General features: G+C 74.0%; 54 protein-coding genes and 1 riboswitch (1 of these 55 only partly in view). Of the genes, 21 read left to right on the forward strand and 33 right to left on the reverse strand.

Translation table 11 applies throughout. From position 1 onward, the window contains the following. Nucleotides 1–62: 62 nt before the first annotated feature. The 5 genes from thpD to ACZ4V6_RS17800 form a co-directional block, all read right to left on the reverse strand. Nucleotides 63–962, reverse strand: coding sequence for an ectoine hydroxylase (gene thpD, locus ACZ4V6_RS17780; protein WP_467828061.1), 900 nt, complete (start codon nt 960–962; stop codon nt 63–65). 6 nt (nt 963–968) lie between these two features. Then, on the reverse strand, nt 969–1367 hold the full coding sequence (locus tag ACZ4V6_RS17785; protein ID WP_467828063.1) for an ectoine synthase: 399 nt from the start codon (nt 1365–1367) through the stop codon (nt 969–971). Between the two features lie 90 nt (nt 1368–1457). Then, complete coding sequence (gene ectB, locus ACZ4V6_RS17790; RefSeq protein WP_467828065.1) at nt 1458–2729, reverse strand: diaminobutyrate--2-oxoglutarate transaminase; 1272 nt, start codon at nt 2727–2729, stop codon at nt 1458–1460. Between the two features lie 131 nt (nt 2730–2860). Then, complete coding sequence (gene ectA / locus ACZ4V6_RS17795) at nt 2861–3379, reverse strand: diaminobutyrate acetyltransferase (protein ID WP_467828067.1); 519 nt, start codon at nt 3377–3379, stop codon at nt 2861–2863. Nucleotides 3380–3705: 326 nt separating this feature from the next. Further along, nucleotides 3706–4836 (reverse strand): pyridoxal-phosphate-dependent aminotransferase family protein, encoded by a 1131-nt coding sequence (locus tag ACZ4V6_RS17800; protein WP_467828070.1) that lies wholly within the window; start codon nt 4834–4836, stop codon nt 3706–3708. Nucleotides 4837–5014: 178 nt separating this feature from the next. Between ACZ4V6_RS17800 and ACZ4V6_RS17805 the strand changes: the two genes are divergently transcribed. The 3 genes from ACZ4V6_RS17805 to ACZ4V6_RS17815 all read left to right on the forward strand — a co-directional run bounded on the left by ACZ4V6_RS17805 (nt 5015) and on the right by ACZ4V6_RS17815 (nt 7770). Continuing rightward, the gene (locus ACZ4V6_RS17805) at nt 5015–5518 is read left to right on the forward strand and encodes a hypothetical protein (RefSeq protein ID WP_467828072.1); all 504 of its coding nucleotides are present in this window, start codon (nt 5015–5017) and stop codon (nt 5516–5518) included. 44 nt (nt 5519–5562) lie between these two features. Then, nucleotides 5563–6654 carry an amidohydrolase family protein gene (locus tag ACZ4V6_RS17810; RefSeq protein ID WP_467828074.1) on the forward strand — a complete coding sequence of 364 codons (1092 nt, stop codon included), beginning with the start codon at nt 5563–5565 and terminating at the stop codon, nt 6652–6654. A gap of 186 nt (nt 6655–6840) precedes the next feature. Then, entirely contained in the window at nt 6841–7770 is a 930-nt protein-coding gene (locus ACZ4V6_RS17815; RefSeq protein ID WP_467828076.1) for an SCO1860 family LAETG-anchored protein, read from the forward strand. A gap of 123 nt (nt 7771–7893) precedes the next feature. Here ACZ4V6_RS17815 and cobC read toward each other — a convergent pair whose 3' ends face one another. Genes cobC through cobM form a run of 6 tightly spaced genes read right to left on the reverse strand, consistent with a single transcriptional unit; the run spans nt 7894 to nt 14208 of the window. Further along, on the reverse strand, nt 7894–8976 hold the full coding sequence (cobC, locus tag ACZ4V6_RS17820; RefSeq protein WP_467828078.1) for an Rv2231c family pyridoxal phosphate-dependent protein CobC: 1083 nt from the start codon (nt 8974–8976) through the stop codon (nt 7894–7896). Beyond that, nucleotides 8948–9865 carry a sirohydrochlorin chelatase gene (locus tag ACZ4V6_RS17825; RefSeq protein WP_467828081.1) on the reverse strand — a complete coding sequence of 306 codons (918 nt, stop codon included), beginning with the start codon at nt 9863–9865 and terminating at the stop codon, nt 8948–8950. Before ACZ4V6_RS17825 ends, cobC begins: the two co-directional genes overlap by 29 nt. Beyond that, a complete protein-coding gene (locus tag ACZ4V6_RS17830) occupies nt 9862–10446 on the reverse strand; it encodes a precorrin-8X methylmutase (protein ID WP_467828084.1) in 585 nt (194 codons plus the stop codon). The genes ACZ4V6_RS17825 and ACZ4V6_RS17830 overlap by 4 nt, the downstream gene beginning before the upstream one ends. After that, nucleotides 10443–12134, reverse strand: a complete 1692-nt coding sequence (gene cobJ / locus ACZ4V6_RS17835) for a precorrin-3B C(17)-methyltransferase (protein WP_467828086.1) — start codon at nt 12132–12134, stop codon at nt 10443–10445. The genes ACZ4V6_RS17830 and cobJ overlap by 4 nt, the downstream gene beginning before the upstream one ends. Then, entirely contained in the window at nt 12131–13375 is a 1245-nt protein-coding gene (cbiE, locus tag ACZ4V6_RS17840; RefSeq protein ID WP_467828089.1) for a precorrin-6y C5,15-methyltransferase (decarboxylating) subunit CbiE, read from the reverse strand. The genes cobJ and cbiE overlap by 4 nt, the downstream gene beginning before the upstream one ends. Further along, on the reverse strand, nt 13372–14208 hold the full coding sequence (gene cobM, locus ACZ4V6_RS17845; RefSeq protein WP_467828092.1) for a precorrin-4 C(11)-methyltransferase: 837 nt from the start codon (nt 14206–14208) through the stop codon (nt 13372–13374). Before cobM ends, cbiE begins: the two co-directional genes overlap by 4 nt. Nucleotides 14209–14294: 86 nt before the next feature. Here cobM and ACZ4V6_RS17850 point away from each other — a divergent pair, with 86 nt between their 5' ends. Beyond that, nucleotides 14295–15023, forward strand: coding sequence for a ZIP family metal transporter (locus ACZ4V6_RS17850; RefSeq protein WP_467828096.1), 729 nt, complete (start codon nt 14295–14297; stop codon nt 15021–15023). 11 nt (nt 15024–15034) lie between these two features. On the opposite strand, the gene cobI is transcribed toward ACZ4V6_RS17850, so the two are convergent. From cobI to ACZ4V6_RS17895, 9 genes are all read right to left on the reverse strand, one after another. Continuing rightward, entirely contained in the window at nt 15035–15766 is a 732-nt protein-coding gene (gene cobI, locus ACZ4V6_RS17855) for a precorrin-2 C(20)-methyltransferase (RefSeq protein WP_467828099.1), read from the reverse strand. Further along, complete coding sequence (locus tag ACZ4V6_RS17860; RefSeq protein ID WP_467828102.1) at nt 15763–17142, reverse strand: cobyrinate a,c-diamide synthase; 1380 nt, start codon at nt 17140–17142, stop codon at nt 15763–15765. Before ACZ4V6_RS17860 ends, cobI begins: the two co-directional genes overlap by 4 nt. Beyond that, entirely contained in the window at nt 17139–17747 is a 609-nt protein-coding gene (gene cobO, locus ACZ4V6_RS17865; RefSeq protein ID WP_467828105.1) for a cob(I)yrinic acid a,c-diamide adenosyltransferase, read from the reverse strand. The genes ACZ4V6_RS17860 and cobO overlap by 4 nt, the downstream gene beginning before the upstream one ends. Then, the gene (locus tag ACZ4V6_RS17870; protein WP_467828108.1) at nt 17747–19762 is read right to left on the reverse strand and encodes a putative cobaltochelatase; all 2016 of its coding nucleotides are present in this window, start codon (nt 19760–19762) and stop codon (nt 17747–17749) included. Before ACZ4V6_RS17870 ends, cobO begins: the two co-directional genes overlap by 1 nt. Then, complete coding sequence (cobN, locus tag ACZ4V6_RS17875) at nt 19759–23412, reverse strand: cobaltochelatase subunit CobN (RefSeq protein ID WP_467828110.1); 3654 nt, start codon at nt 23410–23412, stop codon at nt 19759–19761. The genes ACZ4V6_RS17870 and cobN overlap by 4 nt, the downstream gene beginning before the upstream one ends. Beyond that, nucleotides 23409–24917, reverse strand: coding sequence for a cobyric acid synthase (locus tag ACZ4V6_RS17880; RefSeq protein ID WP_467828113.1), 1509 nt, complete (start codon nt 24915–24917; stop codon nt 23409–23411). The genes cobN and ACZ4V6_RS17880 overlap by 4 nt, the downstream gene beginning before the upstream one ends. Next, nucleotides 24914–25879, reverse strand: coding sequence for a cobalamin biosynthesis protein (locus ACZ4V6_RS17885; protein WP_467828116.1), 966 nt, complete (start codon nt 25877–25879; stop codon nt 24914–24916). Before ACZ4V6_RS17885 ends, ACZ4V6_RS17880 begins: the two co-directional genes overlap by 4 nt. Nucleotides 25880–25994: 115 nt before the next feature. After that, a riboswitch (cobalamin riboswitch) is annotated at nt 25995–26142 on the reverse strand. Between the two features lie 134 nt (nt 26143–26276). Continuing rightward, nucleotides 26277–26498, reverse strand: a complete 222-nt coding sequence (locus ACZ4V6_RS17890) for a hypothetical protein (protein ID WP_467828119.1) — start codon at nt 26496–26498, stop codon at nt 26277–26279. Nucleotides 26499–26532: 34 nt separating this feature from the next. Then, complete coding sequence (locus tag ACZ4V6_RS17895; protein ID WP_467828120.1) at nt 26533–27786, reverse strand: inorganic phosphate transporter; 1254 nt, start codon at nt 27784–27786, stop codon at nt 26533–26535. A 236-nt stretch (nt 27787–28022) separates the two neighbouring features. Between ACZ4V6_RS17895 and ACZ4V6_RS17900 the strand changes: the two genes are divergently transcribed. The 6 genes from ACZ4V6_RS17900 to ACZ4V6_RS17925 all read left to right on the forward strand — a co-directional run bounded on the left by ACZ4V6_RS17900 (nt 28023) and on the right by ACZ4V6_RS17925 (nt 35208). Then, nucleotides 28023–28694, forward strand: a complete 672-nt coding sequence (locus ACZ4V6_RS17900; RefSeq protein ID WP_467828123.1) for a class II aldolase/adducin family protein — start codon at nt 28023–28025, stop codon at nt 28692–28694. Nucleotides 28695–28922: 228 nt separating this feature from the next. After that, on the forward strand, nt 28923–30053 hold the full coding sequence (locus ACZ4V6_RS17905; RefSeq protein WP_467828126.1) for an alpha/beta hydrolase family protein: 1131 nt from the start codon (nt 28923–28925) through the stop codon (nt 30051–30053). Between the two features lie 168 nt (nt 30054–30221). Continuing rightward, nucleotides 30222–31640: a hypothetical protein gene (locus ACZ4V6_RS17910; RefSeq protein WP_467828128.1), complete on the forward strand. Its 1419-nt coding sequence runs from the start codon at nt 30222–30224 to the stop codon at nt 31638–31640. Between the two features lie 454 nt (nt 31641–32094). Next, complete coding sequence (locus ACZ4V6_RS17915; RefSeq protein WP_467828131.1) at nt 32095–33693, forward strand: ABC-F family ATP-binding cassette domain-containing protein; 1599 nt, start codon at nt 32095–32097, stop codon at nt 33691–33693. Nucleotides 33694–34028: 335 nt separating this feature from the next. Further along, nucleotides 34029–34250: a helix-turn-helix domain-containing protein gene (locus tag ACZ4V6_RS17920; protein ID WP_018567695.1), complete on the forward strand. Its 222-nt coding sequence runs from the start codon at nt 34029–34031 to the stop codon at nt 34248–34250. Between the two features lie 154 nt (nt 34251–34404). Next, a complete protein-coding gene (locus tag ACZ4V6_RS17925) occupies nt 34405–35208 on the forward strand; it encodes an enoyl-CoA hydratase/isomerase family protein (protein ID WP_467828134.1) in 804 nt (267 codons plus the stop codon). Nucleotides 35209–35417: 209 nt separating this feature from the next. Here ACZ4V6_RS17925 and ACZ4V6_RS17930 read toward each other — a convergent pair whose 3' ends face one another. Further along, nucleotides 35418–36167, reverse strand: coding sequence for a nucleopolyhedrovirus P10 family protein (locus ACZ4V6_RS17930; protein ID WP_467828137.1), 750 nt, complete (start codon nt 36165–36167; stop codon nt 35418–35420). A gap of 86 nt (nt 36168–36253) precedes the next feature. On the opposite strand from ACZ4V6_RS17930, the gene ACZ4V6_RS17935 reads away from it, so the two are divergent. The 5 genes from ACZ4V6_RS17935 to amaP are packed head-to-tail and all read left to right on the forward strand — an operon-like array spanning nt 36254 to nt 38537. Beyond that, nucleotides 36254–36712 carry an Asp23/Gls24 family envelope stress response protein gene (locus tag ACZ4V6_RS17935; RefSeq protein ID WP_467828139.1) on the forward strand — a complete coding sequence of 153 codons (459 nt, stop codon included), beginning with the start codon at nt 36254–36256 and terminating at the stop codon, nt 36710–36712. A 28-nt stretch (nt 36713–36740) separates the two neighbouring features. Next, nucleotides 36741–36926 carry a hypothetical protein gene (locus ACZ4V6_RS17940; protein WP_467828141.1) on the forward strand — a complete coding sequence of 62 codons (186 nt, stop codon included), beginning with the start codon at nt 36741–36743 and terminating at the stop codon, nt 36924–36926. Then, nucleotides 36923–37306 carry an Asp23/Gls24 family envelope stress response protein gene (locus tag ACZ4V6_RS17945; RefSeq protein WP_467828143.1) on the forward strand — a complete coding sequence of 128 codons (384 nt, stop codon included), beginning with the start codon at nt 36923–36925 and terminating at the stop codon, nt 37304–37306. Before ACZ4V6_RS17940 ends, ACZ4V6_RS17945 begins: the two co-directional genes overlap by 4 nt. Beyond that, nucleotides 37303–37953, forward strand: a complete 651-nt coding sequence (locus tag ACZ4V6_RS17950; RefSeq protein WP_467828146.1) for a DUF6286 domain-containing protein — start codon at nt 37303–37305, stop codon at nt 37951–37953. The genes ACZ4V6_RS17945 and ACZ4V6_RS17950 overlap by 4 nt, the downstream gene beginning before the upstream one ends. After that, nucleotides 37950–38537 (forward strand): alkaline shock response membrane anchor protein AmaP, encoded by a 588-nt coding sequence (gene amaP, locus ACZ4V6_RS17955; RefSeq protein ID WP_467828148.1) that lies wholly within the window; start codon nt 37950–37952, stop codon nt 38535–38537. The genes ACZ4V6_RS17950 and amaP overlap by 4 nt, the downstream gene beginning before the upstream one ends. A gap of 32 nt (nt 38538–38569) precedes the next feature. Here amaP and ACZ4V6_RS17960 read toward each other — a convergent pair whose 3' ends face one another. From ACZ4V6_RS17960 to ACZ4V6_RS17990, 7 genes are all read right to left on the reverse strand, one after another. Beyond that, complete coding sequence (locus ACZ4V6_RS17960; protein ID WP_467828151.1) at nt 38570–39325, reverse strand: SDR family oxidoreductase; 756 nt, start codon at nt 39323–39325, stop codon at nt 38570–38572. Nucleotides 39326–39330: 5 nt separating this feature from the next. Further along, the gene (locus ACZ4V6_RS17965; RefSeq protein ID WP_467828153.1) at nt 39331–41115 is read right to left on the reverse strand and encodes a glycoside hydrolase family 15 protein; all 1785 of its coding nucleotides are present in this window, start codon (nt 41113–41115) and stop codon (nt 39331–39333) included. 74 nt (nt 41116–41189) lie between these two features. Next, nucleotides 41190–41981: an SURF1 family cytochrome oxidase biogenesis protein gene (locus ACZ4V6_RS17970; protein ID WP_467828156.1), complete on the reverse strand. Its 792-nt coding sequence runs from the start codon at nt 41979–41981 to the stop codon at nt 41190–41192. An 89-nt stretch (nt 41982–42070) separates the two neighbouring features. Next, nucleotides 42071–42304 carry a hypothetical protein gene (locus tag ACZ4V6_RS17975; RefSeq protein ID WP_071528763.1) on the reverse strand — a complete coding sequence of 78 codons (234 nt, stop codon included), beginning with the start codon at nt 42302–42304 and terminating at the stop codon, nt 42071–42073. Nucleotides 42305–42384: 80 nt separating this feature from the next. Next, nucleotides 42385–43371 (reverse strand): DEDDh family exonuclease, encoded by a 987-nt coding sequence (locus tag ACZ4V6_RS17980; RefSeq protein WP_467828158.1) that lies wholly within the window; start codon nt 43369–43371, stop codon nt 42385–42387. 221 nt (nt 43372–43592) lie between these two features. Then, on the reverse strand, nt 43593–44600 hold the full coding sequence (locus ACZ4V6_RS17985; RefSeq protein ID WP_467828160.1) for a CopD family protein: 1008 nt from the start codon (nt 44598–44600) through the stop codon (nt 43593–43595). A gap of 259 nt (nt 44601–44859) precedes the next feature. Further along, complete coding sequence (locus ACZ4V6_RS17990; RefSeq protein WP_467828162.1) at nt 44860–46377, reverse strand: S8 family peptidase; 1518 nt, start codon at nt 46375–46377, stop codon at nt 44860–44862. 439 nt (nt 46378–46816) lie between these two features. Between ACZ4V6_RS17990 and ACZ4V6_RS17995 the strand changes: the two genes are divergently transcribed. The 3 genes from ACZ4V6_RS17995 to moaA all read left to right on the forward strand — a co-directional run bounded on the left by ACZ4V6_RS17995 (nt 46817) and on the right by moaA (nt 49950). Further along, on the forward strand, nt 46817–47173 hold the full coding sequence (locus tag ACZ4V6_RS17995) for a DUF485 domain-containing protein (RefSeq protein WP_467828165.1): 357 nt from the start codon (nt 46817–46819) through the stop codon (nt 47171–47173). Continuing rightward, nucleotides 47170–48804, forward strand: coding sequence for a solute symporter family protein (locus ACZ4V6_RS18000; protein ID WP_467828167.1), 1635 nt, complete (start codon nt 47170–47172; stop codon nt 48802–48804). Before ACZ4V6_RS17995 ends, ACZ4V6_RS18000 begins: the two co-directional genes overlap by 4 nt. Before the next feature lie 156 nt (nt 48805–48960). After that, nucleotides 48961–49950: a GTP 3',8-cyclase MoaA gene (moaA, locus tag ACZ4V6_RS18005; protein WP_467828169.1), complete on the forward strand. Its 990-nt coding sequence runs from the start codon at nt 48961–48963 to the stop codon at nt 49948–49950. A 27-nt stretch (nt 49951–49977) separates the two neighbouring features. On the opposite strand, the gene ACZ4V6_RS18010 is transcribed toward moaA, so the two are convergent. Together ACZ4V6_RS18010 and ACZ4V6_RS18015 are read right to left on the reverse strand one after the other, a co-directional pair. Then, nucleotides 49978–50199, reverse strand: coding sequence for a hypothetical protein (locus ACZ4V6_RS18010; protein WP_467828172.1), 222 nt, complete (start codon nt 50197–50199; stop codon nt 49978–49980). A 233-nt stretch (nt 50200–50432) separates the two neighbouring features. Next, nucleotides 50433–50831, reverse strand: coding sequence for a DUF3099 domain-containing protein (locus tag ACZ4V6_RS18015; RefSeq protein WP_467828174.1), 399 nt, complete (start codon nt 50829–50831; stop codon nt 50433–50435). 260 nt (nt 50832–51091) lie between these two features. Between ACZ4V6_RS18015 and ACZ4V6_RS18020 the strand changes: the two genes are divergently transcribed. Then, a complete protein-coding gene (locus ACZ4V6_RS18020) occupies nt 51092–51373 on the forward strand; it encodes a GlsB/YeaQ/YmgE family stress response membrane protein (protein WP_467828260.1) in 282 nt (93 codons plus the stop codon). Between the two features lie 68 nt (nt 51374–51441). On the opposite strand, the gene tyrS is transcribed toward ACZ4V6_RS18020, so the two are convergent. Genes tyrS through ACZ4V6_RS18035 form a run of 3 tightly spaced genes read right to left on the reverse strand, consistent with a single transcriptional unit; the run spans nt 51442 to nt 55668 of the window. Beyond that, a complete protein-coding gene (gene tyrS, locus ACZ4V6_RS18025) occupies nt 51442–52710 on the reverse strand; it encodes a tyrosine--tRNA ligase (RefSeq protein WP_467828177.1) in 1269 nt (422 codons plus the stop codon). A gap of 43 nt (nt 52711–52753) precedes the next feature. Further along, a complete protein-coding gene (locus ACZ4V6_RS18030; RefSeq protein WP_467828180.1) occupies nt 52754–54148 on the reverse strand; it encodes a metallopeptidase TldD-related protein in 1395 nt (464 codons plus the stop codon). After that, the gene (locus tag ACZ4V6_RS18035; protein WP_467828183.1) at nt 54145–55668 is read right to left on the reverse strand and encodes a TldD/PmbA family protein; all 1524 of its coding nucleotides are present in this window, start codon (nt 55666–55668) and stop codon (nt 54145–54147) included. Before ACZ4V6_RS18035 ends, ACZ4V6_RS18030 begins: the two co-directional genes overlap by 4 nt. 273 nt (nt 55669–55941) lie before the next feature. On the opposite strand from ACZ4V6_RS18035, the gene fabG reads away from it, so the two are divergent. Both fabG and fabI read left to right on the forward strand, forming a co-directional pair. After that, on the forward strand, nt 55942–56646 hold the full coding sequence (gene fabG / locus ACZ4V6_RS18040) for a 3-oxoacyl-[acyl-carrier-protein] reductase (RefSeq protein WP_467828186.1): 705 nt from the start codon (nt 55942–55944) through the stop codon (nt 56644–56646). A gap of 5 nt (nt 56647–56651) precedes the next feature. Beyond that, nucleotides 56652–56807, forward strand: partial view of an enoyl-ACP reductase FabI gene (fabI, locus tag ACZ4V6_RS18045; protein WP_467828188.1) — the 5' portion only. Its footprint extends 612 nt past the window's final position; 156 of the gene's 768 nt are visible here — the first part of the coding sequence; its start codon is at nt 56652–56654; its stop codon lies beyond the right edge, outside the window.

Raw genomic sequence — 56807 nt, forward strand, 5'->3', positions numbered from 1 at the left:
AGTCCCGCGCCCCGATGCGGTGTTCTCCGGGGGGCGACCCCCGGGCCCCCGGCCGGTTCGATTCACCGTACGGGCGTGAAGTCCCGCGCCCCGATGAACTCCGGCCGCCGGACCGGTGCCGCGAACGGCTCGACCGCCGCGTTCTCCACGCTGTTGAACACGATGAACACGTTGCTGCGCGGGAACGGCGTGATGTTGTCGCCCGAACCGTGCATGCAGTTGCAGTCGAACCACGTCGCCGAGCCGGCCTTGCCGGTGAACAGCTTGATGCCGTACTCCGACGCCATCTTCGTCAGCGCCTCGTCGGACGGCGTCCCCGCGTCCTGCATCTGCAGGGACTTCTTGTAGTTGTCCTTCGGCGTGGCCCCCGCGCACCCGAGGAACGTCTTGTGCGACCCCGGCATGATCATGAGACCGCCGTTGGTGTCGTAGTTCTCGGTGAGCGCGATCGAGACCGAGATCGTGCGCATGTTCGGCAGGCCGTCCTCGGCGTGCCAGGTCTCGAAGTCCGAGTGCCAGTAGAAGCCGCTGGCCCCGAAACCCGGCTTGACGTTGATCCGGGACTGGTGGACGTAGACGTCCGAGCCGAGGATCTGCCGGGCCCGGCCGACCACGCGCTCGTCGCGCACCAGGTTCGCGAAGACCTCGCTGATCTTGTGCACCTCGAAGACGGACCGGATCTCCTTGGACCGCGGCTCCACGATCGAGCGGTCGTCCGCCCGGACGGCCGGGTCGTTCGTCAGCCGCTCCAGCTCCCGCTGGTACACGGCGACCTCGTCCGGACCGATGAGCTGGTCGATGGCGAGGAAGCCGTCGCGGTCCAGCGCCTGGAGGTCATCCGCCGAGACGGGACCGGGGGTGTCGGGGCTGCCCCAGACCACCGGGTCCTTCCGGGGGGTGGCCACCTCGGTGGCACCGCGGGTGGGGTAGAGATCGGTGATGTTCGTGGTCGTGGTGGTCACGATGATTCACGCCTCCTCGGTGAGCAGCGGGTAGACGCCGTTCTCGTCGTGGTCCTCCCGTCCGGTCACGGGCGGGTTGAAGACACAGATGCAGTGGAAGTCCTCCTTGACCTTGAGCGTGTGCCGCTCGTGGCCGTTCAGGAGGTACATCGTGCCGGGGGTGATGTGGTACGTCTTCCCCGTCTCGCGGTCGGTGAGTTCGGCGTCGCCCTTGGTGCAGACGACTGCCTCGATGTGGTTGGCGTACCACATGTTCGTCTCGGTGCCCGCGTACAGGATCGTCTCGTGCACGGAGAAGCCGACCTTCTCCTTGGCGAGGACGATGCGCTTGCTCTCCCAGGTGCCGGACGCCGACTTCACGTGCCGGTCGGTGCCTTCGATCTCCTTGAACGAACGGACGATCACGGTGGTGCGATGCCTCCTCGGTGAAGGGTGTGCAGGGTCCCCGGCGCCCGCGGTCACGCGGGCCGGCGGGCGCCGGAAGCGCGGGTGGCGTCAGGCGGTCTCGCGCACGGCGCGGGCGAGGGTCTTCATGCCCTCGTCCAGCTCGTCGGGCGTGACGGTGAGCGCCGGCAGCAGTTTGACGACCTCGCTCTCGGGGCCGGACGTCTCGATGAGCAGCCCGAGCTCGAAGGCGCGCTTGGCGACGCGGCCCGCGCGGTCCTTGTCGTGGAACTCCAGGCCCCAGACCAGGCCGCGGCCCCGGTACTCCTTGACGTCGGCGAGGTTCTCCTCGGTGATGGCGATCAGGTGCTGCTCGACCTGCTCACCGCGGGTGCGGGTCTGCTTCTCCATCGCCGACCCGTCGGTCCAGTACGCCTCCAGCGCGGCGGTCGCCGTGACGAAGGCGGGGTTGTTGCCGCGGAAGGTGCCGTTGTGCTCGCCCGGCTCCCAGACGTCCAGCTCGGGCTTGAACAGGCACAGCGACATGGGCAGGCCGTAGCCGCTGATCGACTTGGAGACGGTGACGATGTCCGGCGTGATGCCCGCCTCCTCGAAGGAGAAGAACGCGCCGGTGCGGCCGCAGCCCATCTGGATGTCGTCGACGATGAGCAGCATGTCCTGGCGCGCGCACAGCTCGGACAGGGCGCGCAGCCACTCGGGCCGGGCGACGTTGATGCCGCCCTCGCCCTGCACGGTCTCGACGATCACCGCGGCCGGCTTGTTGAGGCCGGAGCCCTGGTCCTCCAGGAGCCGCTCGAACCAGAGGAAGTCCTCGACCGTGCCGTCGAAGTAGTTGTCGAACGGCATGGGCGTGCCGTGCACCAGCGGGATGCCGGCGCCGGCCCGCTTGAACGCGTTGCCGGTCACCGCGAGCGAGCCCAGCGACATGCCGTGGAAGGCGTTGGTGAACGACACGATCGACTCGCGCCCCTTCACCTTCCGCGCCAGCTTCAGCGCGGACTCCACGGCGTTGGTGCCCGTCGGGCCCGGGAACATGACCTTGTAGGGCAGGTCGCGCGGGCGCAGGACGATGTTCTGGAACGTCTCCAGGAACCGGCGCTTGGCGGTGGTCGACATGTCGAGACCGTGCGTGACGCCGTCCCGCTCCAGGTAGTCGATCAACGCCCTTTTCAGGACGGGGTTGTTGTGCCCGTAGTTGAGCGAACCCGCTCCGGCGAAGAAGTCGAGGTACTCGTGGCCGTCCTCGTCGTACATGCGGCTGCCGTGCGCACGGTCGAAGACGGTGGGCCAGCCGCGGCAGTAGCTGCGCACCTCGGATTCGACGGTCTCGAAGACACTGAGGTCGGGCTGGGTGATGGTCACGACGAATCGCTCCTCGTGGGGTGAGGGTGGGAGAGGAAGGTCGTACGGATCCGGGGACCGGTGCGGTCTCTGCCGGGAAGTGTGAGGGGGCCGGGCGGTCGCGGGTGCCGCGACGCGCGGGGGCCGGTCGGTCAGCTGCCGGCCGCGGCGGGGAGGGGGCCGATGCGGTACAGCACCTCGGGCTCGTGCGGTCCGTCGGGGAAGTGCCCCGTCTCGAACAGCACCTCTCGCTCCAGCCGGGCTCCGTGCCGTTCGGCGAACGAGGTGAACAACCGCTGGGACGCGGTGTTGTCGGGCGAGATGGTCGTCTCGACGGTCACCGTCCCGCACTCCGCGACAGTCCGGGCGGCCAGCTCGTCGAGCAGTGAGGCAGCGAGCTTTCGTCCACGGTAAGCCTCGTCCACCGCCACCTGCCACACGAGCAGGGTGTCCGGCCGGTCCGGCCGCACGTATCCGGTGACGAAGCCGACCGGCACGCCGTGCCCGTCACGGGCCACGGCCGAGGTGGCGGCGAAGTCACGGCACCAGAGCAGATAGCTGTAGGACGAGTTCAGGTCGAGAACCTTGGAATCCCTCGCTATCCGCCACAGGGCGGCTCCGTCGGCCACTTCCGGGCGATCGATTCGAAGGTCTGCTTGCACGGCGGTCATGCAAATTGAATTTACCCAGTGGAATTAAAAAATGCATCGCCGGATGGGGTTACGCATGAGCGTCTCGTATGTTATCGCGCGCGCGTGTGCTTCCGCGCGAGACGGCGGCGTTTTGGGGGTAAATGACCGGTGTATAAATCGCAAAACGGACAGCATGTGCAACGGGTCACAATCATGTAGCCCGTCGCGAGGCGTCCGGGGCCCGATGTCCGGGCCCCGTGAAATCGACGGGTTTAGGGGCGGGGAAACCGGGCAGGAGAATACCGGGAGATTATCGAGGTAATTACTTAATTCACTTTCCGTGGGCGTCGGTAATTACCTCGAATTCACGCTCCCGTTGAGTCGGCGGTGGACGGCCGGTCCCAGGCGTCCTCGGTCGCCCGGCGGGCCGCCTCCGTGTCCGTCGTGCGGCCCTTCTCGGCCAGCGCGGCACCGAGTGCCGCCAGGCAGCCGTGCACGGCCCCGCGCGTCGCGTCCGGTCCGTAGTGGTTGACGCGGATCATCTCCCGGGCCAGCGCACCGCCGCCCGCGGCCAGCGGCAGCGCCGGGTCGGACTCCAGCGCCCGGGCCACCAGCTCCGAGGCGTCCAGGTCCGCGGGCACCCGCAGCGTCGTCGCCACCGGCGCCGCCTCGCGGGCCTCGTGCACGTACGGCTCCAGGCCGCCGCCCAGCGCGAGCGCCCCGGCCCGGGTGGCCGCGGCCGCCGACGCGTGACGCGCCATCACCGTCTCCAGGCCCTCCGCCTCGATGCGCTCGACGCACGCCTCCAGCGCCAGCATCTCCAGCTGCGCCGGCGCGTGCAGCAGTGCCTTGCGCCCGCCGTCGATCCAGCGCTCCTTCCAGTCCAGCAGGGACAGGTACGACCGGCGCGGCGCCCCGGGGTTCGCCGCCATCCGCGCCCACGCCCGCCCGCTCACCGACACGGCCGACACCCCGGCCGGGCCGCCCATCGCCTTCTGCGCGCCGATCACGCACAGGTCCACGCCCCACGCGTCCGGCAGCACCGGCTCGGCGCCCACCGACGCCACCGCGTCCAGGTAGAACAGCGCGCCCTGCGCCCGCACCACCTCGCCGATCTCCGCGACCGGGTTGGTGTTGCCGGTCGCCGCCTCCGCGTGCACCAGGGACACGAAGCCGATCTCCGGGTGCTCGGCGAAGGCCTGCCGGACCAGGTCGGCCGTCACGGCCGTGTGGAACGGCACGACGAGGTCGTGCACCGTCGCACCGCAGTCCCGCAGCCAGTCCCCGAACGTCTGCCCGTACGGCCCCGTGACGACGTTCAGCGCGACGGTGTCCGGGCCGGCGCACCCGCGGATCGCGCCCTCCAGCGGCAGCAGCGCCTCGCCCTGCGTGATCAGGACGTCCTGCCGCGTGCCGAGCAGGCGTGCCACCCGGTCCTCGATCGCGGCGAAACGGGCGGCGCTCAGCGGGGCGAGGTCCAGGAAGGGGTGGGTCACGGCGGTGCTCTCTTCAGTAACGGCAGGGGTGCGACGCGGGTACGTCGCGTACGGAGTCGAGAGTAACCATGGCCTTTGCCGCCACTCGCGCCGGAGGGCTTCCGTTGCGACACCCCCACGGCCGGAATTGTGGCTTCCACCACAGTCACGGCGGTCGCCGGGTGATGGACTCGGGCCCGTGATCCTCCTCCTGCTCCTCCTCGTCGCGGTGGTGACGGCCCTCCTCCTCGGCCGGGGCTCCGGCACGTACCCCCGCCGTCCCTCCACGGAGGCGGGCCCTCCGGCCGTCCCCGCGCCGTCCGTGCCGGGCGCGCCCTACCGCGTCGTCGCCAAGGTCGCCGGCGGGGCCGCCGCCCTGCTGTACGCCTGGGGTCTGGTGTGCGTGGGTTTCGCGGCCATGGAGGCGGAGGACGGCGGCGCGGGGTCCGCGCCGCTGCGGCCGTGCCGTACCGGCGTGCCCCCGGAGCTGTCCGGGCGGATCACCGACTACTCCGTCTCCTACCTGCCGCTCGGCTTCCGCTGCGAGACCGCCGACGGCGACGGCTACGACTCCGCCGACGTCCCCGGCTACGTCAACCCCGGCGTCGCCGTCCTCGCCCTGACCGCCGCCGCGAGCGCCGTCGCGGCCGGGTACGCGACCGAGCGGCGCGCCCGCGCGGCGGTGCGCGACGGCCTCCGGTGACCGGGCCCTCGAACGGCCCCGGGGCCCGGTCTAAGGTGCGGGGCATGAGCGATCGCGCGGTGCTGCACGTGAAGGGTCGGGTGCTCGTCGGGCCGGAGGACGTCCGCGACGAGCTGTGGGTGGTCGACGGCCGGATCTCGTACGACCGTCCCGCCGGGGCCGGCGACGTCCGCACCGTCGAGGGGTGGGCGCTGCCCGGCCTGGTCGACGCGCACTGCCACGTCGGCCTCGACCAGCACGGCGCCGTGCCCGAGGACGTCGCCGAGAAGCAGGCGCTGACCGACCGGGACGCGGGCACCCTGCTGATCCGTGACGCGGGCTCGCCCTCCGACACCCGCTGGATCGACGACCGCGACGACCTCCCGAAGATCATCCGCGCGGGCCGGCACATCGCCCGCACCCGCCGCTACATCCGCAACTACGCCTGGGAGGTCGAGCCGGAGGACCTCGTCGCCCACGTCGCCCGGGAGGCCCGGCGCGGCGACGGCTGGGTGAAGCTGGTCGGCGACTGGATCGACCGCGACCTCGGCGACCTGTCCGCCTGCTGGCCGCGCGGCGCCGTCGAGGCGGCGATCGCCGAGGCCCACCGCCTCGGTGCCCGCGTCACCGCGCACTGCTTCGCCGAGGACTCGCTGCGCGACCTGGTCGAGGCCGGCATCGACTGCGTCGAGCACGCGACCGGCCTGACGGACGACACGATCCCCCTGTTCGCCGAGCGGGGCGTGGCCATCGTGCCCACCCTGGTCAACATCGCCACGTTCCCCGCGCTGGCCCAGGGCGGGGAGAAGCGGTTCCCGCGCTGGTCGGACCACATGCGCCGGCTGCACGCCCGCCGCTACGACACCGTCCGCAACGCCTACGACGCCGGGATCCCGGTCTTCGTCGGCACCGACGCGGGCGGCGCCCTGGCCCACGGCCTGGCGGGGGCGGAGGTCGCCGAACTGGTCACCGCCGGCATCCCGCCCGTCGAGGCCCTCTCCGCGACGACCTGGGCCGCCCGGCGCTGGCTCGGCAGGCCCGGCCTCGACGAGGGCGCGCCGGCGGACCTGGTGGTGTACGACGAGGACCCGCGCGCGGACGTGCGCGTGCTCGGTGCTCCGCGCCGGGTGGTGCTGAACGGACGGGTCGTCGGTTAGCCGACGCGGGTGACGCCGGGGAACAGACGTGCCGCGGGATTCGAAAAGACTCGCGGAAACTCCCCGAAGGGGTGAAGCGACCCTGGATCGCTGACGGCCGGGCGCGGCCGGGGACATCCTTTCCGGGTCCCGAGCACGTCGCTCATGCGTGTTCCGCACGCATGTCTTTCTGGGGGTCCCACCACCTTGAACGGCAACACCTTCCGCATGCCCGCACGCCGCCTGGTCACCGTCACGGCGGCCACGGTCCTGGCCGCCGCTCCCGCGGTGCTGGCCGGCGCGGGCACCGCCCGCGCGACCGGTGACCACGGCCGCGCGAGCGCCACCGTCCTGCGTACCGGGCTCGACGTGTCCCTGCTCGACAAGACCGTGGACGTCCCGCTCACGGTCACCCTCAACGAGGTGCGGGCCCCCGAGAGCGCCCGGCAGACCGCGCTGACCGCCCGGCTGGACGGCGTCGACGGCGGCAGGCCCTTCAGCGTCCTGCGCGCCGACGTGGCCGACGCCGAGGCGACGACGAGCGCGGACAAGGCGGAGGGCCGCACCGACCTGGCCCGTGCCCGGGTCCACGTCCCCGGACTGCCGCTGCTGTCGGTCATCGAGGTCGAGCAGGTCACCTCCACGGCGACCTGCGAGGCGGGGAAGGAGCCCGTCGCCTCCTCGAACCTGCTCGGCGCGGTCACGGTCCTCGGCAAGAAGGTCACGCTGACCACCGGCGGGACGACGGAGGTGAAGGTGCCGGGCGTCGGCGAGGTGCGGCTCGACCTGTCGAGGACGGAGACCACCTCGCGCACGGCCGCCGCCACCGCCCTCGCCCTCACGGTGCACGTCGACCCGCTCGACCTGGGCGTGGCCGAGGTCGACGGCACGCTGACCCTGGCGAGCGCCGCCTGCGAGGCCCCGGCACCGCAGGCCGGGGCCGCGCGGCCCCCGGCGCAGGCCGAGGAGCCGCCCGCCGAACCGGCGGCGGACGTGAAACCCCAGGGCGCCCCCGCCGGGGCCGGCCTGGCCGAGACCGGCGGCAGCCCGGCCACCCCGTACCTCGCGGCCGGCGCCGCCGTCCTGGTCCTGGCGGGCGGCGGAGCCCTGGTCCTGGCCCGCCGCAGGCGCGGCTGACCGAGGGGCGGACGGCGACGGGGCGCCGCGCGTCGCGGGGAAGGGGGGAAGCCCGGCGGCCGGACCGGGGGAGGGCCGGCCGCCCGGCACCGCGTGACCGGTCCCCGCGCCGGGCTCCCCGCCTCAGGCGGGCGGTGCCGGCACCGCCCGCTCCAGTGCCGCCAGGAAGCCGTCCGTCGTGGCCCGGTCCCGCACCGCGAGCCGTAGCCACTCCCCGCCCAGCCCCGGGAACGTGTCCCCGCGCCGGACCGCGTACCCGAGGTCCCGCAGCCGGGACCGTACGGTCGCCGCGTCCGGCAGCCGGACGAGGACGAAGGGGCCCTCGGGGGGCTCGGCGGTCCGGAGCCCGGCGGGGGCGAACCGCCGCAGCCCGGCGACGAGGTGCGCCCGGTCCGCGGCGATGCGGTGGGCGGCGTGCGCCGCCTCCGCCAGCGCGCGCGGCGCCACGCACGCCTCGGCCGCCACCAGCGCGGGCGTGGACACGGGCCACAGCGGCTGGGCGCGCCCCAGGGCCGCGATCACGTCCGGGGCCGCCAGGACGTACCCGATGCGCAGGCCCGCCAGCCCCCACGTCTTGGTGAGGCTGCGCAGGACGACCAGCCCGGGCACGTCCGTCCGCCCGGCCAGCGCCTCCCGCTCGCCCGGCACCGCGTCCATGAACGCCTCGTCCACGACCAACGTCCGTCCGGGACGGGCGAGTTCCTCGATCGATTCCGCCGGGTGCAGCACCGACGTCGGGTTCGTCGGGTTGCCGATCACGACCAGGTCGGCGTCCTCGGGCACGGCCTGCGGGGCGAGCCGGAAACCGTCCTCCTCCCGCAGCAGCACCCGGCCGACCGTGTGCCCCGCGTCCCGCAGCGCCGCCTCCGGCTCCGTGAACTGGGGGTGCACCACCACCGGCCGGCGCACCTCCAGCGCCCGCGCCAGCAGCACGAACGCCTCCGCCGCACCCGCCGTCAGCAGCACCCGCTCCACCGGCAGCCCGTGCCGCCGTGCCACCGCCGCCCGCGCGGCGCGCCCGTCCGGGTAGGCCGCGAGGGAGCCGAGCGAGCCGGCCACGTGCTCGCGCAGCCACGCCGGGGGCGTGTCCGCGCGGACGTTCACCGCCAGGTCCACCAGCGCGGAGCCGTCGTCCCGGACCTCCTCGTCCCCGTGGTGCCGCAGATCGTGTCCGGCCTCAGTGCGCATGGGAGTGGGTGTGACCATGCCCGTGATGGTGCCCGTGGTGGTGATGGCCGTCGTCGTCGGGGTGGAAGTGCGGCTGCTGCGGCTGCCCCACCTTGTCCTCGAAGCCGGGCAGCGCGATCCGGTACACGCAGCTGTCGCAGTTCATCCGCAGGTCGCCCTTCACCGCCTCCTCGTACCGCTCCCACACCAGGTCCAGCAGCTCCGGCTCGGGCCCGATGACGTCCGCCGACCGCACCTCCGCCTGCGGGTGCGCGGCGGCCCACTCCTCGGTCTGGTGCCGGACCCGGTCCGGGAGGATGCCGGTGAACAGGAAGTACGGCAGGACCACGATCCGCCGTGCGCCCAGCCGCGCGCACCGGTCCAGGCCGCCCGGCACGTCGGGCCGGGCCAGCGACACGAACGCCGTCTCCACACCGGCGTAGCCGCGGCCCTCCCACAGCAGCCGTGCCGCCTTGAACACCTCGGCGTTGGCGTCCGGGTCCGTCGAACCGCGCCCCACCAGCAGCACGGTCACCTCGGAGGGGTCCCAGGACGGATCGACGGCCTCCGCCAGCCGCCGCTCCAGCACCCGCAGCAGCGAGGGGTGCGGGCCCAGCGGGCGCCCGTACGTGTACGAGATGCCGGGGTGGCGTTCCTTCTCGCGGGACAGCGCCGCCGGGATGTCGCCCTTGGCGTGCCCGGCCGACACCAGCATCAGCGGCACCGCGGCGAACCGGCGTGCGCCCCGCTCCACCAGCTCGGCGACCGCCTCGCCCAGCGGCGGCGGGGACAGCTCGATGAAGCCGCCCGCGACGGGCAGTTCGGGGTGGCGGCGGCCCAGCTCGCGCACGAAGTCGCGGAACGCCTCCGCTCCGGCGTCGTCCCGGGTGCCGTGGCCGGCGATGAGCAGGGCGGGCGGGGTGGTCACAGTGTCTCCTCGGAAATCGGGTGGTACAGCAGGGCGTTGAGCGCGGCGGCGGCCACCGCCGACCCGCCCTTCTCGGACACGTTGCTCACGGCGGGCAGTCCGCTCTCGCGCAGCGCGGCCTTCGACTCGGCCGCCCCGACGAAGCCGACGGGCAGCCCGACGACGAGCGCGGGGGAGGCGTCCAGGACCAGCAGCTCCTCCAGCGCGGTCGGCGCGTTGCCGATCACCCAGAGCGCGCCGGGCCCGACCTGCTCGTACGCCAGCCGGATGCCGTGCGCCGAGCGGGTCAGCCCCGGCCCGGCGACGGCGTCCCCCAGCCGGCAGACGGTCTCCCGCCGGGTGATGCCCGCGCCGACCATCTCGACGTCCACGACGACGGGCGCCCCGGCGTGCAGCGCCGCGTGCGCCTTCTCCAGTTCGCCCTCGTCCATGACGAGGTCGGTGGCGTACTCCAGGTCGGCGGCGGAGTGGATGACCCGTTCCACCACCGCCCGGGTCAGCGGCGGGAAGTGCGAGGTGTCCAGGCGGGCGCGCAGCCGCCGGTAGGACTCCTGCTCGATGGGATGGATCACGCGGTTCACCGGGAGGCCTCCTGCCAGCGGTAGCCGCGCGGGGTGACCATGCGCCCCGCGATCTCGCGGGTCGCCGTGTTGCCCACCGTCACGACCGTCATCATGTCGACGCTCGCCGGGTCGAGGTCCGCGAGCGTGGTGAGCCGGCTCGACTCGTCGGCCCGCGACGCGTTGCGCACGACCCCCACCGGCGTCCCCGGCTCCCGGTGCCCGGCGAGGACCGCCAGCGCCTTCGGCAGCTGCCAGTCCCGGCCCCGGCTGCGCGGGTTGTAGAACGTCACGACGAGGTCCGCCTCGGCCGCCGCCCGCACCCGCCGCTCGATGACCTCCCACGGCGTGTGCAGGTCGGACAGGCTGATCGACACGTGGTCGTGGCCCAGCGGCGCGCCCAGGATCGCGCCGGCCGCCAGCGCCGCCGTCACGCCCGGCACCCCGACCACGTCGATGTCGTCGGACGCCTCGGCCAGCGCCGGCGACGCCATGGCGTACACGCCGGCGTCCCCGCTGCCGATCAGCGCCACCGCCTGCCCGCGCCGGGCCTCGGCCACGGCCGTCCGCGCCCGCTCCTCCTCCGCCCCGAGCCCGGACTCCAGGACCCGGGTGCCGGGCCGCAGCAGGTCGCGGATCTGGTCCACGTACTGGTCGAGACCGACCAGCACGGACGCCCGCCGCAGCTCCGCCAGCGCACGCGGCGTCAGCAGGTCCCGGGCGCCCGGCCCGAGCCCGACCACCGCGAGCCGCCCGCGCCCGGGGCGCCGCACGACGGCACAGGTGGCCATGGCGGGGGAGCCGTCCGGGCGCTGCGACTTCCGCTTCGGCACGAGGAGTTCGCCCCCGCCCGCCAGCGCCGCCGCCTCCGCGACCGAGGGGGTGCCGACGGCGGCGAGGGGCGCCTCGGAGGGGTTGGGCACCTCGACGTCCGCGAGCTGTCCGGCGGAGTACGTCACCAGCGGCACGCCGAGGCGCTCGGCCGCCCCGACGACGCCGGGTTCCCCGGCCTTGGCGTCCACGGTGGCCAGCTCGGCGACCGACGCCGCCGACAGCCCGGCGTCCCGCAGCGCCGCCTCCACCAGGGCGGTCACCTCGTCCACCGGCGCCCCCCTGGAGGCGCCGACGCCGACGACCAGGGACGGCGGACGCAGCACGACCTCGCGCTCGGCCGGCTCCACCAGCCGGTCCGTCAGCCGCACCGCGTACGCGCCCCGCTCGGCGAGCGGCAGCGGCGGCAGCGGCCAGGGCACCTCGGCCCGCAGCGCCACGGGCTCCCCGTCCAGCAGGGCCCGGGAGACCCCGGCGACATCGCCCTCGACGGGCAGCCCCAGCGTGTCCAGTCCCGGCAGGCCGACCGCGTCGGTCGCCGTCGTCACCACCGGTTCGGCGCCCAGCACCCCGCCCACCGCGCGGGCGAGTTCGTTGGCGCCGCCGCCGTGCCCGCCGACCAGCGACACGGCGAACCGCCCGCCCTCGTCGACGCACACCACACCCGGGTCGGTCCGCTTGTCGTCCAGCAGCGGCGCCACGAGCCGGACCACGGCCCCCGTGGCCAGGAAGCACACGAGCTGCTCGCACTCGGCGAACGCGGTCCGCACGGCGTCCGCGACGGGACCCTCGTACACGCGCGTGCGGTCCGGCCACGCCGCGGCCAGCCGGTCCCGCGCCGCGGTCCCCGCCGCGGTGGCGGAAATGAGGCCGATCACTGGGCCCCTCCTTCTTCGGTTTCTTCGGTACGGCTGCCGGGCCTGACGCCCCACAGCAGGAAAACGGGATTGGTCGCCGCCAGCCGCGTCACGTCCCCCGGCAGCGGTGCGAGCCGGGACGACTGGAGCAGCACCCCGTCGCACTCCAGCCCCGCGCCGAGCAGCGCCTCGCGGGCCGCCGGCACCCGGTCCAGCGCGGCCATCGCGACGACCACGGTCCGCCGGACGCGCCGCGCGCAGGCCGCGACGATCGCCGGCAGTTCACGCCCGCCGCCGCCGACGAACACGGCGTCGGGATCGTCCAGCCCCGACAGCACCGTGGGCGCCGCGCCGTGCACCACCCGCACGTCGACACGGTGCGCGGCGGCGTTGGCGCGCACGCGCTCCACACCGTCCGGCGTCTTCTCCACGGCGATGACGGCGGCGCCGAGCCGCGCGCACTCCACGGCCACCGACCCCGAGCCCGCGCCGACGTCCCACACCAGGTCGCCGGGGCGGGGCCCGAGCCGGGCCAGCGCCAGCGCCCGCACCTCGAACTTGGTGATCATCGAGTCGCGGTGGGCGAACGCGGCCTCGTCCAGCGCCCATCCGGCGGGCCCCGGCCGCGGCCCGGCCACCGAACGCACCGGGCCGAGCGCCCGCGCCTCGTCCAGGCACAGCACCACGCTCACCGCCGCGCCCCAGTCCCGGGCGGCGGCCTCGACGGGCGACACCCGCTCCACCCGCTCCTCGCCCGAGCCGAGCGCGGAGGCGACGACCAGCACCCGCCCGTCGTGCGCGAGCGCGGCCCCCAGCTCCGCCGGTCCCGCCCCCGGCCCCGTCAGCACGGCCACCTTCGGGTGCGCGCGGCACAGGTTCACCGCCGTGCGCAGGTCCCGCCCGTGCGCGGAGGCCACCACCGCGTCGTCCCACGGCAGTCCCACCCGCGCGAACGCGGCGGCCACCGACGACACCCCGGGCCGCACGTCGAGCAGCCCCGGCCCGAACCGCTCGGCCAGCGCCCGCACGATCCCGAAGAACCCCGGGTCGCCGGAGGCCAGCACGAGCACCGGCCGCTCCTTCGCGACGTACTCCGCGACCGTGTCCAGCGCCGGCGCCAGCGCCCCGAGGACGACCCGCTCGGCGCCCTCGGGCAGCCGTACGGCGTCCAGGTGGCGCCGCCCGCCGACGACCAGCTCCGCGCCGTCGGCCACGTCCTCGGGCAGCGGGGACCCGGTCCCCGCCCCGACCACCGTGATCACGTGCTCGCACCCCGCGCGCGCAGCTCCCTGCGGGCCTCGGGGTCGGCCCTGCGGTAGCCGTGGAAGTGCCCCGGGTGGTACAGGTGCGAGCGGGTGCCGTGCGCGTCGAGCGCCGGTCCGACCAGGAACAGGGTGTGCTTCCAGAGCTTGTGCTCCTTGACGGTCTCCTCCAGCGTGCCGATCGTGCACTTCACGACCAGCTCCTCCGGCCAGGTCGCCTGGTAGGCGACGACGACCGGCGTCTCGGTCGGGTAACCGCCCTCCAGCAGCTCCCGCACCAACTGGCCGCTGCGCGCCGCCGACAGGAAGACCGCCATGGTGGTGCCGTGCTTCGCGAACTCGCGGACCTCCTCCCCGGGCGGCATCGGCGTCTTGCCGCCGCCGAGCCGGGTCAGGACGACGGACTGCGCGACCTCCGGGATGGTCAGCTCCCGCTGCGCGAGCGCGGCGACCGCCGAGAAGGCGGAGACGCCGGGCACGACCTCGGTCGCGATGCCGATCTCCGCGCACCGGTCCAGCTGCTCCTGCGTACCGCCCCACAGGGCCGGGTCGCCGGAGTGGATGCGGGCCACCTTCAGGCCGTTCTCCCGGGCCCGCCGGTAGACGGCGACCACGTCCTCCAGCGACATCGTCGCCGAGTCCAGGACCTCCGCGTCCTCCCGCGCGTGCCGGAGCACCTCCGCCTGCACCAGGCTCGCCGCCCAGATCACCACGTCGGCCTCGGCGATGGCGCGGGCGGCGCGGAACGTCAGCAGATCGGCGGCGCCGGGACCGGCGCCGACGAAGGTCACCTTGCCGGCGCCGGCACCGGCGGTGGGAGCCATGGGGTCCATGGGAATCGGTCCTCTCCTACGCATATTTACTGCGGTTGCTGCTGTCGGACGCGCGTGAACGCGGGCTGATCGGATACCAAGGGCCCATGGCGGTCCTCGTCGCGCTCGGCGCGTTCCTGATGACGCTGGCCGGCGGCTGGACGGCACAGCGCGTGACCGACCGGCGCCACCTGGTCCTCGGCCTGGCCGGCGGTCTGATGCTGGGCGTGGTCGGCCTCGACCTGCTGCCGGAGGCGCTGGAGGCGGCCGGCGACGAGGTGTTCGGCGTCCCGGCGGCACTGCTGCTGTTCGTCGCGGGATTCCTCCTCGCCCACCTGGTGGAACGCCTGCTGGCCGCCCGCCGCGCCGCGCACGGCGCCGACGAGCACGGTCACCGCACGCCCGAGGTGGGCCTGACGGCGGCCGCCGCGATGGTCGGGCACAGCGCGATGGACGGCGTGGCGATCGGCGCGGCCTTCCAGGTCGGCGGCGGCATGGGCGCGGCCGTCGCGATGGCCGTGGTCGCCCACGACTTCGCGGACGGCTTCAACACCTACACGCTCACCAGCCTGTACGGGAACGCCCGCCGCCGCGCCGTCGCCATGCTGGTCGCCGACGCCGTGGCCCCCGTCGTCGGCGCGGCGTCCACGCTCCTCTTCACCATCCCGGAGGGCCTGCTCGGCGCGTACCTCGGCCTCTTCGGCGGCGTACTGCTCTACCTCGCCGCCGCCGAGATCCTGCCGGAGGCCCACCACGAGCACCCCGCCCGCTCGACCCTGCTGTGCACGGTCGCCGGCGCGGCGTTCATCTGGCTGGTGGTGGGCATCGCCGAGTGAGCCGCCGGCGCTCACAGCTTGCCGCCCCGCCCGCCCTCGCGCCGCGCCGGCGCGATGAGCGTCGACAGATAGGGCAGCGGCGCCCCGTCCAGCTCGGCGGCCGGCCGCACGGACTCCTCCGGCAGCCCCAGCGCCGAACCCCACACCGCGTCGCCGAGCCGCCCGGTCTCCCGCAGCGCCTCGGCGACCTCGGCCGCCTGCCGGCCGAACTTGTACGCGACGACCGTCCCCGGCCCGTTCAGCGCGTCCTTGAGCACGGCCGCCCCGGCGGTCACCGGCACCAGCGTCAGCGGCTCCGTGCCCTCCGTCAGCACCGCGCCCGACCGGGCCGCGAGGTCCTGCATGGCGGTGATGCCCGGCACGGTCTCCACGACGGTGCCCGGCACCAGCTCGCCGACGGTCTGCGCGAGGTACGTGAACGTGGAGTACACGTTGGGGTCGCCGATGGTCGCGAAGGCGACGCCGCCGTGCTCCCGCAGCAGCCCGGCCACCCGCTCCCCGGCCGCGTCCCACGCCGCCTCCCGGCGCGTCCGGTCGGTGCGCTCGTTCAGCGCGAACACGACCCGCACGACCTTCTCGGCGCCCACGTAGTGCAGCACGGTCGCCTCGGCGCGGCCCCGCTCGCCCGTGTCCATCACGGGCACGACGACGACATCGGCGGCCCGCAGCGCGTTGACCCCCTTGACGGTCACCAGCTCCGGGTCCCCGGGCCCGACCCCCACCCCGATCAGCCTGCTGCTCATGACGTCCGGCACCTCTCCACGAACCGACGGGCGACACCGGGCTCGGACGCCCAGTGCGTGTGCAGGTAGCTCGCGTGCACACCGCGCTCCACAAATCCCTCGACGCGCCGCTCGGGCGCCCGCATCCCCCACGCCGGCGCCGCCCCGGCCCCCGGCTCCACGACCGTCCGGTGGAACTCGTGCCCCCGCATCCGCGTCCCCGCGGCGGCCAGCGCACTGTCGCCCACGGCCACGGCGTCCCGGTAGCCCAGGGTGAGCCGCTCGGACATGCGCGCGGAGGCGTCGAGCACCCCGCACATCGGCAGCCCGTCCAACTCCCGGCACAGGTACAGCAGGCCCGCGCACTCGGCGGCGACGGGAGCACCGCTCAGGGCGAGCTCGGCGACGCTCTTGCGCAGTCCCTCGTTGGCCGACAGCTCGGCGGCGTACACCTCCGGGAACCCGCCGCCGATCACCAGCCCGGCGGTGCCCTCGGGCAGTTCCCCCTCCCGCAGGGGGTCGAACGTGACGACCTCGGCCCCGGCGGCCGCGAGCAACTCGGCGTGCTCGGCGTACGAGAAGGTGAACGCGGCTCCGCCGGCGACGGCGACGAGGGGCGCCGGCCCCCCGGCCGGCCGAGCCGGGTGGTGGACGGGCGAAGGCCAGGGGGTCCAGGGGGCGGGGTCCCCCGGCAACGGACCGGCGGCACGCGCCAGCCTCACCAGGGCGTCCAGATCGCACCCGCCGGCCACCTGCGCGGCCATCGCGGCAACGGTCTCGACGGCCGATGCGCCCCGTTCGGCGACCGGCACCAGCCCCAGGTGCCGGGACGGCGTCTCGACCCGCGCGGTCCGCCGCAGCACTCCCAGCACCGGCACCCCGACGGAGTCCACCGCCTCCCGCAGCAACGCCTCGTGCCGGTCCGAACCGACCTTGTTGAGGATCACGCCCCCGATCCGCACCTCCGGATCGAAGGACACGAACCCGTGCACCAGCGCCGCCACCGACCGCGACTGCGACGACGCGTCCACGACCAGCACCACCGGGGCCCGCAGCAGCTTGGCCACCTGGGCGGTGGACGCCAGCTCCCCTTCCCCCGCCGCCCCGTCGTAGAGCCCCATCACGCCCTCGACCACGGCGATGTCGCACCCGCGCGCCCCGTGCAGGAACAGCGGCCCGACCAGCTCGGGCCCGCACAGGTACGCGTCGAGGTTGCGGCCCGTGCGCCCGGTGGCGAGCGCGTGGTACCCGGGATCGATGTAGTCGGGCCCGACCTTGTGCGGGGACACGGCGAGCCCCCGCGCGGCGAGCGCGGCCATCAGCCCGGTGGCGACGGTGGTCTTGCCGCTGCCCGAGGAGGGCGCGGCGACGACCAGCCGGGGAACGGAGGAGGTCACCACTCGATGCCCCTCTGCCCCTTCTGCCCGGCGTCCATCGGGTGCTTCACCTTGGACATGTCGGTGACGAGATCGGCGAACTCCACCAGCTTCTCCGGCGCGTTCCGCCCGGTGATCACGACGTGCTGGGTCCCCGGCCGGTCCCGCAGCACGGACACGACCTCGTCGGTGTCGACCCACCCCCAGTGCATCGGGTAGGCGAACTCGTCCAGCACGTACAGCCGGTACGTCTCGGCGGCGAGGTCCCGCTTGACCTGCTCCCAGCCCTCCCGGGCCTTCTCCTCGTTGGTCGAGTTGTCACCCTGGAGGTCCCGCTGGACCCAGGACCAGCCCTCGCCCATCTTGTGCCAGTCGACGGTCCCGCCCTCACCGCTGGCGCCGAGCACCCGCAGCGCGTTCTCCTCGCCGACCTTCCACTTCGCCGACTTGACGAACTGGAACACCCCGATCGGCCACCCCTGGTTCCAGGCGCGCAGCGCCAGCCCGAAGGCGGCGGTGGACTTGCCCTTCCCGATGCCCGTGTGCACGACGACCAGCGGACGATTACGCCGCTGGCGGGTCGTCAGTCCGTCGTCCGGCACGACACTCGGCTGCCCCTTCGGCATCACGCGGCCCTCCTGCTCGCCTGTACGTCCTTCACCAGCCCGGCGATGGAGTCCGCCCGCAGCTCGTCCAGCGTCACCGCCGTACCGCCCAGCTCGCCCGCGAGCCGCCCGGCGAGCCCCAGCCGCACCGGCCCGGACTCGCAGTCCACGACCACGGAGGCGACGCCCTCGGCCGCGAACAGCCGCGCCGCACGCCCCGCCAGCGCGACCGGTTCCGGACCACCGGTGGCCCGTCCGTCCGTCACCACCACGACCAGCGGCCGCCGCGCCGGATCCCGCAGCCGTTCCACGCGCAGCACCTCGTGCGCCTTCAGCAGCCCGGCCGCGAGCGGCGTACGGCCACCGGTCGGCAGCGACTCCAGCCGGGCCGCCGCCGCGTCCACCGACGACGTCGGCGGCAGCGCCACATCGGCCGCCGACCCCCGGAAGGTCACCAGTCCCACCTTGTCCCGCCGCTGGTAGGCGTCCAGCAGCAGCGACAGCACGGCACCCTTCACCGCGCTCATCCGCTGCCGCGCCGCCATCGACCCGGAGGCGTCCACGACGAACAGCACGAGGTTGCCCTCACGCCCCTCGCGCGTCGCCTGCCGCAGATCGTCCCGGCGCACCACCAGCCCGGGGCCGCCGCGCCCCCGCGCCCGCTGGTGCGGCGCGGCGGCCCGCACGGTGGCCGCGAGGTGCAGCTTGGTCAGCGCCCCCCGGGGCCGTCGGGCGCCGGTGGTCCGCCCGTGCTCGGTACGCGCCCGTGACCGCCGCCCGGCGGCACCCTCGCCCAGCCCGGGCACGCTCAGCACCTTCGTGCGGAACGGCTCGGCGGCCCGCACGGGCGACTGCTCGCCGGCGCCGCCCGAGGGCCGCGGCTCCCCGCCGTCCCCGGCCTCGGGCCGTGCGGCGGTGTCACCGTCGCCCCGGGGCGCGTCGTCGGGCTCCGGCTGTCCGCCCGGACCGCCGCCGGGGCCGTCGGGACCCGGGTCCGGATCGTCGTCGCCGTCGCCCTGCTCCTGCCCGCCGAACTCCTCCAGCGTCTCGTCGAGCCTGTCCTCGTCCAGCCCCGGCGCGTCGAAGGGATTCCGCCGCCGCCGGTGCGGCAACGCCAGCAGCGCGGCCTGCCGCACGTCCTCCGCCAGCACGTCCGTCCGCCCGGCCCAGGCCGCCAACGCCGTGGCCGTCCGCGCCATCACGATGTCGGCGCGCATCCCGTCCACCTCGAAAGCGGCGCAGGTCGCCGCGATCTGCCGCAGCGCCCCGTCACCGAGCCGCACCGACGGCAGCAGCTCCCGCGCCGCCACGATCCGCGCCCGCACGGCGGCCTCCTCGTCGGCCCAGCGCGCGGCGAAACCGGCCGGGTCGTCGTCGTACGCCAGCCGGCGCCGTACGACCTCGACGCGCTGGTCGGGCTCGCGCGAGGCGGCCACCTCGACGGTCAGCCCGAACCGGTCGAGCAACTGCGGCCGCAGTTCGCCCTCCTCGGGGTTCATCGTGCCGACGAGCAGGAACTTCGAGGCGTGCCGCACGGACACGCCCTCTCGCTCGACGTAGGAGGCGCCCATCGCGGCGGCGTCCAGCAGCAGGTCGACCAGGTGGTCGTGGAGGAGGTTGACCTCGTCGACGTAGAGGATCCCGCGGTGCGCGTCGGCGAGCAGCCCGGGCTCGAAGGCCTTCACGCCCTCCGACAGCGCCCGCTCGATGTCCAGGGCGCCGACGAGCCGGTCCTCGGAGGCGCCGACGGGCAGCTCGACCATCCGCGCGGGCCGCGACTCCGAGGCCCCCGTCCCGTGCGGCCCGTCCGGGCAGCCGGGGTCGGGTGAGGCGGGATCACAGGAGAAGCGGCACCCGGAGACGACGTCCACCTCCGGCATCAGCGCCGACAGCGCCCGCACGGCCGTGGACTTCGCGGTGCCCTTCTCCCCGCGCACGAGAACACCGCCGACAGCCGGGCTCACCGCGTTGAGCAGCAGGGCCAGCCGCAGATCGTCCTGGCCGACGACGGCCGTGAACGGGAACGGGGTACTCACTTGTCGTCACCTTCCAAGTCGCCCTCGAGCTCCAGGTACGTGGCGCGCAGCCGCTCCAGCGTCTCCGCGTCCGGTTCGGCCCACAGGCCGCGGTCCGCCGCCTCCAGCAGCCGCTCGGTGATGCCGCGCAGCGCCCAGGGATTGGACTTCTTCATGAAGTCCCGGTTCTCCGGGTCGAAGACGTACTCCGCCGACAACTTCTCGTACATCCAGTCGTCCACGACCCCGGCCGTGGCGTCGTAGCCGAAGAGGTAGTCCACGGTGGCCGCCATCTCGAAGGCGCCCTTGTAGCCGTGCCGCCGCATCGCCGCCATCCAGCGCGGGTTGACCACCCGGGCCCGGAAGACCCGGTGCGTCTCCTCGCCCAGCGTCCGCGTCTTCACCTGGTCCGGGGTGGCCGAGTCGCCGACGTACGCCTCCGGGCTCGTGCCCGTCAGGTGCCGCACCATCGCGACCATGCCGCCGTGGTACTGGAAGTAGTCGTCGGCGTCGACGAGGTCGTGCTCGCGGGTGTCCACGTTCTTCGCGGCGACCGCGATCCGCCGGAACGCCGTCTCCATGTCGCCGCGCGCCGCCCGCCCGTCGAGCCCCCGCCCGTAGGCGTAACCGCCCCACACCGCGTACACCTCGGCGAGGTCCGCGTCGCTGCGCCAGTTTCGCGCGTCGATCAGCGGCAGCAGACCCGCGCCGTAGGCGCCCGGCTTGGAGCCGAAGATGCGGGCGGTGGCCCGGCGCCGGTCGCCGTGCTCGGCGGTGTCCTCGTCGGCGTGCGCGCGGACGAAGTTCTGCGAGGCGGGCTCGTCCAGCTCCGCCACCGCCCGCACCGCGTCGTCGATCAACCCGACGACGTGCGGGAACGCGTCCCGGAAGAACCCCGAGATGCGCACCGTCACATCGACGCGCGGCCGGCCCAGCTCCTCCAGGGGCACGATCTCGAAGCCCGTCACCCGGCGCGAGGCGTCGTCCCAGACCGGGCGGCAGCCCAGCAGCGCCAGGATCTCGGCGATGTCGTCGCCCTGGGTGCGCATCGCGGACGTGCCCCAGACCGTGAGGCCGACCGACTTCGGGTACGCGCCGGTGTCGGTCAGGTACCGCTGCACCAGCGAGTCCGCCAGCGACTGCCCCACCTCCCAGCTCAGCCGGGACGGGATCGCCTTGGGGTCGACGGAGTAGAAGTTCCGTCCGGTCGGGAGGACGTTGACCAGTCCGCGCGTCGGGGAGCCGGAGGGTCCGGCCGGGACGTAGCCGCCGTCCAGGGCCCGCAGGATGTGCCCGATCTCGTCCGTCGTCCGGGCGAGCCGCGGCACGACCTCGGCGCAGGCGAACTCCAGCACGGCCACCGCGTCGGGCAGCCCGGTGCCGAGCACCTCGCGCACGAGACCCGGTACGGCCGCGATGTCCCAGTCCCGCGCCTCCATGTCCTGCGCGAACCGCCGGCACACCTGCTCCAGCAGGTCGATCGCGTCGGCGGCCGAGCGCGCCGGACCGTCCACCAGGTCCGTCAGCCCGGCCGGCACCTTCACCGGCGCGCCGGGCTCGGCCAGCAGCTCCTTCTCCACCAGTCCGAAGTGCTCGGCCAGTGAGGCCCGCAGGCCCGGCAGCGCGTTCGCCCGGCCGCCCCACACCTGCGAGGCGCGCAGCACCGCCAGGACGAGGTTGACGCGCGGCTCGCCGACCGGGCCGCCGCCCAGGACGTGCAGGCCGTCGCGGATCTGCACGTCCTTGATCTCGCACAGATAGCCGTCGATGTGCATGACGAACTCGTCGAACGCGTCGTCGTCCGGCTGGTCGTCCACGTGCAGGTCGTGGTGGAGTTCGGCGGCCTTGACCAGGGTCCAGATCTGCGCCCGGACCGCCGGCGCCTTCTCCGGATCCAGGTCGGAGACGAGCGCGTACTCGTCGAGGAGCTGTTCCAGCTTGGCCAGGTCGCCGTAGGTGTCGGCGCGGGCCATCGGCGGGACCAGGTGGTCGACCACCGTGGCGTGCCCGCGCCGCTTGGCCTGCGTGCCCTCGCCGGGGTCGTTGACGATGAACGGGTAGATCAGCGGCAGGTCACCGAGGACGGCGTCCGGCGCGCAGCCGGCGCTCAGCCCGAGGCCCTTGCCGGGCAGCCACTCCATCGTGCCGTGCTTGCCCATGTGCACGATCGCGTCGGCGCCGAAACTGTTCTCCAGCCACCGGTACGCCGCCATGTAGTGGTGGGACGGCGGCATGTCGGGGTCGTGGTAGATCGCGATCGGGTTCTCCCCGAAGCCGCGCGGCGGCTGGATCATGACCACGACGTTCCCGAACCGCAGGGACGCGAGCACGATGTCGTCCCCGTCGACGTACAGCGAGCCCGGCGGCTCGCCCCAGGCCTCGGTCATCGCCTCCCGCAGCTCCGGGTCCAGCTTCTCGAACCAGGCCCGGTAGTCGGCCAGCGGCACCCGCGCCGGGGCGGCGGCGAGCTGGTCCTCCGTCAGCCACTCCACGTCGTGACCGCCCGCCTCGATCAGCCGGTGGATCAGCTCGTCGCCGCCGGACGGGTAGTCCGTGAGCGAGTACCCCGCCTCCCGCAGCGCGTCCAGCACCCGCACCGCGGACGCCGGGGTGTCGAGCCCCACCGCGTTGCCGACCCGTGAGTGCTTGGTCGGGTACGCGGTGAAGACCAGCGCGAGCCTCTTCTCGGCGTTCGGCTTGTGCCTGAGCGCCGCGTGCCGCACGGCGATCCCGGCGACCCGACCGGCCCGCTCGGGGTCGGCCACGTACACCGGCACGTCGTCCGGTCCCTGTTCCTTGAAGGAGAACGGCACCGTGATCAGGCGGCCGTCGAACTCCGGGATGGCGACCTGCATCGCCGCGTCCATGGGGGACAGCGCGGCGTCGGACGCCTCCCAGGCCGCGCGCGACGACGTGAGGCAGAGCCCTTGCAGCACCGGCACGTTCAGGTCGGCCAGCGCCCCGATGTCCCAGGCCTCCTCGTCACCGCCCGCCGACGCCTGCGAGGCGTGCGTGCCGCCCGCCGCGAGGACGGTGGCGACCAGGGCGTCGGTCCGGCCCAGCAGCTCGTACAGCCCGGCGTCCGCGCCGCGCAGCGAACCGCAGTACACGGGCAGCGCGTTGGCGCCGCGCGCCTCGATCGCGTCGCACAGCGTGTCCACGAAGGCGGTGTTGCCGCTGAGCTGGTGGGCCCGGTAGAAGAGCACGCCGACCGTCGGGCGGCCGTCCCGGAACGTACGCGAGCCGTGGACGCCGTACTCCGGCATCTTCCGGGGCTCGTCGAAGCCCTCGCCGGTCAGCAGCACCGTGTCCGACAGGAACCGGGCGAGCTGGGTGAGGTTGTCCGGGCCGCCCTCGACCAGGTAGCGCAGCGCCTCCGCGACCACCCCGGCCGGCACGGACGACTCGGCCATCAGCTCGGCGTCCGGCACGGACTCGCCGCCGAGCAGCACGGTCGGGATCCCGGACGCCTTCAGCGCGGCGAGCCCGTCCTCCCAGGCGCGCCTGCCGCCCAGCAGGCGGACGACGGCGACGTCCGCGCCCTCGGCCAGCGACGGCAGCTCCTCCCGGACGTCGACCCGGGTCGGGTTGCCGATCCGGTAGGCGGCGTCCGACGCGCGGGCCGCCAGCAGGTCCGTGTCGGCGGTCGACAACAACAACACTGTGCTCATGCGGGCGCTCCCGGTGGAATGAAGGGCAGTCCTTGTGGCGCGCCGGACTCGATGAGCCGCCACAGCGCGTCCGTGTCCGCGTGCTGTTCGATCAGGTCGCCGAGCCGGTCGAGCTGCTCCTCGCGCAGCGCGGCGAACGAGGTGTCGGGGGCCGGCACGAAGCGGCGGCCCGCGGCGGCGGCCACCTCGCGCAGGAACGCCCGCCGGAAGCCGTCCGACTCCAGCGAGCCGTGCCAGTGCGTGCCCCAGGTCTGGCCGACCCGGCAGCCGTCCAGGAAGGGGGCCCCGCCCGTCACCTCGGCGACCCCGTGGTGGATCTCGTACCCCTCCACCCGCTCGCCGAGGGCCTCGCCGACGGGGCGGGTGAGGGTCTTCTCGCGGGCGAACCGCACCCGCACGGGCAGCAGTCCGAGCCCGTCGACGTGTCCGGCGCGCGACTCGACCTCGTCCTCGATGTGCTCGCCGAGGAGCTGGAAGCCGCCGCAGACCCCGAGCACCGGCCGGCCCTCGGCGGCCCGGCGCGCGAGGGCGTCCGCGAGCCCCCGCTCCCGCAGCCAGCGAAGCGCCCGGACGGTGCCGCGGGTCCCCGGCACGACCACGAGATCGGCGTCGGCCAGCTCCTCCGGCCGGTCCACGAACCGCACCACGACACCGGGTTCGGCGGCGAGCGCGTCCACGTCCGTGAAGTTGGACATCAGCGGCACCGCGCAGACCGCGACCCGCAGCACGTCCTCGCCGACCGGCGGCGCGACGACCGACTCCCGCACCGTCCCGCGCAGGGAGACGCGCAGCCCGTCCTCCTCGTCGATGCCGAGCCCGTGCCGGAAGGGCAGGACGCCGTACGTCCGCCGTCCGGTGAGGTCCCGCAGCATGTCGGTGCCGGGCTCCAGCAGCGACACGTCGCCCCGGAACTTGTTGACGAGGAACCCGGCGACCAGCGCCTGGTCCTCGGGCGACAGCAGCGCCACCGTGCCGAAGAAGGACGCGAAGACGCCCCCGCGGTCGATGTCGCCGACGACGAGGACCGGGAGTCCGGCGCCCCGGGCGATCCCCATGTTCACGATGTCGGTGCGGCGCAGGTTGATCTCGGCCGGGCTGCCGGCCCCCTCGCAGATCACCGCGTCGTACGTGCCCCGCAGTTCGGCCAGACAGTCGAGCACCGTGCCGAGCAGCCGCTGCTGCCGCCCGCCGTGGTAGCCGCGGGCGCTCATCTCCCCGACCGGCTTGCCGAGCAGCACGACCTGGCTGCTCTGCTCGCCGCCCGGCTTGAGCAGCACCGGGTTCATCAGCGCGGTCGGCTCCACCCGGCACGCCTGCGCCTGCATGGCCTGGGCCCGTCCGATCTCGGCGCCCTCGCGGGTGACGAAGGAGTTGAGCGACATGTTCTGCGCCTTGAAGGGCGCCACCTTCACGCCCTGCCGCACCAGCCAGCGGCAGATCCCGGCGGTGACGACGCTCTTGCCGGCGTCGGAGGTGGTGCCGGCGACGAGGAGGCCACCGTTCATGACGTACGTCCCTTCCTGCCGATCCCGCGGACGAGCAGTCGCGCGCCCGCGCACACGCCCAGCGCCAGCCAGTTCACGCGCCGGGACAGCCGTACGGCCCGCTCGATGTCGCCGGATCCGGCCCGGACGGCGCGCCCCGCCGCCCCGTTGAGCACCGGCCGGTGCTCGACCCGGCCGCCGTAGGAGAGGGTCCCGCCGAGCCGCACGCCCAGGGCGCCCGCGAAGGACGCCTCCACGGGACCGGCGTTGGGGCTCGGGTGCCGTGCGGCGTCGGCGCGCCAGGCCCGTGCGGCGCCCCGGGGGTCGCCGCCGGCCACGGTGGTCAGGACGGCGGTCAGGCGGGCGCCCGGCCAGCCCGCGAGGTCGTCGAGCCGGGCCGAGGCCCAGCCGTACCGCCGGTACCTGGGGGACCTGTGGCCGACCATGGCGTCCAGGGTGTTCACGGCCCGGAAGCCGAGCAGCCCCGGCACGCCGCCGAGCGCGCCCCACACCAGGGCGCCCACGACCGCGTCGGAGGTGTTCTCGGCGACGGACTCCACGACGGCCCGGGCGATGCCGTCGGCGTCCAGCGCCTGCGGGTCCCGCCCGCACAGGTGCGGCAGCCGGGCCCGGGCGACCTCGACGTCGCCGGAGTCCAGGGCCCGTCCGATCGCGCGGGCCTCGCGGGCCAGCGAGGTCCCGCCGACGACGGCCCAGGTGGCCGCGCCGGTCAGCGCGACGGAGGCGGCGGGGGAGGGGCGGACGGCGCGGGCGGCGGCGGCTCCGAGGGCGGCGGCGCCGCCGGCGCACACGGCGGTGTGCAGCGCGCCCCAGCCCCGGTGGTCACGCCACAGCACCCGTTCCACGGCACCGGCGGCACGGCCGAACGCGGCGACCGGGTGCCCGCGGCGCGGATCGCCGAGGAGGAGGTCGCCGAGAAGGCCGGCGGCGGCGCCGTACGCGAAGACGCGTTCGGCGCGCACGGCTCAGCCGGCCGTGGGGGCCGCGGGAAGGGACGGCGCAGGTGTGTCGCTGGTGAGCCTGGAACGGCAGCCGCGCATGGCGATATGTCCTCACTCAGGGTGTCCACGCCCTGGTTCGACGAAATCGGCGGTGAGAGTTCCTGGCTCCCGGGACCGTACTCGCGTACCGCCCCGGTGACAGTGGCGGGACCGCGCCGGACTCGCACCGGCTTCCTCTCCTGCCGCCGTAATGGCTCCGGCAGTCCACCACGGCCCGCGAACACCCGTCAACTTGCCGTTGACCTGCGCCGGGGGAGTGTGCGAAGGCCCACACACGGGTGGTGTGCGCCGGCACGGGAAGAGCGCGGGGCGCGGGACGGTGGAGTCCGTCCCGCGCCCCGCGCTCTTCCCGTGCCGGTCAGGCGACGATCAGGTAGATCCCGTACGCCACCGCCGCCGCGCAGGCCGCGAAGCAGGCGTAGGCGCCGGTGACCGCGAGCACCGCGGAACCGCCCCGGGCGACGGCCCGTTCCTGGCGGGAGAGACCGGCGATGCCGAGGGTGAACAGGGCCACCAGAGCCACGGTGGCCACGAGGCTGACCCCGAAGACGGAGCCGAGGGCTGCCCAGTCGATTGTCATGGCGGTTCTCTTCCTTCGTGTCCGGCGGGCGGGCTCAGACGGGGGTGGCGGCCGACGGGGCCTTGGTGCCGGCGGTGGCGGCCGGGGCCGCGACGGTGGCGGTGAGCTCCTCGCCCACGCCCGCCGGGGGCGGGGTCACGGCGGCGATCGCCGTGGTCACCACGCCGGCCGGCTCGGGCTCCGGCTCGTCGCCCGCGTTGACGTTCGTGTGGTCGACGACCTCGCGCCGGGAGATCCGCCAGATCGCGAAGCTGGAAGCGACCAGGAAGACCGCCACGAGCGCCGTGCCCCAGTCCCCGAAGCCGCAGACCCACTCGGCGAGCGCGCCGACCAGCGCCGCGGCCGGCAGGGTCAGGCCCCAGGCGACGAACATGCGGGTGGCCGTGGACCAGCGCACCACGCCGCCCTTGCGGCCGAGGCCCGCGCCCATGACCGCGCCGGAGACGGAGTGCGTGGTGGAGAGGGAGAAGCCCAGGTGCGAGGAGGCCAGGATGACCGTGGCGGCGCTGGTCTGGGCGGCGAAGCCCTGCTGCGGCTGGAGGTCGGTCAGGCCCTTGCCCATGGTGCGGATGATGCGCCAGCCGCCGAGGTAGGTGCCGAGCGCGATGGCCAGGCCCGCGGACAGGATGACCCACAGCGGCGGGTTCGAGCCGGGGGAGAGGGCGCCGCCGGCGATCAGGGCGAGGGTGATGATGCCCATCGTCTTCTGGGCGTCGTTGGTGCCGTGGGCGAGCGAGACCAGGCCGGCCGAGGCGATCTGCCCGGCGCGGTAGCCCTTCTCCGCGGCCCTGCCGTCGGCCTTGCGGCCGAGCGAGTACGTCAGCCGGGTGGCGAGCGTCGCCGCGACGCCCGCCACGATCGGGGCGGCGACGGCCGGCAGCAGCACCTTGGTGACGAGCGCGTCGCCGTGGACCGCGCCGACGCCCGCCGACGCGACGGCGGCACCGATCAGGCCGCCCATGAGGGCGTGCGAGGAACTGGACGGGAGCCCGACCAGCCAGGTCAGCAGGTTCCAGAGGATCGCGCCGACCAACGCGGCGAAGATGACCTCGGGACGGATGCCGGTCTCGTCGACGAGACCTTTGGAGATCGTGTTGGCGACCTCCACCGAGAGGAAGGCGCCGACAAGGTTCAGGGCGGCGGACATCGCCACCGCCACCTTGGGCTTGAGCGCACCGGTCGAAATGGTCGTTGCCATCGCGTTCGCGGTGTCGTGGAAACCGTTCGTGAAATCGAACGCGAGTGCGGTCACCACCACAATCGCGAGGATCAGCGAGAAGCTTTCCATTTACCCAGGCAATCGTTCGAGGTCATTGGCGCGTCGAACGTAGGTAACCAGGGTGAACGGAAGATGAACTGGACCGGACGTCATGGTGACCGGAAACGGCGCCGTGACCTCCGTGAACGCCTGCGCTGCGTGCCCGCGCCGACGCTCTCCGGAGACGTGCCTGGCAGGATCGCCGCGAGGCGCCGGACCGCGGCGCGGCGAGGGGCGTGCGGGACGCCCGACGGGAGGCGTGGACTGTGACGGAGTCGAGGGTCGGAGAGGTGTCCGCGGAGGAGTCCGAGGCCTGGGAGGCGCTCGTCGCGACGGCCCGGCGCACGGTGTCCGACGGACTGGTGGTCGGCACCTCGGGCAACGTCTCGGTGCGCGTGGGCGACACGGTGCTCGTCACCCCTTCGGGTGTGCCCTACGACCGTCTGGCCCCCGGCGACGTGACCGGCGTCGGCCTCGACGGCCGGCAGGTGCTCGGCACGCTGGTCCCCACCAGCGAGCTGCCCGTGCACCTCGCCGTCTACCGCGCCACCGACGCCCGGGCCGTCGTCCACACCCACGCCGTGCACGCGACGGCGGTCTCGCTGCTCGTCCCCGAGCTGCCGCCGGTCCACTACATGGCCGCCGCGCTCGGCGGCCCCGTCCGGGTCGCCCCCTACGCGGCCTACGGCACCGAGGAACTCGCCCGCACCATGCTGGCCGCCCTCACCGGCCGCACCGGCTGCCTCCTGCGCAACCACGGCACGATCACCTACGGCGCCACCCTCGACCAGGCCTACGACCGCACCGCCCAGCTGGAGTGGATGTGCCGCCTGTGGCTGACGGCCTCCTCGGTCCCGGGCCGCACCCCGTCCCTGCTCACGCAGGCCCAGCTCGACGAGGTGGCGGAACGCCTGCACACCTACGGCCAGCCGGGCTGACGGCCGCGGCGGCGCGCCGCGCCCGCGCCGGACGAAGCGGCCGCGCCGGACGAAGCGGCCGGGGCGGGTCGCGCGCCGCGGGGCGGGGCGGGGCGGGGGGAAGGTTACGGGGCGGGTTCGCGGGTACCGGCAGTCGAGCCGGCCCGTGGTCCCGGGCCCGGCCGGGCGCCGTCACCCCGTGTCGTCCGCCCGCTGGCCGCCCATGGACTCCACCGGGAGACTGGCCCCATGCGCACTGTCACAGCAACGGCCGCCGCAGTCACCGCAGCCCTGGCGGCGGCCGGCGCGGCGAGCGTCGCCGCCGGCCGGCTGGCCAGCGACGCCGCGCTCAAGGCGCCCCCCGGCCGGCCCCTGCCCACCGAACCCCGGCTGACCGTGCACGGGACCGCCGCCGGGCAGATCACCCTCACCCGGGACCTGGCCGCGCTGCGCCCCGGCCGCTACGGCCTCGCGGGCGACGCCTCCCACGCGATCGTCGGCCCGGTCCTGAGCACCGCCCAGCACGGCGCCGACACCGTCGTGCGCCGCCTCGAAGGCGTCGCGCACGGCACCTTCAGCACCGGCGACAAGGTCTGGCTCACGCCCAACCTGCACGTCGGCACGCCCGGCACCGCCCTCGGCCTGGACCACACCGACGTCGACGTCCCCGGCGCGCTCGGCCCGCTCCCGGCCTGGTTCGTGCCCGGCGCCCGCCCCACCTGGATCATCGCCGTGCACGGCCTGGGCACCACCCGCGAGCACGCCCTGAACCTCATGGCTCCCCTGCACGACCGGCACGTCCCGGTGCTCGCCCTCGCCTACCGCGGCGACGCCGGCGCCCCGCCCTCGCCCGACGGCCTCCACCACTTCGGCGAGACCGAGTGGCACGACGTGGACGCCGCCGTCCACTACGCCCTCGACCACGGCGCCCGTCAGGTCGTCCTGCTCGGCTGGTCCACCGGCGCCACCATGGCCCTGCGCACCGCCGCGCGTTCCGCCGCCCGCGACCGCATCGCGGGGCTCGTCCTGGACTCCCCGGTCCTCAGCTGGGAGACCACCCTGCGCGCCCTGGCCGCCGCCCGCCACACGCCCGGCGTGCTGCTGCCGCTCGCGGTCCGCGCCGCGCAGGGCCGCGCCGGACTGCACGCCGACGGCGCCCCCGGCCGGGCCGTCCGCGAACGCCTCACGGTGCCGACCCTCGTCTTCCACGGCCCCGACGACACGGTCGCCCCCTGGCGCCTCACCCGCCGCTTCGCCGACGCGCACCCGCGGCTGGTCTCCCTCCACACCGTCCCCGGCGCCCCGCACGGCGCCATGTGGAACGCCGACCCCGACACCTACCTGGAGACCCTGCGCCGCTTCCTGACCCCCCTCGTGTGACCCCGGCGGGCCCCGCCCCGCCGCACGCCGCCCGGGTTCCGGTCAGGGCCGTGCCGATGGCCGGTTCCCTCCCCCGGACCGCCCTTCGGGGGGCCGCACCGGCCCTCCTCGTCGCCGCTCCCGGCATTCCGTTTGGGTTTTCGGACCGTCAACCGGAAGACTGCACCCGTGACGTCCCGTATCCCGCGCGACTCCAGGCTTCGACTCGTCCGTCCGCGACCCCTGGCCGCCGCCCCCAGAGCGATGAACCAGCGGCGCCCGCACCGCGCCGCACCGCGTCCCCCGGAGGGCACACCGGCCCGGTCGGAACTGGCCCGCATGGCGCGTTCCGGCCTGGCCGACGCCGCCCGCATCGCCCGCTGGGCCGACGCCGCCCTCGGTCCCGGCCGCGGCAGCGCGACCGCCGACGGCAAGGCCACCCTGTCCGACGCGACCGCCGAACACGCGGCCCGCGAGCTGGGCCTGACCGTGGCCCAGGTCCGCGCCGACTGGGACACCGCCCGCCTCGCCGGTCTGGTCGAGGTCCACGGCGGCACCGCCCGTCCCGGCTGGCGCCTGCGCGCCTGGAACCGCGACGACGGCGCCGTGCTGCGCGGCTGGGTCGCCCTCTTCGACGCCTGGTCGCTCGCCCACCCCGAGCCGGACGGCCACGAGCCCGCCGCCGTCGCCGAGGTCGTCTCCGCGATGCCCCAGGTGCTCTCCTTCCTCCAGCTGTCCGCCGGGCCCGTCCCCGTGGCACAGCTCCTGGACCTGCTGGAGCAGCGCGTCACCGAACTGCGCACCGAGCGCTGCGAGGTCCCCTACGGCCCCCGGCTCGAGCCGGGGACCCCCGAGGTCCCGCAGCCCCAGCAGGCCGCTGACGGCGCCCCGCTCGCCCCCCTCCTCGACTGGGCCCTGCACGCCCTGGCCTCCGTCGGCGCCCTCACCTGCGGCGACGGCCACGCCACCCTCACCCCGCTGGGCAGCTGGGCGGTCTGGGTCAAGCTGGAGCAGATCTGCGTGGCCGCGCAGAGCCCCGCCGGGAACATCGAGCAGTCGGCCGAGGCCATGCTCCGCGGCTGCGGCCGGCTCCGCCCGAACGCGGCCCGCGCCGAGTACCGCGCCTGGCTCGCCGCCCGCCCCGTCGGCGGTGCCGTCACCGAGCTGCTGGCCGCCGCCCGCGGCGAGGACGCCCTGCTGCGCGGCCTCGCCTTCGAGGCGCTGCGCGTGGTCGGCGCCCCCGCCGAGCCCGAGGTCCGCGCCGTGCTCGACGAGCCGACGCTGCGCCCGTACGCCCTGCTGTGGCTGGCCGAGCACGACGGAGCCGACCCCGAGGACGCCCACGAGGTCCTCACCCGTCAGGAGGCCACCTGGCTGTGGGTCGACACCGCGGCCGCCGTCGCCGACCACGGCGAGGCCCCGCTGCTGGTCCGGCACCTGGAGTCCGCGGTGCAGCCCACCGTCCCGGCCCTCCTCGACGAGGTCCGCGCCGTCGGGCACCCGCGCACCGTGCAGGTCCTGGTCGCCCTCGCCGCCGCCCACCCCGACCCGGCCCTGGCGAAGGCCGTGCGCCGAGCCGCGTTCCAGGTGCACACGGGAGGCGACTGACGGGACGTCCCGACGGCCGGAACCCGCCGGGGCGCCGTGCCCCGCGGCCCGCCGGTGGTGCGCGCCGGCGTCGTCCGCCACGACGCGCGTCCCCGTCGTGCCCGCCTTCCCCGCCGCCCACCGAAGCGGCTGCCCGTGACCCCGGCGGCGTCGGGCGGACGCCCGGGCGTCCGCCGTACCGGTCACCCCCCTTGCGGGCCGGTGCCGGTGGCCGGACGCCGGGGAGTCCCGTGACCCGGCCCGTCGCCCAGCCCCGCACCGGCCACCGACAGCGCCCGCGACCTGCGCGTCCGCACAGGAGAGCCCCGAACGGGCGCCCGCGGGGACCCGAGCCCGGGAAAAGCGGTTGCACGGCCCCGTTAGACTGGCCCCATGGCCATTCTCCTCGCGCATTAGACGGCGGGAAACGTCCTCAGCCGCCCATCCCGTCAACCACCCGCCCTGGAGTCTGTCCGTGATCTCCGCCTCCGGCATCGAGCTGCGCGCCGGTGCCCGCGTGCTCATCGAAAACGCCACCTTCCGCGTCGCCAAGGGCGACCGCATCGGCCTGGTCGGCCGCAACGGCGCAGGGAAGACCACCCTCACCAAGGTCCTCGCCGGCGAGGGCATCCCCGCCGCCGGCACCGTCACCCGCTCCGGCGAGGTCGGCTACCTCCCGCAGGACCCGCGCACCGGCGACCTCGACGTGCTGGCCCGCGACCGCATCCTCTCCGCCCGCGGCCTGGACACCCTGATCCGCAAGATGCGCGAGAACGAGCAGCGCATCGCCAACGGCCAGGGCGCCACCCGCGAGAAGGCCCTCAGGCAGTACGAGCGCCAGGAGACGGAGTTCCTCACCAAGGGCGGGTACGCCGCCGAGGCCGAGGCCGCCACCATCGCCGCCGCACTCAACCTGCCCGACCGCGTGCTCGGCCAGCCCCTGCACACGCTCTCCGGCGGTCAGCGCCGCCGCGTCGAGCTGGCCCGCATCCTGTTCTCGGACGCGGACACGCTGCTGCTCGACGAGCCGACGAACCACCTCGACGCCGACTCGATCGTCTGGCTGCGGGACTACCTGAAGACCTACCGCGGCGGCTTCATCGTCATCTCCCACGACGTCGACCTGGTCGACACGGTCGTCAACAAGGTCTTCTACCTGGACGCCAACCGCTCCCAGATCGACGTCTACAACATGGGCTGGAAGCTCTACCAGCAGCAGCGCGAGGCCGACGAGAAGCGCCGCAAGCGCGAGCGCGCCAACGCCGAGAAGAAGGCCGCCGCCCTGCACTCGCAGGCCGACAAGATGCGCGCCAAGGCCACCAAGACGGTCGCCGCGCAGAACATGGCCCGCCGCGCCGACAAGCTGCTGTCCGGCCTGGAGGCGGTCCGCCAGTCCGACAAGGTCGCCAAGCTCCGCTTCCCCGAGCCCGCGCCCTGCGGCAAGACCCCGCTGATGGCGGAGGGCCTGTCCAAGTCGTACGGCTCGCTGGAGATCTTCACCGACGTCGACCTGGCCATCGACAAGGGCTCCCGCGTCGTCATCCTCGGCCTCAACGGCGCCGGCAAGACCACCCTGCTGCGCCTGCTCGGCGGTGCCGAGCAGCCCGACACGGGCAAGGTCATCGAGGGGCACGGCCTCAAGCTCGGCTACTACGCGCAGGAGCACGAGACCCTCGACCCCGACCGCACCGTCCTGGAGAACATGCGTTCCGCCGCGCCCGACATGGACCTCGTCGAGGTCCGCAAGGTACTCGGCTCGTTCCTGTTCTCCGGCGACGACGTGGACAAGCCGGCCGGGGTCCTCTCCGGCGGCGAGAAGACCCGCCTGGCGCTTGCCACCCTCGTGGTCTCCTCGGCGAACGTGCTGCTGCTCGACGAGCCGACGAACAACCTCGACCCGGCCAGCCGCGAGGAGATCCTCGGCGCGCTGCGCACCTACAAGGGCGCGGTCGTGCTCGTCACCCACGACGAGGGCGCCGTCGAGGCGCTCCAGCCGGAGCGGATCATCCTGCTCCCGGACGGCGTCGAGGACCTGTGGGGCGCCGACTACGCGGACCTCGTCGCCCTCGCTTGACCGAATGGATGATCCACCGGGTATGGATCATTCGGCCGATCCGTGATCCACCATCTGTGTGAGATCTCCTCATCATGAGGTGTGTCCTACATCGATTTTGCGGCCGGGGCCTCCATCGTGGAGGCCCCGGCCGTGTCGCCTTTCTGACCTGCGCTTTCGCCGACGAGATCGTGCGGTCGCAGACGAGGAATTCTTTGGAATGGCCCATTCCGTATGTGGGGACGCGCTCCTGTCGTCACCACCTTGTCTCATCGACCTTGCCGAATGGGTGGCCATGAGGCCCACGAGGGGTGATCATGAGGAGACCAGAGCGCACTTCCCATGAGGAGGCACGGGTGGCCGAGACTCTGAAGAAGGGCAGCCGGGTGACCGGCGCCGCGCGCGACAAGCTCGCGGCAGACCTGAAGAAGAAGTACGACGCCGGTGCGAGCATCCGGGCGTTGGCCGAGGAAACCGGCCGCTCGTATGGCTTCGTGCACCGCATGCTCAGCGAGTCGGGCGTCACGCTCCGAGGGCGTGGCGGGGCGACCCGGGGCAAGAAGGCCGCATCGGCCTGATCCACCCCGGGTGGCCCCTCGGCTCCGATGGTGGCCACCCGGTCGGTCGTCCGGCCGGCCGGGTGGTTACTGTGCAGTCACTCAGCTCTGTCGTGGTACGGCGTGGCAGCCGGCGCACGGCGGGGACGACGACCGCACCCTTCGGAGGCGCCCCATGGCTTCGCCCGCCCACGACCCCGGTCCCGCACTCGACGAGGACGGCGTGCGGCTCACCGTCGACGACGCGATCGCCACGGTGACGCTGACCAACCCCGCCAAGCGCAACGCGCAGAGCCCCGCTCTGTGGCGCGCGCTCACCGAGGCCGGCCGGCTGCTGCCGGGCTCCGTCCGGGTCGTCGTGCTGCGCGCCGAGGGCAAGTCGTTCTCGGCCGGGCTCGACCGGCAGGCGTTCACGCCCGAGGGCTTCGACGGCGAACCGTCGTTCATCGACCTCGCCCGGGGCGGCGACGCCGAGCTGGACGCGACCATCGCCGAGTACCAGGAGGCGTTCACCTGGTGGCGGCGCAGCGACATCGTGACCGTCGCCGCCGTGCAGGGACACGCCATCGGGGCCGGTTTCCAGCTGGCCCTCGCCTGTGACCTGCGGGTCGTCGCGGACGACGTGCAGTTCGCCATGCGCGAGACCAGCCTCGGCCTCGTGCCGGACCTGACGGGCACGCACCCCCTGGTGTCCCTGGTCGGCTACGCCCGCGCGCTGGAGATCTGCGCGACCGGGCGCTTCGTCACGGCCGAGGAGGCCGTGAGCACCGGCCTCGCCAACCTCGCCGTACCCGCGGACCAGCTCGACGGCGCCGTGCACGACCTGGTGTCCGCGATCCTGTCCGCGCCGCGCGACGCGGTCGTCGAGACCAAGGCGCTGCTCCAGGGCGCCCAGAACCGGGACCACGAGGCCCAGCGCGCCGCGGAGCGGGCCGCCCAGGGACGCCGGCTGCGCGACCTGGCCGGGCTCGGCGACTGAGCCTCCGGCGGCAGGGCGGGGCGTTTGCGGCTTTCGAGGGCGCGGACGAGCGCGACGCCGTCCCCGGCGCGACCGGGGCGCGGCCGAGCCTCCGGCCGGCGGCTCGGCCGCACCCCGGCCGCATCCCGGTCGCGCCCCGGACGGTCGCGGGAGCCTGCCGCCCCACGTCCGCGGGCCCGGCCCGCTCCGGCCGCCTACGCCCGGCGCGGTCAGCCGATCGCCGTCACCAGTACGGCCACCGTGGGGTGATCCGGCAGGGCGCCGGCCACCGCCGCCCGTACCGCCCGGGCCACCTCCGCGGTCGTCCGGTCCGCGTCGACCGCCAGCTCCACCCGGACGTGGCGGCGCGGCAGGGCCGCCTCCCGCCCGGTATCGGACTCCGTGATGTGCACCGGGCGGCCCAGCGCGCCGGTCAGTCCCCTCACGCCGGGGACCGCCAGCGCGGCGCCCGCCGCGCGGCCCTCGTCCGTGTCGGCCGTGTCCCCCCGGACCACCGCCGGGGCCGCGGGCCCGGCGTCGGGCCCCGGCTCCGCTCCGGGGCGGGGAGAGGACTCCGGGACCGCGTCGAGCAGCTCCGTCGCCCGGAGATCGACCTCCGTCACCGTCAGACCGATCCGGCGCGTCGCCGCCCCGGCCAGCACGGCGCGCAGACGGGCGGCCGCGGCCGGCAGGGGCTCGGCCGCCGACGCCGCGAAGTCGGCCGTCACCCGCAGCGGGCCGGGCGGCAGCGCGCTCGGCGGCGCCGGCACGACCGGTTCCCGGGTCTCCTCCGGGGTCGCCGGGGCGATGCGCAGGCGCTCGGGGTGGACGCCCGGCACCTCCCGGGCCGCGGCCATCAGCACCTCCCGTGCCGCGCGTTCGGCGACCCACGCGCCGTCCCGCGGTCCGCCCAGGGGCAGCAGTCTGCCGAGCCCCAGTCGCTCCCGTACCGTCCGCGTCCACCGTTCAGGCGTTGTCATTCCTTCAGCCTGCCGCATCCCCGGCGCGCGATCCCGTCACCGTGCTTACGGTGGTGGGAGAACGACGACCGAAGGGACGTGCGGCCATGAGCGAACTGACGGAGAAGGACACGCCGGACACCGGTAGGACGCAGGCGGTCCGGCGTGGAGGAGGTGTCCCCGGCGACCGCGGCCGGACCACCATCGCCGACGGCGTCGTGGAGAAGATCACCGGGATGGCGGCACGCGATGTCGCGGGTGTGCACGCCATGGGCAGTGGGATGTCGCGGACCTTCGGCGCCGTGCGGGACCGCGTGCCCGGCGGCTCCAGGTCGGTGACGCGCGGTGTGAAGGCCGAGGTCGGCGAGAAGCAGACCGCGCTCGATCTGGAGATCGTCGTCGAGTACGGCGTGTCGATCAGGGACGTGGCCCGGGACGTACGGGAGAACGTGGTGGCGGCGGTGGAGCGGATGACCGGCCTGGAGGTCGTCGAGGTCAACATCGCGGTGAGCGACGTGAAGCTGCCGGACGAGGAGGAAGAGGAGGAGGAGCCGCGGATCAGGTGACGGGGACGCGGACCGAAGGGAGCGCACCATGAACATGGCGGTGATCGGCATGATCGCCGGGATGGCGCTGGGATTCGCCGGATACTTCGGCGGCTTCGGGGCCTTCCTGCTGGTGGCGGCCCTGGGGGCCGTCGGGTTCGTCGTCGGCCGGTTCCTGGAGGGGGACATGGTCCTCGGCGACCTGTTCCGTGCCCGTGACGACCGGCGGCGGTGACCGCCGTGAGCGAAGGGCCCGGCGCGGTCCGTGAAGCCCCGGCGGCGGTCCCCGCGGGCGAGCGGGGGGCCACGCGGATCGCCGACCGGGTCGTCGCCAAGATCGCCGCCCGGGCGGCCCGCGAAGCGCTCGGGGTGCTGCCCGCGGACGCCGGGCGCCCGCACGCCACCGTCGTCGTCCACCACGACGTCGCCCGCGTGCGCGTCCACGTCGAACTCGACTACCCCTGCGACATCGGCGCCCGCTGCGGGCAGGTGCGCCACCGGGTCGCCCAACGGGTGCGCGCACTGACCGGCATGGCGGTGCCGGAGGTCGGCGTCGAGGTGGAGCGGCTGCACCTGGCGGCGGAGTACGGCGCGCGACAGCGGAGGACGCGATGAGCGAACCCCAGGACCTGGAGGGCAGCACACGGCACCTGCCCGTCATGGAGAAGACGGACGGCACCGCGCCCGAGCCGCAGCCCCCGGCCGAGGACGGACACGGGCCGCGTGGCCGCTTCTGGTCGGCCCGCCGCGTCCCCGCCGGCATCGTCGCCCTGCTGCTCCTGATCGCCGCGGGCGCCTTCCTCTACGACGTCGCCGCCGTCCGCGCCGGCCGCTCCGCCCTCGGCTGGCGCCGGGAACTGGCCCGGCAGCTCGCCGAGCGGCCCCTCGACGACACGTGGGTGCGGGTCGGCGCCGGCGTCGCCGCCGCCCTCGGGCTCTGGCTGCTCGTGCTGGCGCTCACGCCCGGCCTGCGCAGGGTGCTGCCGATGCGGCGCACCCGTCCGGACGTACGCGCGGGACTGCACCGGAACGCCGCCGCGGCCGTGCTGCGCGACCGGGCCGTGGAGGTCGCCGGCGTGCAGTCGGCGCGCGTGAGGATGCGCCGCAGGAAGGCCAAGGTGCGCGCGCTCGCGCACTTCAGGGAGCTGGACGACGTACGAGCCGATCTGGACGGCGTGCTCGGCGACACGGTGCGCGGGCTGGGGCTGGCCCGGCCGCCCGCCGTGTCGGTCCGGGTGGCGCGGCCGGGACGGAAGGGGTGAGGGCCGTGCTCAGGACCGTCGACCGTGTGCTGCTGGGCCTGGTGGGCCTGGTCCTGCTCGCCGTGGGCGGTGCCGTCCTCGCGGTGGGGTTCGGCGTGTCACCGCCCTCCTGGTGGGTGCACCAGGGGCCGCACGACGTGCTCCTCGGCGACGCCGAGCGGACCCGCTGGCGGGACGCCGGCTGGTGGTGGCCGGCCGTCATCGCCGCGCTCGCCGTCCTGCTGCTGCTCGCCCTGTGGTGGCTCGTCGCGGTACTGCGCCGCCGCCGGCTCTCCGAGGTCCTCGTCGACACCGGCGACGGCGAGGGCGCGGTGCTCCGCGGCCGGGCCCTGGAGGGCGTCCTCGCCCAGGAGACGGACCGGGTGGACGGGGTCGAGCGGACCAAGGTCCGGCTCACCGGACGGCGCGACGCCCCCCGGGCCCGCGTCCGGCTGCTGCTGGCCCCGCACGTCGACCCCGGAACCGTGCTGGACGACCTCACCGCGCGCGCCCTCACCCGCGCCCGCGACTCGGCCGGCCTCACGGCCCTCCCGGCGGAGGTACGCCTCCACGGCGTCAGGCACCACGCCGAACGGGTCAGCTGATCCCGTCCGGCGCCCCCCTCGGCGCCCAGGCCCTAGAAGCCGTGCCGCGCCCCGCCGTCCACCGGCAGCATCACGCCCGTCACGTACGAGGCCGCGGGCGACAGCAGGAACGCCGCCGTGCGGCCGAACTCCTCCGGGGCGCCGTAGCGGCGCAGCGGGATGCGGGACTCGCTCGCCGCCCTGGTCGCCTCCGGGTCGGCGGACAGGGCGTCCAGCTCGCGCACCCGGTCGGTGTCGATGCGGCCCGGCAGCAGGCCGACGACGCGGATGCCGCGCGGGCCCAGCTCGTCGGCGAGGGACTTGGCGAAGCCCGCCAGCCCCGGCCGCAGGCCGTTGGAGATGGTCAGGCCCGGGATCGGCTCGTGCACGGAACCCGACAGCACGAAGCCGATCACGCCGCCGTCCTCCAGCTCGGCCGCCGCCGTGCGGGCCAGGCGCACCGCGCCGAGGAAGACCGACTCGAACGCGGCCTGCCACTGCTCGTCGGTGTTGTCGGCGACGAAGCCCGGCGGCGGCCCGCCCACACTGATCAGGACGCCGTCGAAGCGCCCGAAGCGCTCACGGGCGGTCGCGACCAGCCGTGCGGCGGCCCCGGGGTCGGCGTTGTCGGCGGCCACGCCCACCGCGCCCGGGCCCAGCGCGTCCGCGGCGTCCGCGACGCTCCGGTCGTCCCGTCCCGTGACGACCACCTTCGCGCCGTCGGCGAGCAGCTCGCGCGCGGCGGCGTTGCCCAGGCCACGGGTGGCTCCGGTGACGACGTACACCCGGTCCTTCAGTCCAAGATCCATGGCCCCTATCCTGCCCCCTCGTCGCCGAACAGGGCGAGGGCGGTGTTCACCAGACCGATGTGGCTGAACGCCTGCGGGAAGTTCCCGAGCTGGTGACCCGCCACCGGGTCGTACTCCTCGGCCAGCAGCCCCACGTCGTTGGCGAGCCCGACCAGCCGTTCGAACAGCTCCCGGGCCTCCTCGGTCCGGCCGGTCGCGTGCAGCGCGTCCGCGTACCAGAACGAGCACACCAGGAACGTGCCCTCGCCGCCCGGCAGGCCGTCCACGGGCGGTCCCTCGGTGCTGTAGCGGCGCACCAGGCCGTCCCGGGTCAGCTCCTTGCCGACCGCCTCGACCGTGCCGACGACGCGCGGGTCGTCCGCGGGCAGGAAACCCACCCGCGGGATCAGGAGCAGCGCGGCGTCCAGCTCCGCCGAGCCGTAGGACTGGGTGAAGGTGTTGCGGTCCGGGTCGTATCCCTTCTCGCACACCTCCCGGTGCACCTCCTCGCGCAGCGCGCGCCAGCCGTCCAGGTCGCCGCCCAGCTCCGGGTGGTCCTCCAGGGTGCGCACCGCCCGGTCGGCGGCCACCCAGGTCATCACCTTCGAGTGCACGAACTGCCGGCGCCCGCCGCGCACCTCCCACAGCCCCTCGTCCGGCTGCCGCCACGCCGTGGTCAGGAAGTCCATCAGCGCGCACTGGAGCTCCCACATCTGCGGCCGCGGGTGCATGCCGGCCAGCCGGGCCAGCGACAGGGAGTCCATGACCTCGCCGTACACGTCCAGCTGGAGCTGGTTCACGGCGTCGTTGCCGATCCGCACGGGCGCCGACCCGGCGAAGCCGGACAGCCACGGCAGTTCGAACTCGGGCAGCCGCCGCTCGCCCGCCAGGCCGTACATGATCTGCAGGTCGGCCGGGTTGCCCGCGACCGCGCGCAGCAGCCAGTCGCGCCAGGCCTCGGCCTCCTCCAGGTACCCCGCCGACAGCAGGGCGCCGAGCGTGAGCGTGGAGTCGCGCAGCCAGCAGAAGCGGTAGTCCCAGTTGCGGACGCCGCCCGGTTCCTCGGGCAGCGAGGTGGTGGCGGCGGCCACGATGCCGCCGGTCGGCCGGTAGGTGAGTGCCTTCAGCGTGATCAGGGACCGGACCACGGCGTCCCGGTGCGGGCCGTCGTAGCGGCAGTGCGCGGCCCAGGCCCGCCAGTCCTCGACGCTGTGCTCCAGCGCCTCGTACGGGTCGATCAGCCGCGGGCGCGGCTCGTGCGAGGGGTGCCAGGTCAGGACGAACGCGACCTTCTCGCCCTCGGCGACCGTGAACTCCGCGTGCGTCCCGAAGTCCTGCCCCCAGCTGCGCACCTCCGGCTCGCTGCGCAGCCACGCCGAGTCCGGTCCCGCGACGGCCACGCGGTGACCGTCGGCCCGGCGCACCCACGGCACGACCGAGCCGTAGTCGAAGCGCAGCCGCAGCGCGCTGTGCACGGTGACCTCGCCGCGCAGGCCCTCCACGACGCGCACCAGGTCGGGGGCGCGGTCGCGCTGGGGCATGAAGTCGGTGACCCGGACGGCGCCGTCCGCCGTCTCCCACTCGGTGTCCAGGACGAGGGTGTCGGGGCGGTAGGCGCGCCGGGTGCAGCGCTCGGCGCCCACGGGGGCGATGCGCCAGTGGCCGTTGTCCTCGTCGCCGAGCAGCTTGGCGAAGCAGGCGGCGGAGTCGAAGCGGGGCAGGCACAGCCAGTCCACGGAGCCGTCCGTGGAGACCAGGGCCGCGGTCTGCTGGTCGCCGATGAGCGCGTAGTCCTCGATGCGGGGGTGCACGGGGTCCCGTCTTCCCGGCCGGTGACGGAGCAATCGGTTCCGTCACCGGCGACCGCACGCCCGCGGACGCGCGGCTACACGGTGGCGGGTTCCGCCTCCGCGGTCTCCACGGACCCGGCGTTCTCCCGGTCGCGCTTCTCGCGGCGGACCAGGATCCACCAGCCGACCGGGACGGCCGCGGAGAACAGCCACCACTGGATCGCGTACGCGTAGTTCAGCGCGGCGTCCTCGTTGCCCGGCCTGCCGATCGGCTCAGGGGTGTCGCCCTTCGGCTCGGGCTCCGTCAGGACGATGTACCCGCCGAGCACCCGGGCGTCCAGACGGGCGGCCTCCTGCTCGCTGTCGATGAGCATGATCTGCCGGTCCGGCAGGCCCTGGAGGTCCTTGATGCCGCTCGCGGCGGTCGTCTCGTCGGGCATCATCCGCCCGGTGACGGTGATCTCTCCCCGGGGCGGTGCGGGCACCTCGGGGTATGCGGTCTGGCTGGGACCGTCCGCGGGGATCCAGCCGCGGTTGACGAGCAGGACCTTGCCGTCGTCGAGGACGAACGGGGTCAGCACGTGGTAGCCGATCTTGTCCTGGGAGTTCGTGCGCCGGCGGACGACGACCTCGTGGTCCGTGTCGAAGCGGCCCTTCGCGGTCACGGAGCGGTACCGCTCGCGCGTGGTGATCTTCTTGCCGGGAGCGGTAAGCGACTCCACGGGCACCGGCTCCGCACCGAGCGCCTCGGCGACCAGGTCGTTCCGGGCGGTGCGCTCCTCGTAGCGGTGCATCTGCCAGAAGCCCAGCTTGATCATCGTCGGGATGAGCAGCAGCGCGACCAGCGTGAGGATCACCCACTGGCGGGACAACAGGAAGCGGTACACGCGTCGACGGTACCTTGCCGAAACGCGGCCCTCGCCGGTGGGGCCGGACGAGGACCGCGGCCCCGCACCGGAGGGGAGCACGCCCGGCCTCAGACCTTGTCGACGATGCCCGCCCTCCCCTCCGCGCGGGCGCAGTGGGCGCCGCAGTACCAGTGGCCCTCGACCTCGACGCCCTGGCCGATGATCTGCACCCGGCAGTGCTCGCAGATGGGGGCCATCCGGTGGATCGCGCAGGAGAAGCAGTCGAAGACGTGGACCGCCCCCTGGGCGTGGACCTCGAAGGTCATTCCGTAGTTGTTGCCGCAGACTTCGCATGTCGCCATGGGGCACAGGGTGGGCCGTGGCGGGGGCGCGGGCGAGCGGGTGCCGGGCGAGTCGCCCGGCAATCACCCGTCCGTACGGGTCAGCCGTCCGCGGGCTCGACGTCCGCCAGCAGCTGCCCGAAGGCCGCCTCGTCCACCACCGGCGTGCCGTACTGCCGGGCCTTGACCACCTTCGACGTGCCCGAGTCCGGGTCGTTGGTGACCAGCAGGCTGGTCAGCCGGGAGAGGCTGGTGGCGACGTGCAGCCCGGCCTCGGTGGCGCGGTCCTCCAGCAGCTCCCGTTCGGTCGAGGTGTCACCCGAGAAGGCGACCCGCATGCCCTGCTTGAGCCGTTCGCCCGCCACATAGCGGCCCGGGTTGGGATAGGGGCACGCGGGCCTCTTGCGGGAGGGGCGCCAAGCGCTCTGCCGGGGGCCGCCGTAGCCGCTCTGCTGCCCGAGCCGCGGTGCGGGCCGGTCCGACCACTCCGTCAGCGGCCGGCACTCGTGCAGCGGCAGCCGCAGACCGCCCGCCGCGGCGGCGTGCAGGCTCGGCCGGAACGCCTCCGCCAGCACGCGCGCGTCGTCCAGCGCGTGGTGCGCCCGCCGCTGCACCACGCCGAAGTGCGCGGCCAGCGACTCCAGCTTGTGGTTGGGCAGCGGCAGCCCCAGCTCCTTGGAGAGCGCGATGGTGCACAGCCGTTGCCGCACCGGGGCCACGCCTTCCGCGCGCGCGTACTCCCGGGCGATCATCTGCCAGTCGAAGACGGCGTTGTGCGCGACGAGCACCCGCCCGTCGAGCCGGGCCGCGAACTCCGGGGCGATGTCCCGGAACAGGGGCGCCCCCTCAAGCGCCTCGCGCGTCAGTCCGTGTATCCACACCGGGCCCGGGTCCCGCTCCGGATCGACCAGCGTGTACCAGTGGTCCTCGACCTCTCCGCGCGCGTCCAGCCGGTAGACGGCCGCGGAGACGATGCGGTCGTCGCGGGCCAGGCCGGTGGTCTCCACGTCGACGACCGCGTACCCCTGCGGATACGCGGCCGGCCACGCGGTGGCGGACGGCGCTGCGGTCGTACGGTCTTCGAGCATGGTCCATGAGGATACGGGCCGCGACCGACAGTCCCGCCCCGCAGGTGCCCCGCCGGGCCCCGCGCTCCGCCGCCGCGCCCCGTCCTGCCGGCCGGGCGGGAGCCGCCGCGACCACGACCGCCGGGACGGCCGCGGAGCGCCGGCGGGCGCCCCCGGGCACCCCGGACGGCGCCCCGCGCGTGTGACGGAACGCACGTGCGGCGAGGGCCCCGGGCCCGGTCTCACCAGCGGATCGGCACCGGGAGCGCCGTCAGGAGTCCCGACACCGCGACCACCACGCCGAGGACGACGACCTCCCCGCGCGCGGGGGAGCAGGCGGACAGCGGGTCGGCGGCGCGGCCCAGCCGGACCCGGGCCCACAGGGCGAGGGCGGCGACGGCCGCCACCAGGATCACCTTGGCGAGCAGCACCCTCCCGTACGCCGTGTCCGTCAACTGGTCCAGGATCGTGCCCGCCGGCATCCGGCGCAGCGAACTGCACACCCCCGTCGCCGTGAGGGCGGCGAGCAGAACGGCCGCCACGCGCGCGTAGAGGCCCAGCAGCGCCGCGCCCGCCGCGGCGCCCCGCCACACGCGAAGGACGCGCAGCGCGTACAGCAGACCGCCCGCCCACAGCGACGCGCACGTCAGATGGACCAGGGTCAGGCCGGAGCCGATCAGGGGGCTGTACTCGGTGGTGGGATGGGCGCGCAGGGCCTCCGCGACGACCACGGCGGCCAGCGGCCAGACCTGGGTGCCCGGCCGGCGCGAGACGGCGCACAGGCCCGCCACGAGGAACGCGTTGACCTCGAGGAGCGCGAGCTTGCCGTCGCGGGACTCGTAGAGGCCGCCGACGTCGATCTCGGCGATGCCGCCCGGCACCAGGTTGCCGGTGGCCACGACCGAGGCGAGCCCCAGCGCGGCGGCGAACGCGGCGGCGTTCGCCCAGGGGGACCAACTGCGGGGCCGGTCCGGGGGAACGCCGGGGAGGGACCGGGCCAGCCGGTTCACGAACAGCTCGCCGACCGGGACGCTCAGCGCCGCGAACAGCACCGTGCGCAACAGGGCGATGCCGCCGGTACCGGGCGCTTCGGCCTCTCCGGTGCCGTGCAGGGCGGGGGACGGGCCGAGCACGGGTATCAGCGCGGCCAGCGCCACCAGCACGAGAACGGCCGCGGCCCGGCCGGTGCCGGAGGGCCGCGCGTGCCGTCCGGTGGCGGTGGACCGGGACGAGGGTCTTATCGGGGTCACCCCGAGATCTTCACCAACTCCCCCAGAACCGGGCAAGTTCAGGAAAAGGAGCCGGGGAAGGGCCACCGCCGCGCCGAGGCGGGTCCGGGCGGGCCCCGCACGGGAGGGCGCCCCGGAAGGGCGCCCTCCCGCACGGTGGCCGTCACGCGCCGGAGGGGGACGGGACCACCGCCCGGCGGACCGGGCGGACTCGAAGCCGGTCGTGACCGCGCCGCGCGGCACCGACCGGACCGACGGGAACGCCGGTGCGGCGTCTCCCCTACCGGGTCACCGCGTCCAGCGCGTCGGCCATGCCCCGGCCGTAGAAGCCGTTGCGGTTCTTCGGCCCCTCGCACACCGCGTCCACCTTGCCGTCGCCGTCGATGTCGTACGGCTTCGTGCACGGCGTGGCGTCGGCCTGCGCGTACAGCAGCGCCTTGACCGCGGCCGGTGAGGCGTGCGGGTGCGTCGACTTGATCAGGGCGGCGACGCCCGCGACGTGCGGCGAGGCCATCGACGTACCGGCCATGTAGCCCCACTTGCCGCCCGGCAGCGTGCCCAGGATCAGGCCGCTGGTCGCCGGCGGCGCCGGCTTCTGGTAGGCGGTCGAGTCGCCGCCGGGCGCGGCGATGTCGATGACGCCCCGGCCGTAGTTGGAGAAGGACGACTTCAGGCCCTTCGCGCCGGTCGCCGCCACCGTGACGACACCCGGGAGCTGGGTCGGGATGTCGTAGCACTCGGACGGGTCGATCACCCGGTCACCGGGGGTGGTGTCGTTGGGGGAGGACGGGTCGAGGATCTCGTCGGAGGTGAGGTCGTAGTTCTCGTTGCCGGCCGCGGCGACGTTGACCGCGCCCTTCTTCTCCGCGTACCGCGAGGCCCGCGAGACGGCCTCGACGAGGGCCTTCTGGTCCGGGTCGTTCTTGCAGTTGAAGTACCACGGGTCGGTGTAATAGCTGTTGTTGGTCACGTCGACGCCGTGCTCGGCCGCCCACACGAAGCCGCAGACCACGGCCTCGGTGTAGAAGAAGCCGTCCGGGTTGGACACCTTGATGCCCGCGACCTTCACGCCCGGCGCCACACCGGTCATGCCGACGCCGTTCTTCGCGGCGGCGATCTCCCCGGCCACGTGCGTGCCGTGCGGGCTCTCCGCCGCGCCCGGCCGCCAGGCGCCGTCGGTGGTGTCCGGCTTGCCCGCCACGCAGTCGACCGACGCCCGCCGGTCGAAGTTCGGCGCGATGTCCGGGTGCGTGTCGTCGACGCCGGTGTCGATCACCGCGACGGTCACCCTGCTGCTGCCGAGCGACTTCTCGTGCGCCTTGTCCGCCTTGATGGCGGGCAGGTCCCACTGGAGGGACTCCAGCGGGTCCTGGCCCTCCGCGGCCTGGGCGGCGGCGGCCTCCTGCGCGCTGAGCACCTTCGGCGTGCCCACGTCGGTCGTCGCCGCCGAGGGCAGCGGCGCGGTGCGGGTGGCACCGGCCGACTGCACGCCGTGCACCCTGCGCACGGTCTTCGCGAAGTCCGGGTTCGCCGAGCGGACGACGACCACGCCGATCTGGTCGTACGACGTCACGATCGTGCCGCCGGCCTTGGCTATCGCCCGCTTCACCTGCGCCGAAGGGCCGTGTCCCGGCTGGACGTTGACGACGTAGCTGAGCGTGCCGGCGTCGGCGGCGGCGACCGGGGCGGCCTCGGCCGCGGAGGCCTGGACGCCCGGCAGGAAGGCGAGGGCCGTGGCCAGGGCCATGCCGGCCGGTACCGCGACGGCGCGGCGGCGACGGGAGTGAGGCGCTGTCATGTGCGAGGACTCCAGTTCGTGAGAGAGGAGGGGAGGGACGAGCGGAGCGGATCGCTTCACCGCGCGCAGCGCGTCCCCGACCCCGCGGCCACCGGCAGGGAGCCGAACGGCGCGGTCAGCGACAGCACGACCGGTACGGCGGGAGCGAGCCGCCGTCTGGAACGCAGATGAATCATGGGGTCTCCACCTCATCCGGAAACGAGACCGGCCCGAGACGCAGATGGTCCTCGGGCAGGTGCATGACGCAGTGGTGCAGGGCGAAGCTATCCCCGAAGTCACTGGCCAGCAATGTTTTCCCCCAAGCGACTTGGGAAAGTACCGCGCGTGTTGAACCGGGCCCGGCGGGGCGCCGTGTCGTTGGACAGGGAGCCCGAACGCGATCAGGGCCCCGCGAGACACCGAGGACCAAGCCGTCATGTCCGTCGTACGAGGAGACTCCGTGGCCACCGACGCACCGCCCCCCTCGAAAGAGGAACACCGACTCCCCTCCGCCGAGGAGTTCTCCGAGGTGCAGCAGAGCGCGGAGTTCGCCGAACTGCGCAGCACCTTCCGTTCCTTCGCCTTCCCGCTGACGATCGCCTTCGTCGCCTGGTACCTGCTCTACGTGCTGCTGTCGAACTACGCCGGCGGCTTCATGGGCACCAAGCTGTTCGGCAACATCAACGTCGCGTTCGTCTTCGGCATCGCCCAGTTCGTCACCACGTTCCTCATCGCCTGGTGGTACTCGCGGCACGCCGCCGCGAAGCTCGACCCCAAGGCCGAGGCCATCAAGTCCCGGATGGAGGGCGGCGCATGAGCCCCGCACAGACCGTTCTCGCCGCCGAGCTGGCCGCCAACGAGGCCAGCGAGCACCGGCCGCTGATCATCACGCTCTTCTCCGTCTTCGTCGTCGCGACGCTCTTCATCACCGTCTGGGCGGGCCGCCAGACCAAGGACGCCGCCGACTTCTACGCGGGCGGCCGCCAGTTCAGCGCCTTCCAGAACGGCCTCGCCGTCTCCGGCGACTACATGTCGGCCGCCTCCTTCCTCGGCATCGCCGGCGCCATCGCCCTCTTCGGCTACGACGGCTTCCTGTACTCCATCGGCTTCCTGGTCGCCTGGCTGGTCGCCCTGCTCCTGGTGGCCGAGCCGCTCAGGAACTCCGGCCGCTACACGATGGGCGACGTCCTCGCCTACCGCATGCGCCAGCGCCCCGTGCGCACCGCCGCCGGCACCTCCACGATCGTCGTGTCGATCTTCTACCTGCTGGCCCAGATGGCCGGCGCCGGCGTCCTCGTCTCGCTGCTGCTCGGCATCACCTCCGACGCGGGCAAGATCCTCATCGTCGCCCTCGTCGGCGTCCTGATGATCGTCTACGTCACCATCGGCGGCATGAAGGGCACCACCTGGGTCCAGATGGTCAAGGCCGTGCTGCTGATCGGCGGCACCCTCCTGATCACCTTCCTGGTGCTGCTGAAGTTCGACTTCAACATCTCCGACCTGCTCGGCAAGGCGGCCGAGAACAGCGGCAAGGGCTCCGCCTTCCTGGAGCCCGGCCTCCAGTACGGCGCCACCGGCACCTCCAAGCTGGACTTCATCTCGCTCGGCATCGCCCTGGTGCTCGGCACGGCCGGCCTGCCGCACATCCTGATCCGCTTCTACACCGTGCCCAACGCCAAGGCCGCCCGTAAGTCCGTGAACTGGGCGATCGGCATCATCGGCGCCTTCTACCTGATGACCATCGCGCTCGGCTTCGGCGCCGCCGCGCTCATCGGACAGGACGAGATCATCGCGTCCAACCCGTCCGGCAACACGGCCGCGCCCCTGCTCGCCCTGCACGTCGGCGGAGTGGACTCGGCCTGGGGCGCGATCCTGCTGGCCACGATCTCGGCGGTGGCCTTCGCGACGATCCTCGCCGTCGTCGCCGGCCTCACCCTCGCCTCGTCGTCGTCCTTCGCGCACGACATCTACGCCAACGTGATCCGCAAGGGGCAGGCGACCGAGAAGGAGGAGATGAGGGCGGCCCGCTGGGCGACCGTCTTCATCGGCATCGTCTCCATCGCGCTCGGCGCCCTCGCCCGCGACCTGAACGTGGCCGGCCTGGTCGCCCTGGCCTTCGCGGTCGCGGCCTCCGCCAACCTGCCGACCATCCTCTACAGCCTGTTCTGGAAGCGGTTCACCACCCAGGGCGCGCTCTGGTCGATCTACGGCGGCCTGGTCGTCGCCGTCGGCCTGGTGCTGTTCTCGCCCGTCGTCTCCGGCGACCCGAAGGCGATGTTCCCGGACGTCGACTTCGCCTGGTTCCCGCTGAAGAACCCGGGCATCATCTCCATCCCGTTCGGCTTCCTCATGGGCTGGCTCGGCACGGTCCTGTCCAAGGAGGAGCCCGACAAGGCGAAGTACGCGGAGCTCGAGGTCCGGTCCCTGACCGGCACCGGAGCCCACTGACACGATCCGGCCGCGGCCCCGTCGTAGATCCCTACGACGGGGCCGCGCCGTACGTCGTAGGGATCGGCCCGCTGTCGATGTCGGTCCCGTCACGTAGGCTCGCAGGTGTCGGAGGAGAGAAGCGCTCCGCCGATCCGCGTCGAGGAGGGGGCCCGCGTGCTCATCGACACCTACGGCCGAGTGGCCACCGACCTGAGGGTCTCGCTGACCGACCGCTGCAACCTGCGCTGCACGTACTGCATGCCGGAAGAGGGCCTGCAGTGGCTGGCCAAACCCGACCTGCTCACGGACGACGAGATCGTCCGCCTGATCGGCATCGCGGTCACCTCCCTCGGCATCGAGGAGGTCCGCTTCACCGGCGGGGAGCCGCTGCTGCGCCCCGGCCTGGTCGGCATCGTCGAACGCGTCGCCGCCCTCGCCCCGCGCCCCCAGATGTCCCTGACCACCAACGGCATCGGCCTCAGGCGCACCGCGGCGGCCCTGAAGGCGGCGGGCCTGGACCGGGTCAACGTCTCCCTGGACACCCTGCGCCCGGACGTCTTCAAGACCCTCACCCGCCGTGACCGCCACAAGGACGTCCTGGAAGGTCTGGCGGCCGCCCGCGAGGCCGGTCTGACCCCGGTGAAGGTCAACTCGGTCCTGATGCCGGGCCTCAACGCCGACGAGGCCCCGGACCTGCTGGCCTGGGCCGTCGAGCACGACTACGAGCTGCGCTTCATCGAACAGATGCCCCTGGACGCCCAGCACGGCTGGAAGCGCGAGGGCATGGTCACCGCCGGTGACATCCTCGCCTCCCTGCGCACCCGCTTCGAGCTGACCGCCGAGGGCGCCGAGAAGCGCGGCTCGGCCCCCGCCGAGCGCTGGCTCGTGGACGGCGGACCGCACCGCGTCGGCGTCATCGCCTCCGTCACCCGCCCGTTCTGCTCGGCCTGCGACCGCACCCGCCTGACCGCCGACGGCCAGGTGCGCACCTGTCTGTTCGCCACCGAGGAGACCGACCTGCGCGCCGCCCTGCGCTCCGGCGCCCCGGACGAGGAGATCGCCCGCATCTGGCGGCTCGCCATGTGGGGCAAGAAGGCGGGCGCGGGCCTGGACGACCCGACGTTCGTCCAGCCCGACCGGCCGATGTCCGCGATCGGAGGCTAGGACCGGGACGCAAGGGCGCCCGCGGCCTCAGGAGCCTTCGGTGGCCTGCCAGTCCTCGAACCGGGCGACGTCCTTCAGGAAGCCCCGCACCCCGAGGAACTGGGACAGGTGCTCCCGGTGCTCCTCGCAGGCGAGCCACGTCTTGCGGCGCTCCGGCGTGTGGACCTTCGGGTTGTTCCACGCCAGCACCCACACGGCGGCACCGCGGCAGCCCTTGGCGGAACAGATCGGGGTCGACTCGTCACTCACAGGTTCGTCTCACAACTCGCGGAAAAAGGCGACGCCGAGCAGCCACGGGGGGAGCTGCCCGGCGTCGGTCCGTCGCTCCGACGGGGGATGCGGAGCGCGTACGAAGTATGTCACGGGTCACCCGCCGCCCGGCACCGGAACAACATGATTGCTCTGAGCTTCTGTGGAGCCTTGGCGCGGAATCGACGCCCCTCCCGGCCGGCCCCGCGGTCACGCCGGCGGCGGCCCCGCGGTCACGACCGGCCGTGCGGCTCACCGGCCGCGCCCCGCGCGGCATCAGGCGCGACGTCTTCCGCAACCGATTCCGCCGAGCCGTCCTCCGCGCGCGGAGCAGTGATCATCGGCGGGTGCGGCACGGTCACGAACGTCGACGGCAGCGAGGGCGCGTTCTCCCGTCCGGCGTTCGCGATCACGACCGCGATGTACGGCAGGACCGCGCCGAGCACCAGCGCCACGATCGCGACGTGCCGTTCCACGTTCCACAGGCAGGCAGCGAGGATGACCGAAACCGTACGGATCGACATCGAGATGACGTAGCGGCGCTGCCGCCCGCGCACGTCCTCCTGGAGGCCCGTACGGGCCCCGGTGATCCGGAACACCTCGGTGTTCTGTCCGCCGCCCAGCTTCCGCATCACGTTCCACCAACCGCCCGCATCGGTCTTTCCCCGCCCCGCTTCCGTCCGCGGCCGCTCGGGGACCCCGGTCCCGGACGGACTCCACGTTACGCCGCGTCCGCGCCTCCGACGAGACCGGGTGGCCCCGGTCCGCGCGCCCGGCGTGCGCCGCGCCGCGTAGGCGGATCCCCTGTCCGGCCGTATCCGGCGTGCGCCGTTCGCGGTATGGCCGAAGACTGGCGGCAATGCTCACGTAGAGCCGTATGAGGGAGGCAGCCATGGGCTGGTTGTGGGCGATCATCGTCGGATTCGTGCTCGGTCTGATCGCCAAGGCGGTCATCCCGGGCAAGCAGCACAGCCCGCTGTGGCTGACCACCATCTTCGGCATGCTCGGCGCCCTCGCCGGCAACGCGATCGCGCGCGCGGTCGGGGTCGCGGCCACCCCCGGCATCGACTGGTGGCGGCACCTGTTCCAGCTGGTGGCCGCGATCATCATCGTCGCCGTCGGCGACGCCGCCTACATGGCGGTGCGGGGGAACAGGCGCAGGGGACGCGCCTGACGCGGTACGGCGAAGGGGCGGTCCACGGTCGCCGCGAGGCACCGGGAACCGCCCCCCCCGTACGCCTGTCAGGCGCCGGTGACCTCCACCGCGGCCAGGTTCTTCTTGCCGCGGCGCAGCACCAGCCAGCGCCCGTGCAGCAGGTCCTCCGCGGCGGGGACGGCGTCCTCGCCGGCGACCTTGACGTTGTTCACGTAGGCGCCGCCCTCCTTGACCGTGCGGCGCGCGGCGGACTTGCTCGCCACCAGGCCGACCTCGGCGAACAGGTCCACGACCGGGCCCAGCTCGGCGACCTTCACGTGCGGCACCTCGGAGAGCGCCGCGGCCAGCGTCCGGTCGTCCAGCCCGGCCAGGTCGCCCTGGCCGAAGAGGGCCTTGGACGCGTCGATCACGGCGGCCGTCTGGCCGGCGCCGTGCACCAGCGTCGTCAGCTCCTCGGCGAGCGCGCGCTGCGCGGCCCGGGCCTGCGGACGCTCCTCGGTCTGCCGCTCCAGTTCCTCGAGTTCCTCACGGGACTTGAAGGACAGGATGCGCAGGTAGCGCGAGATGTCCCGGTCGTCCACGTTCAGCCAGAACTGGTAGAACGCGTACGGCGTCGTCATCTCCGGGTCGAGCCAGACGGCGCCGCCCTCGGTCTTGCCGAACTTGGTGCCGTCCGCCTTGGTCATCAGCGGCGTCGCGTAGGCGTGGACGGTCGCCTCCGGCTCCAGGCGGTGCAGCAGGTCGAGGCCGGCCGTCAGGTTGCCCCACTGGTCGCTGCCGCCCTGCTGCATCGTGCAGCCGTAGCGCCGGTAGAGCTGGAGGAAGTCCATCGCCTGGAGGAGCTGGTAGCTGAACTCCGTGTAGCTGATGCCCTCGGAGGACTCCAGCCGTCGGGCGACGGAGTCCTTGGTGAGCATCTTGTTGACCCGGAAGTGCTTGCCGATGTCCCGCAGGAACTCGATCGCGGAGAGGTTCGCGGTCCAGTCGAGGTTGTTGACCATCACGGCCGCGTTCTCGCCCTCGAAGGACAGGAACGGCTCGATCTGGCCGCGCAGCCGCTCGACCCAGCCCGCGACGGTCTCCGGCGAGTTCAGCGTGCGCTCCGCGGTCGGACGCGGGTCGCCGATCTGGCCCGTGGCACCGCCGACCAGCGCCAGCGGCCGGTGACCGGCCTGCTGGAGCCGGCGCACGGTGAGCACCTGCACCAGGTGACCGACGTGCAGGGACGGCGCGGTCGGGTCGAAGCCGCAATAGAACGTGACGGGACCGTCCGCGAGCGCCTTGCGCAAAGCGTCCTCGTCGGTGGACTGGGCGAACAGCCCGCGCCACTTCAGCTCGTCGACGATGTCCGTCACGGTTCTCTTGTCTCCTCGGGTGGGCTCGGAATCAGGTACGAGGTTATACGCCCTGGCTGACGGAGCTCATATGGAAGTCGGGCACCCTCAGCGCGGGCATCGCGGCCCTGGTGAACCAGTCGCCCCACTCCCTGGGCAGCGTCTTCTCCGTGCGCCCGGCCTCCGTGGCCCGGCCCAGCAGGGAGACCGGCGACTCGTTGAAGCGGAAGTTGTTCACCTCGCCGACGACCTCGCCGTCCTCGACGAGGTAGACGCCGTCCCGGGTCAGGCCGGTCAGCAGCAGCGTCGCCGGGTCGACCTCGCGGATGTACCACAGGCAGGTCAGCAGCAGCCCCCGCCCGGTGCCGGCGACCATCTCCTCCAGGGAGCGGCCGGTGCCGCCCTCCAGGACGAGGTTGTCGATCGCCGGGGCCACCGGCAGCCCGGTCAGCGCGGCACCGTGCCGGGTGGTGGTCAGCCGGTTCAGCTCACCCGCGCGGATCCAGTCCGTCGCCGTCACCGGCAGTCCGTTGTCGAACACCGACTGGTCGCCGCCGGAGGAGTGCGCGATCACGAAGGGCGCGCTCTCCAGGCCGGGCTCGTGCGGGTCGCTGCGCAGGGTCAGCGGCAGCTCGCCGAGCCGGTCCCCGACGCGCGTGCCGCCGCCCGGCGCCGAGAACACGGTGCGCCCCTCGGCCGCGTCCCGTCCCGAGGCCGACCACAGCTGGTAGATCAGCAGGTCCGCGACCGCCGTCGGCGGCAGCAGCGTCTCGTACCGGCCGGCGGGCAGCTCCACCCGCCGCTCGGCCCAGCCGAGCCGTACGGCCAGTTCGGCGTCGAGCGCCGCCGGGTCGACGTCCTCGAAGTCCCGCGTGGAACGCCCCGTCCACGCCGACCGGGCGCGGTCCGGGGACTTGGCGTTCAGCTCCAGCGTCCCGGTGGGCTGGTCGTGCCGCAGCCGCAGACCCGTGGACGTGCCCAGGTACGTCGACGTCAGCTCGTGGCGGGCGAAGCCGTACAGCTCCCGCCCGCCCGCACGGGCGCGGGCGAACGCCTCGCCGAGGGCGGGCGCGAAGTCGGCGAAGACGGCCGACGACGTCTCGGCGGGCGCGTCGGTGAAGTCGGGCGAGGCCGGCACACCCGTGACCAGCGGCTGCGCGTCCTCGGCGGGTCCGGCGCCGCGCGCGGCGGCCTCCGCGGCGCGCACCAGCGGCTCCAGTTCGTCCGCGGTCACCGCCGAGCGCGACACGACCCCGGACGCCGTGCCCTGCTGCCCGTCGACGGTCGCGACGACGGTGAGGGTGCGTCCGCGCGTGACGCCGTTGGTGGTGAGCGCGTTGCCCGCCCAGCGCAGGTTGGCGGTGGACTCCTCGTCGGCGATGACCACGCAGCCGTCCGCCCGGGACAGCTCCAGCGCCCGCTCGACGATCTCGTGCGGCTTGTCCGTGCGCGCGCTCATCGGCCCGCCTCCTGCGTCGTGTTCAGAATGTTGACTCCCTTGAAGAGGGCCGACGGGCAGCCGTGGGAGACCGCCGCGACCTGGCCCGGCTGGGCCTTGCCGCAGTTGAAGGCGCCGCCCAGGACGTACGTCTGCGGACCGCCGACGGCCGCCATGGACCCCCAGAAGTCGGTGGTCGTCGCCTGGTAGGCCACGTCCCGCAGCTGACCGGCGAGCCGCCCGTTCTCGATGCGGAAGAACCGCTGGCCGGTGAACTGGAAGTTGTAGCGCTGCATGTCGATGGACCACGACCGGTCCCCGACGACGTAGATGCCCCGGTCCACGCCCCCGATCAGATCCTCCGTCGACAGCCCGCCCGGATCCGGCCGCAGCGACACGTTGGCCATCCGCTGCACCGGCACGTGGCCGGGGGAGTCGGCGTACGCGCACCCGTTGGACCGCTCGAACCCGGTGAGCCTCGCGATCCGCCGGTCGAGCTGGTAGCCGACCAGCGTGCCGTCCTTCACCAGGTCCCAGGACTGGCCCTCGACGCCCTCGTCGTCGTACCCGACCGTCGCCAGGCCGTGCTCGGCGGTGCGGTCGCCGGTGACGTTCATCAGCTCCGAGCCGTAGCGCAGCTTGCCGAGCTGGTCGAAGGTGGCGAAGGAGGTACCGGCGTAGGCGGCCTCGTACCCCAGGGCGCGGTCCAGCTCGGTGGCGTGCCCGATGGACTCGTGGATCGTCAGCCACAGGTTGGACGGGTCGACGACCAGGTCGTACAGGCCCGGATCCACGCTCGGCGCGCGCATCTTCTCGGCCAGCAGCCCGGGGATCTCGGCCAGCTCGGCGTCCCAGTCCCAGCCCGTGCCCGTCAGGTACTCCCAGCCGCGTCCGGCGGGCGGCGCGAGGGTGCGCATGGAGTCGAACTCGCCGCTGGAGTCGTCCACCGACACCGCCGTGAGCACCGGGTGCAGCCGCACGCGCTGCTGCGTGGTCACGGTCCCCGCGCTGTCGGCGTAGAACTTGTTCTCGTGGACGGTGAGCAGCGAGGCGTCGACGTGGTCGACCCCGTCGGCCGCCAGCAGCCGCGCGCTGAAGTCGGCCAGCAGGGCCGCCTTCTCCTCGCCGGGCACGGTGAAGGGATCGATCTCGTACGACGAGATCCACGTCCGGTCGGCGTGCACGGGCTCGTCGGCCAGCTCGACCCGCTCGTCGGACCCGGCGGCCCTGATGACCTGCGCGGAGAGCTTGGCCATCGCCACCGCCTGGGAGGCGACCTTGGCGGCGGCGTCGAGCGTGAGGTCCACACCGGACGCGAAACCCCACGTCCCGCCGTGCACCACGCGCACCGCGTACCCGAGGTCGGTGGTGTCCGACGACCCGGCGGGCCTGGCGTCCCGCAGGCGCCAGGAGGCGCTGCGCACCCGCTCCAGCCGGAAGTCCGCGTGCTCGGCGCCCAGTGACCGCGCGCGGGCGAGCGCGGCGTCGGCGAGGGCGCGCAGGGGGAGGGCCAGGAAGGCTTCGTCGATGCTATGAGGCACCTGTGTCTCTTTCTGTCGACGTGACCGGTCGTCCGCGGCGGCACCGGGGGCTGCGCCGCATCATGTCGCGTCGGCCGGTACGAGGACCACATCTTTCCGTCCGGAGCCGGTGCCTTTCTGTAGGGACCCGACAGCGAGCGCCGTGAGCCACTGTGGGTGCCCGATTCCTCGCGGGCGGGTGGGGACCGATAGGTTTTCGGGGAAGCCGCCTGCCATCGCCGCCCGTCGACCGGGGGCGGGCGGAGAACAGACCGCAAGGGAAAGGGTGATCCGTTGAGCCGCTCGGTTCTCGTCACCGGAGGCAACCGGGGCATCGGCCTCGCCATCGCCCGCGCTTTCGCCGACGCCGGCGACAAGGTCGCGATCACGTACCGCTCGGGTGAGCCGCCCGCCGGCTTCCTCGCCGTCAAGTGCGACATCACCGACAGCGAGCAGGTGGAGCAGGCCTACAAGGAGATCGAGGAGACGCACGGTCCCGTCGAGGTCCTGGTCGCCAACGCCGGCGTCACCAAGGACCAGCTGCTGATGCGCATGTCGGAGGAGGACTTCGCCTCCGTCGTCGACACCAACCTCACGGGTACCTTCCGGGTCGTCAAGCGCGCCAACCGCGGCATGCTGCGGGCCAAGAAGGGGCGCGTCGTGCTGATCTCGTCCGTGGTCGGTCTGCTCGGCTCCGCGGGGCAGGCGAACTACGCGGCGTCCAAGGCCGCGCTGGTCGGCTTCGCGCGCTCGCTCGCCCGTGAGCTGGGCTCTCGCAACATCACCTTCAACGTCGTCGCGCCCGGCTTCGTCGACACCGACATGACCAAGGTGCTCACCGACGAGCAGCGGGCCGGCATCGTGTCGCAGGTGCCGCTCGGCCGGTACGCGCAGCCCGAGGAGGTCGCCGCGACGGTGCGGTTCCTCGCCTCGGACGACGCGTCGTACATCACTGGAGCCGTCATCCCCGTTGACGGCGGACTGGGAATGGGTCACTGAACACCATGAGCGGAATCCTCGAGGGCAAGCGCGTCCTGATCACCGGTGTGCTGATGGAGTCCTCCATCGCCTTCCACGCCGCCAAGCTGGCCCAGGAGCAGGGCGCCGAGATCATCCTGACCGCGTTCCCGCGGCCCACGCTGACCGAGCGCATCGCCAGG

This window comes from Streptomyces sp. NPDC029152 (assembly GCF_055564355.1).

What these genes read in the sequence shown, in the direction of transcription:
- ectA (WP_467828067.1), bottom strand. Translation starts at nt 3,379, where the DNA reads ATGACCGCCGTGCAAGCAGACCTTCGAATCGATCGCCCGGAAGTGGCC.
- ACZ4V6_RS17810 (WP_467828074.1), top strand. Translation starts at nt 5,563, where the DNA reads ATGAGCGATCGCGCGGTGCTGCACGTGAAGGGTCGGGTGCTCGTCGGG.
- cobC (WP_467828078.1), bottom strand. Translation starts at nt 8,976, where the DNA reads ATGGTCACACCCACTCCCATGCGCACTGAGGCCGGACACGATCTGCGG.
- cobM (WP_467828092.1), bottom strand. Translation starts at nt 14,208, where the DNA reads ATGGACCCCATGGCTCCCACCGCCGGTGCCGGCGCCGGCAAGGTGACC.
- ACZ4V6_RS17850 (WP_467828096.1), top strand. Translation starts at nt 14,295, where the DNA reads ATGGCGGTCCTCGTCGCGCTCGGCGCGTTCCTGATGACGCTGGCCGGC.
- cobI (WP_467828099.1), bottom strand. Translation starts at nt 15,766, where the DNA reads ATGAGCAGCAGGCTGATCGGGGTGGGGGTCGGGCCCGGGGACCCGGAG.
- cobO (WP_467828105.1), bottom strand. Translation starts at nt 17,747, where the DNA reads ATGCCGAAGGGGCAGCCGAGTGTCGTGCCGGACGACGGACTGACGACC.
- cobN (WP_467828110.1), bottom strand. Translation starts at nt 23,412, where the DNA reads ATGAGCACAGTGTTGTTGTTGTCGACCGCCGACACGGACCTGCTGGCG.
- ACZ4V6_RS17880 (WP_467828113.1), bottom strand. Translation starts at nt 24,917, where the DNA reads ATGAACGGTGGCCTCCTCGTCGCCGGCACCACCTCCGACGCCGGCAAG.
- ACZ4V6_RS17890 (WP_467828119.1), bottom strand. Translation starts at nt 26,498, where the DNA reads ATGACAATCGACTGGGCAGCCCTCGGCTCCGTCTTCGGGGTCAGCCTC.
- ACZ4V6_RS17895 (WP_467828120.1), bottom strand. Translation starts at nt 27,786, where the DNA reads ATGGAAAGCTTCTCGCTGATCCTCGCGATTGTGGTGGTGACCGCACTC.
- ACZ4V6_RS17905 (WP_467828126.1), top strand. Translation starts at nt 28,923, where the DNA reads ATGCGCACTGTCACAGCAACGGCCGCCGCAGTCACCGCAGCCCTGGCG.
- ACZ4V6_RS17925 (WP_467828134.1), top strand. Translation starts at nt 34,405, where the DNA reads ATGGCTTCGCCCGCCCACGACCCCGGTCCCGCACTCGACGAGGACGGC.
- ACZ4V6_RS17930 (WP_467828137.1), bottom strand. Translation starts at nt 36,167, where the DNA reads ATGACAACGCCTGAACGGTGGACGCGGACGGTACGGGAGCGACTGGGG.
- ACZ4V6_RS17935 (WP_467828139.1), top strand. Translation starts at nt 36,254, where the DNA reads ATGAGCGAACTGACGGAGAAGGACACGCCGGACACCGGTAGGACGCAG.
- ACZ4V6_RS17940 (WP_467828141.1), top strand. Translation starts at nt 36,741, where the DNA reads ATGAACATGGCGGTGATCGGCATGATCGCCGGGATGGCGCTGGGATTC.
- ACZ4V6_RS17950 (WP_467828146.1), top strand. Translation starts at nt 37,303, where the DNA reads ATGAGCGAACCCCAGGACCTGGAGGGCAGCACACGGCACCTGCCCGTC.
- ACZ4V6_RS17960 (WP_467828151.1), bottom strand. Translation starts at nt 39,325, where the DNA reads ATGGATCTTGGACTGAAGGACCGGGTGTACGTCGTCACCGGAGCCACC.
- ACZ4V6_RS17975 (WP_071528763.1), bottom strand. Translation starts at nt 42,304, where the DNA reads ATGGCGACATGCGAAGTCTGCGGCAACAACTACGGAATGACCTTCGAG.
- ACZ4V6_RS17980 (WP_467828158.1), bottom strand. Translation starts at nt 43,371, where the DNA reads ATGCTCGAAGACCGTACGACCGCAGCGCCGTCCGCCACCGCGTGGCCG.
- ACZ4V6_RS17990 (WP_467828162.1), bottom strand. Translation starts at nt 46,377, where the DNA reads ATGACAGCGCCTCACTCCCGTCGCCGCCGCGCCGTCGCGGTACCGGCC.
- ACZ4V6_RS18000 (WP_467828167.1), top strand. Translation starts at nt 47,170, where the DNA reads ATGAGCCCCGCACAGACCGTTCTCGCCGCCGAGCTGGCCGCCAACGAG.
- ACZ4V6_RS18015 (WP_467828174.1), bottom strand. Translation starts at nt 50,831, where the DNA reads ATGCGGAAGCTGGGCGGCGGACAGAACACCGAGGTGTTCCGGATCACC.
- ACZ4V6_RS18020 (WP_467828260.1), top strand. Translation starts at nt 51,092, where the DNA reads ATGGGCTGGTTGTGGGCGATCATCGTCGGATTCGTGCTCGGTCTGATC.
- ACZ4V6_RS18030 (WP_467828180.1), bottom strand. Translation starts at nt 54,148, where the DNA reads ATGAGCGCGCGCACGGACAAGCCGCACGAGATCGTCGAGCGGGCGCTG.